Source organism: Streptomyces sp. NPDC058008 (genome assembly GCF_042886395.1).
Classification (GTDB): Bacteria; Actinomycetota; Actinomycetes; order Streptomycetales; family Streptomycetaceae; genus Streptomyces.
In genome coordinates, this window is the sequence record NZ_JBHVQX010000001.1 from 1 (window position 1) to 57,671 (window position 57,671).

The 57,671-nt window shown below is 72.9% G+C and carries 40 protein-coding genes and 1 other RNA gene (1 of these 41 running past the window's edge); 30 read left to right on the top strand and 11 right to left on the bottom strand.

Features of this window, described 5'->3' with window-relative positions:
* Nucleotides 1-111: 111 nt before the first annotated feature.
* Nucleotides 112-909: an ABC transporter ATP-binding protein gene (locus ACFVS9_RS00005; protein WP_383115799.1), complete on the bottom strand. Its 798-nt coding sequence runs from the start codon at nt 907-909 to the stop codon at nt 112-114.
* A complete protein-coding gene (locus tag ACFVS9_RS00010) occupies nt 902-1,843 on the bottom strand; it encodes an ABC transporter permease (protein ID WP_383115800.1) in 942 nt (313 codons plus the stop codon). The genes ACFVS9_RS00005 and ACFVS9_RS00010 overlap by 8 nt, the downstream gene beginning before the upstream one ends.
* 140 nt (nt 1,844-1,983) lie before the next feature.
* Here ACFVS9_RS00010 and ACFVS9_RS00015 point away from each other — a divergent pair, with 140 nt between their 5' ends.
* Nucleotides 1,984-2,589 (top strand): TetR/AcrR family transcriptional regulator, encoded by a 606-nt coding sequence (locus ACFVS9_RS00015; protein ID WP_383115801.1) that lies wholly within the window; start codon nt 1,984-1,986, stop codon nt 2,587-2,589.
* Here ACFVS9_RS00015 and ACFVS9_RS00020 read toward each other — a convergent pair.
* Nucleotides 2,579-6,103, bottom strand: coding sequence for a CDP-glycerol glycerophosphotransferase family protein (locus ACFVS9_RS00020; RefSeq protein ID WP_389929072.1), 3,525 nt, complete (start codon nt 6,101-6,103; stop codon nt 2,579-2,581). The two genes, ACFVS9_RS00015 and ACFVS9_RS00020, sit on opposite strands and share 11 nt — an antisense overlap.
* 100 nt (nt 6,104-6,203) lie before the next feature.
* Here ACFVS9_RS00020 and ACFVS9_RS00025 point away from each other — a divergent pair, with 100 nt between their 5' ends.
* From ACFVS9_RS00025 to ACFVS9_RS00050, 6 genes are all read left to right on the top strand, one after another.
* Nucleotides 6,204-8,216, top strand: a complete 2,013-nt coding sequence (locus tag ACFVS9_RS00025; protein WP_389929074.1) for a CDP-glycerol glycerophosphotransferase family protein — start codon at nt 6,204-6,206, stop codon at nt 8,214-8,216.
* Between the two features lie 93 nt (nt 8,217-8,309).
* Nucleotides 8,310-9,044, top strand: coding sequence for a methyltransferase domain-containing protein (locus ACFVS9_RS00030; protein WP_389929076.1), 735 nt, complete (start codon nt 8,310-8,312; stop codon nt 9,042-9,044).
* A gap of 11 nt (nt 9,045-9,055) precedes the next feature.
* Nucleotides 9,056-9,916, top strand: coding sequence for a TylF/MycF/NovP-related O-methyltransferase (locus tag ACFVS9_RS00035; RefSeq protein WP_383115805.1), 861 nt, complete (start codon nt 9,056-9,058; stop codon nt 9,914-9,916).
* Nucleotides 9,917-10,012: 96 nt separating this feature from the next.
* Nucleotides 10,013-13,465: a CDP-glycerol glycerophosphotransferase family protein gene (locus ACFVS9_RS00040; RefSeq protein WP_383115806.1), complete on the top strand. Its 3,453-nt coding sequence runs from the start codon at nt 10,013-10,015 to the stop codon at nt 13,463-13,465.
* Complete coding sequence (locus ACFVS9_RS00045) at nt 13,462-16,320, top strand: CDP-glycerol glycerophosphotransferase family protein (protein ID WP_389929079.1); 2,859 nt, start codon at nt 13,462-13,464, stop codon at nt 16,318-16,320. The genes ACFVS9_RS00040 and ACFVS9_RS00045 overlap by 4 nt, the downstream gene beginning before the upstream one ends.
* A complete protein-coding gene (locus ACFVS9_RS00050) occupies nt 16,304-17,452 on the top strand; it encodes a glycosyltransferase (RefSeq protein ID WP_383115808.1) in 1,149 nt (382 codons plus the stop codon). The genes ACFVS9_RS00045 and ACFVS9_RS00050 overlap by 17 nt, the downstream gene beginning before the upstream one ends.
* 223 nt (nt 17,453-17,675) lie before the next feature.
* Here the strand turns inward: ACFVS9_RS00050 and ACFVS9_RS00055 are convergent, their stop codons facing one another.
* The 5 genes from ACFVS9_RS00055 to ACFVS9_RS00075 all read right to left on the bottom strand — a co-directional run bounded on the left by ACFVS9_RS00055 (nt 17,676) and on the right by ACFVS9_RS00075 (nt 27,341).
* Entirely contained in the window at nt 17,676-19,910 is a 2,235-nt protein-coding gene (locus ACFVS9_RS00055; RefSeq protein WP_383115809.1) for a CDP-glycerol glycerophosphotransferase family protein, read from the bottom strand.
* Nucleotides 19,911-20,103: 193 nt separating this feature from the next.
* On the bottom strand, nt 20,104-21,027 hold the full coding sequence (locus ACFVS9_RS00060) for a carbohydrate ABC transporter permease (RefSeq protein ID WP_389929081.1): 924 nt from the start codon (nt 21,025-21,027) through the stop codon (nt 20,104-20,106).
* Complete coding sequence (locus ACFVS9_RS00065; protein WP_383115811.1) at nt 21,024-22,397, bottom strand: carbohydrate ABC transporter permease; 1,374 nt, start codon at nt 22,395-22,397, stop codon at nt 21,024-21,026. Before ACFVS9_RS00065 ends, ACFVS9_RS00060 begins: the two co-directional genes overlap by 4 nt.
* A 4-nt stretch (nt 22,398-22,401) precedes the next feature.
* Nucleotides 22,402-23,766: an ABC transporter substrate-binding protein gene (locus ACFVS9_RS00070; RefSeq protein WP_383115812.1), complete on the bottom strand. Its 1,365-nt coding sequence runs from the start codon at nt 23,764-23,766 to the stop codon at nt 22,402-22,404.
* Between the two features lie 254 nt (nt 23,767-24,020).
* On the bottom strand, nt 24,021-27,341 hold the full coding sequence (locus ACFVS9_RS00075; RefSeq protein WP_389929083.1) for an FHA domain-containing protein: 3,321 nt from the start codon (nt 27,339-27,341) through the stop codon (nt 24,021-24,023).
* Between the two features lie 420 nt (nt 27,342-27,761).
* Between ACFVS9_RS00075 and ACFVS9_RS00080 the strand changes: the two genes are divergently transcribed.
* The 4 genes from ACFVS9_RS00080 to ACFVS9_RS00095 all read left to right on the top strand — a co-directional run bounded on the left by ACFVS9_RS00080 (nt 27,762) and on the right by ACFVS9_RS00095 (nt 32,935).
* Complete coding sequence (locus tag ACFVS9_RS00080; protein WP_389929085.1) at nt 27,762-29,372, top strand: serine/threonine-protein kinase; 1,611 nt, start codon at nt 27,762-27,764, stop codon at nt 29,370-29,372.
* Nucleotides 29,373-29,517: 145 nt separating this feature from the next.
* The gene (locus ACFVS9_RS00085) at nt 29,518-30,756 is read left to right on the top strand and encodes a serine/threonine-protein kinase (RefSeq protein ID WP_383115815.1); all 1,239 of its coding nucleotides are present in this window, start codon (nt 29,518-29,520) and stop codon (nt 30,754-30,756) included.
* 69 nt (nt 30,757-30,825) lie between these two features.
* Complete coding sequence (gene prfB / locus ACFVS9_RS00090; protein WP_383115816.1) at nt 30,826-31,932, top strand: peptide chain release factor 2; 1,107 nt, start codon at nt 30,826-30,828, stop codon at nt 31,930-31,932.
* Between the two features lie 358 nt (nt 31,933-32,290).
* Nucleotides 32,291-32,935, top strand: coding sequence for an LPXTG cell wall anchor domain-containing protein (locus ACFVS9_RS00095; RefSeq protein ID WP_389929087.1), 645 nt, complete (start codon nt 32,291-32,293; stop codon nt 32,933-32,935).
* A gap of 170 nt (nt 32,936-33,105) precedes the next feature.
* On the opposite strand, the gene ACFVS9_RS00100 is transcribed toward ACFVS9_RS00095, so the two are convergent.
* Nucleotides 33,106-33,297 (bottom strand): hypothetical protein, encoded by a 192-nt coding sequence (locus tag ACFVS9_RS00100; RefSeq protein ID WP_383115818.1) that lies wholly within the window; start codon nt 33,295-33,297, stop codon nt 33,106-33,108.
* 258 nt (nt 33,298-33,555) lie between these two features.
* Here ACFVS9_RS00100 and ftsE point away from each other — a divergent pair, with 258 nt between their 5' ends.
* The 5 genes from ftsE to ssrA all read left to right on the top strand — a co-directional run bounded on the left by ftsE (nt 33,556) and on the right by ssrA (nt 37,495).
* Nucleotides 33,556-34,245 (top strand): cell division ATP-binding protein FtsE, encoded by a 690-nt coding sequence (gene ftsE / locus ACFVS9_RS00105; protein ID WP_362546851.1) that lies wholly within the window; start codon nt 33,556-33,558, stop codon nt 34,243-34,245.
* Nucleotides 34,246-34,280: 35 nt separating this feature from the next.
* Nucleotides 34,281-35,201, top strand: coding sequence for a permease-like cell division protein FtsX (gene ftsX / locus ACFVS9_RS00110; protein ID WP_383115819.1), 921 nt, complete (start codon nt 34,281-34,283; stop codon nt 35,199-35,201).
* A 68-nt stretch (nt 35,202-35,269) separates the two neighbouring features.
* Nucleotides 35,270-36,457 (top strand): S41 family peptidase, encoded by a 1,188-nt coding sequence (locus ACFVS9_RS00115; protein WP_383115820.1) that lies wholly within the window; start codon nt 35,270-35,272, stop codon nt 36,455-36,457.
* An 18-nt stretch (nt 36,458-36,475) separates the two neighbouring features.
* The gene (smpB, locus tag ACFVS9_RS00120) at nt 36,476-36,964 is read left to right on the top strand and encodes an SsrA-binding protein SmpB (protein WP_383115821.1); all 489 of its coding nucleotides are present in this window, start codon (nt 36,476-36,478) and stop codon (nt 36,962-36,964) included.
* A gap of 143 nt (nt 36,965-37,107) precedes the next feature.
* Nucleotides 37,108-37,495: a transfer-messenger RNA gene (gene ssrA / locus ACFVS9_RS00125) on the top strand.
* A gap of 103 nt (nt 37,496-37,598) precedes the next feature.
* Here the strand turns inward: ssrA and ACFVS9_RS00130 are convergent.
* Nucleotides 37,599-38,804, bottom strand: coding sequence for an MFS transporter (locus ACFVS9_RS00130; RefSeq protein WP_383115822.1), 1,206 nt, complete (start codon nt 38,802-38,804; stop codon nt 37,599-37,601).
* Between the two features lie 84 nt (nt 38,805-38,888).
* Here ACFVS9_RS00130 and ACFVS9_RS00135 point away from each other — a divergent pair, with 84 nt between their 5' ends.
* The 11 genes from ACFVS9_RS00135 (at nt 38,889) to ACFVS9_RS00185 (ending at nt 53,618) form a co-directional block, all read left to right on the top strand.
* A complete protein-coding gene (locus ACFVS9_RS00135; protein ID WP_383115823.1) occupies nt 38,889-39,860 on the top strand; it encodes a LysR family transcriptional regulator in 972 nt (323 codons plus the stop codon).
* 167 nt (nt 39,861-40,027) lie between these two features.
* A complete protein-coding gene (locus ACFVS9_RS00140; protein ID WP_389929091.1) occupies nt 40,028-40,678 on the top strand; it encodes a hypothetical protein in 651 nt (216 codons plus the stop codon).
* Entirely contained in the window at nt 40,679-42,877 is a 2,199-nt protein-coding gene (locus ACFVS9_RS00145; protein WP_389929093.1) for a glycosyltransferase, read from the top strand. It abuts the gene before it with no gap.
* Nucleotides 42,874-44,253: an acyltransferase gene (locus ACFVS9_RS00150; RefSeq protein ID WP_383115826.1), complete on the top strand. Its 1,380-nt coding sequence runs from the start codon at nt 42,874-42,876 to the stop codon at nt 44,251-44,253. The genes ACFVS9_RS00145 and ACFVS9_RS00150 overlap by 4 nt, the downstream gene beginning before the upstream one ends.
* A gap of 229 nt (nt 44,254-44,482) precedes the next feature.
* The gene (locus ACFVS9_RS00155; protein ID WP_383115827.1) at nt 44,483-45,814 is read left to right on the top strand and encodes a nitrate/nitrite transporter; all 1,332 of its coding nucleotides are present in this window, start codon (nt 44,483-44,485) and stop codon (nt 45,812-45,814) included.
* A 130-nt stretch (nt 45,815-45,944) separates the two neighbouring features.
* Nucleotides 45,945-47,090, top strand: a complete 1,146-nt coding sequence (locus ACFVS9_RS00160) for a uroporphyrinogen-III synthase (protein ID WP_383115828.1) — start codon at nt 45,945-45,947, stop codon at nt 47,088-47,090.
* Between the two features lie 20 nt (nt 47,091-47,110).
* Nucleotides 47,111-47,674 (top strand): GNAT family N-acetyltransferase, encoded by a 564-nt coding sequence (locus ACFVS9_RS00165; protein WP_389929096.1) that lies wholly within the window; start codon nt 47,111-47,113, stop codon nt 47,672-47,674.
* A gap of 257 nt (nt 47,675-47,931) precedes the next feature.
* Nucleotides 47,932-48,522, top strand: coding sequence for a CGNR zinc finger domain-containing protein (locus tag ACFVS9_RS00170; RefSeq protein WP_383115830.1), 591 nt, complete (start codon nt 47,932-47,934; stop codon nt 48,520-48,522).
* 137 nt (nt 48,523-48,659) lie between these two features.
* Nucleotides 48,660-51,029, top strand: a complete 2,370-nt coding sequence (locus tag ACFVS9_RS00175; RefSeq protein ID WP_383115831.1) for a HelD family protein — start codon at nt 48,660-48,662, stop codon at nt 51,027-51,029.
* Between the two features lie 471 nt (nt 51,030-51,500).
* Nucleotides 51,501-52,934 carry an NAD-dependent malic enzyme gene (locus ACFVS9_RS00180; protein ID WP_383115832.1) on the top strand — a complete coding sequence of 478 codons (1,434 nt, stop codon included), beginning with the start codon at nt 51,501-51,503 and terminating at the stop codon, nt 52,932-52,934.
* A gap of 402 nt (nt 52,935-53,336) precedes the next feature.
* Nucleotides 53,337-53,618: an HU family DNA-binding protein gene (locus ACFVS9_RS00185; RefSeq protein ID WP_003968811.1), complete on the top strand. Its 282-nt coding sequence runs from the start codon at nt 53,337-53,339 to the stop codon at nt 53,616-53,618.
* A 321-nt stretch (nt 53,619-53,939) separates the two neighbouring features.
* Here the strand turns inward: ACFVS9_RS00185 and murA are convergent, their stop codons facing one another.
* Nucleotides 53,940-55,280 carry a UDP-N-acetylglucosamine 1-carboxyvinyltransferase gene (gene murA, locus ACFVS9_RS00190; protein WP_015608864.1) on the bottom strand — a complete coding sequence of 447 codons (1,341 nt, stop codon included), beginning with the start codon at nt 55,278-55,280 and terminating at the stop codon, nt 53,940-53,942.
* A 297-nt stretch (nt 55,281-55,577) separates the two neighbouring features.
* Between murA and ACFVS9_RS00195 the strand changes: the two genes are divergently transcribed.
* The 3 genes from ACFVS9_RS00195 to ACFVS9_RS00205 form a co-directional block, all read left to right on the top strand.
* Entirely contained in the window at nt 55,578-56,198 is a 621-nt protein-coding gene (locus ACFVS9_RS00195) for a YqgE/AlgH family protein (RefSeq protein ID WP_389929100.1), read from the top strand.
* A gap of 30 nt (nt 56,199-56,228) precedes the next feature.
* Nucleotides 56,229-56,528 (top strand): DUF3039 domain-containing protein, encoded by a 300-nt coding sequence (locus ACFVS9_RS00200; protein ID WP_014155978.1) that lies wholly within the window; start codon nt 56,229-56,231, stop codon nt 56,526-56,528.
* Between the two features lie 290 nt (nt 56,529-56,818).
* Nucleotides 56,819-57,671: the 5' portion of an extracellular solute-binding protein gene (locus tag ACFVS9_RS00205; RefSeq protein WP_389929102.1), read on the top strand. Its footprint extends 452 nt past the window's final position; only the first 853 of its 1,305 coding nucleotides appear in the window; its start codon is at nt 56,819-56,821; its stop codon lies off the right edge, out of view.

A 57,671-nucleotide genomic window follows, 5' to 3' on the forward strand; every position in this document is an offset into this window, starting at 1 on the left:
CTCCTCACCCCGATGGTCGGCGTCCACGTCATCAGCGCCGTCGGGGCGGCGGCCAACACCGCCGGACGGGCCCCGACGGCCCCGTCCGGCGGACGTCCTCATCTCACCGCGTCACTTCTTCGTTCTGGGCTTGGCCGGCCCGGTGAACTCCTCGTACGCGGCCACGACCTGATCGGCCGGGCCGTCCATCCGCAGGGTGCCCGCCTCCAGCCAGATGGCCCGGTCGCAGGTGTCGGTGATCGACCTGTTGCTGTGGCTCACCAGGAACACCGTGCCGGCCTCCTCGCGGAGCTCCATGATCCGGTCCTTGCTGCGCCGCTGGAACTTCGCGTCGCCGGTGGACAGCGCCTCGTCGATCAGCAGGACGTCGTGGCTCTTGGCGGCCGCGATGGAGAAGCGCAGCCTGGCCCCCATGCCCGAGGAGTAGGTCCGCATGGGCAGGGTGATGAAGTCGCCCTTCTCGTTGATGCCGGAGAAGTCGACGATGTCCTGGTAGCGCTCACGGATCTGTTCGCGCGTCATCCCCATGGCCAGGCCGCCGAGCACCACGTTGCGCTCACCGGTCAGGTCGCCCATCAGGGCGGCGTTCACACCGAGCAGCGAGGGCTGGCCCTGGGTGTGGACCCGGCCCTTCGACGGGGGCAGCAGCCCCGCGATGGCCTTGAGGAGCGTCGACTTCCCGGATCCGTTGGAGCCGATGAGGCCGATGGCCTCGCCCTTGTACGCGGCGAAGCTGACGCCCTTCACGGCGTGCACCTGACGTGCGCCACGCGGCTGGCGTCGCGAGACGATCCGGTTCAGGGCCGAGGTGGCACTGCCCTTTCCGGTGCGGGCGCCGTTCACGGTGTAGGTGATGTGGACGTCGTCGACGACGACGGTGGGCACACGCGTATCGGGGGTGTCAGCCACGTCCGTACCTCTCCTCGGCCTTCCAGAAGTAGACGAAGCCGCCGATGCCGCAGACGAGGGCCCAGCCCGTCGCGACCGCCCACACGTGCGGCGGCAGCTGCGCGGCGGTGAAGCTGTCGATCAGGGCGAAGCGCATCAGGTCGATGTAGACGGCCGCCGGGTTGCACTCCAGCGCCAGCAGGACGAGCCGCGGGACCCGGTCGCCGCTGAGCAGGGTGTCGAGGCTCCACATGACGCCCGACGCGTACATCCAGGTGCGCAGGATGAAGGGCGTCAGCTGGGCGACGTCGGGGGTCCTGGCCGCCAGCCTGGCCATGACCATCGAGACGCCGGTGTTGAACAGCGCCTGAAGGGTGAGGGCCGGGATCGCCAGCAGCCAGGAGGGCTGCGGGTACTGGCCGAACGCGAGCAGGATCAGGAACAGCGCGCCCAGGGAGAACAGCAGCTGCTGGAGCTGCTGGATCGCCAGGGCGATCGGCAGGGACGCCCGGGGGAAGTGCAGGGCCCGGACGAGTCCGGTGTTGCCGCTGATGGCCCGGGTGCCGGCCGTGATCGAACTGGCGGTGAAGGTCCAGATGAAGACCCCGGTGACGAGGAAGGGCACGAAGTCGGGGACCCCGCGCTTGGTGTTCATCAGGATGCCGAAGATGAAGTAGTAGACCGTCGCGTTGAGCAGCGGGGTCATGATCTGCCAGATCTGGCCGAGCTTCGCCTGGCTGTACTGCGCGGTCAGCTTGGCCGTCGCGAAGGCGGTGATGAAGTGCCTGCGCCCCCAGAGCTGCCGGACGTACGCGCCGAGCGTCGGGCGTGCCCCGCTGACGCTCAGCCCGTGCCGGGCCGCGAGCGCGGCCAGCTCGCCTGGCGCGTACACGGGGAGGAGGGCGGAAGATGCGGTGTCCACCGGGGCCGGCGGGGCTGCTGTCTGGCTCACCACGATCGCTTTCGAGGGGGGACGGGAATCAGGGCGGACAGATCCGGCTCGATGGGACGGCACCGTTTCGTCGCAACGCTGACAGTAGGACGTTTGTACGTCGCAACGCAACCGTTTCGTCGTTACGGTCTATCATTCGGGCCATGACCACCGAACGGCGAACCGGGCGCCGCACCCCGGCAGGTGCCGCGGTGCTCCGCGAGGACGTCACCGACGCGATCCGCGGCGCCGTGTTCGAGGAACTGGCCGCCGTGGGGTTCGCGCGGATGTCGATCGAGGGCATCGCCCGGCGCGCGGGCGTCGGCAAGACCGCGGTCTACCGCCGCTGGAAGTCCAAGCTGCACCTCGTCCTGGACCTGGTCGCGGCGGTCGCCGCCCAGGGCATGCCGGCGCCCGCGACGGGCTCGCTGTACGGGGACGTGCGCTCCGTGCTGGAGCTGGCCGCGTACGCCCTCCGCCACCCGGTGGCCTCGCAGGTCATCCCGGACCTGCTGGTCGAGGCGGCCCGGAACCCGGAGATCTCCGGCGCCATCAAGGCCGCCCTGCTCGACCAGCAGCAGGGCGTGGCCGCCGTGGTCGTACGGGCCGCGGTGGAGCGCGGCGAACTGCCCGAGGGCAGCGATCCCGACCGGGCGCTGGACCTCATCGTCGGCCCGCTGTACTGGCGTCTCGTCGTGGTCCGGGGCGACCTGCCCAAGGGGTACCTCGACGACCTCGCGGCGTCCGCCGTCCGCGCGCTCAAGGGCTGACCGGGCGGGGGGCCGCGCGCCCCGGGGCCCCGGGGCGGGGGACACCGGGGGCCTCGTCGAGCAGCCGGTCCACGACCCGGCGGGCCGCGCCCCCGTCGGCGAGGCCGCAGTGCTCCCGCCGGAAGCTGTCGTACGCGTCCGCGTGAAGGTCCGCGGGACCGGGTGAGGACCGCAGGGCCTGGGCCACCTCCTCGGTGGTGACGAGCAGCGGCCCGGGGGCGCGGGTCTCGAAGTCCAGGCAGAAGCCGCGCACGGTGTCCCTGTAGTGCTCCAGGTCGTAGGTGTGGAAGAGCATCGGCCGGCCGGTGTGCGCGAAGCCGAACACCAGGCCCGAGTAGTCCGTGACCAGCACGTCGGCGATCAGCAGGAGCTCGGTGGCGTCCGGGTGCGCGGACACGTCACGCAGGGCCGGATGCGCCGGCACGCTGCCGGTCACCCTCGGATGCCTGCGGACCAGCACGGTCGTGCGGCCGTCCAGCGAGCGGGCCAGCGCGTGCAGGTCGAGCGCGGGATCCCAGCGGTACAGCGGTGCGGAACCGCCGGGGACGCCGGCCGGCGCGTGGGCGAGGTGGTCGCGGTACGTCGGCGCGTACAGCACCACGCGGTGGCCGTCCGGCACGCCCAGCCCCCGGCGCACCCGCTCGGCCGTCGCGTCGCCGCCCGGTGCCGCCAGCAGGTCGTCGGCGGGCGAACCCGCCTCCAGCACCTCGCCGCGGTAGGCCAGGGCGCGGCGCAGGTGCGGGGTGGCCGAGGCACTGGGGGAGACCAGGACGGACCACTGGGCGGCACGGTGCGCCAGCGTGGCGAGGTGCTGGTGGTCGGCGTACAGGGTGTCGGTGAGGTCCAGGCCGAACCGGCCGAGCGGGGGGCCGTGCCAGGTCTGTACGACGGTCTGGTCCGGGCGGCGCTCGAACCAGACGGGCAGCTGGCCGGCCGCGACGATCCGGCGGGCCCGCGCCAGCGCCTCGTACCAGGCGGTGCCGTGGGCCACGACGGGGACGGCGGTGGACGGGACGGCGGACGCGTCGCGCGCGGACCCGTCGGTGACCCAGAGGTGCTCGGCGGGCGTGCCCCGGCGCACGAGCTCGGCGTGCACGGCGCGCGTGGAACCGTCCCCGGCGTAGAGGACGACGTCCTGGAGCGGCAGCCGGCGCTGCGCCGGGTAGTGCGCCGTGCGCAACCGGGCCTGGCGGTACGCGCTGCGCTCCGCCTCGTCGAGCGCGGGTGCGCAGTGCACCGTCAGCCGGTCGCCGTGGCGGCGGTCGAGCCGGAAGCGGGCCCCCGCGGCGTTCACCGGCAGAAGGGCGGCCAGCGCCGCGCCCACGCGCACGGGGCGCCCGTCCAGGAACACCTCCCAGTCACCCGCGCGGGGCGGCTGCGCGAGCACGGCGGTGAAGCGGTCCTCCGGGAGGCCGGCGGACGCGTGGGTTCCGGCGGACTCCCGGTCGTCGTCGGACCCGCCGGACCCGCCGGACCCGTCGCCCCCGTCGGACCCGTCGGGGGGCCGCTGCCCGGACGGTTCCCCGACGGGTCCGGCGGCCCCCGGCCGCCCGGTGGGGACGGTCACCGTCTCACCCAGGGTCGCGTGCCGCAGTTCGAGTCCGCCGGTCCCGGCCCCGTCGACGCGCAGCCCGCCGCACGGAGCCTGCCGCGCGCCGTCCACGTACGGGCGTCCGGAGAGGTCCACCACCAGGTGGCCCGCCGCGTCCGCGAACGCGGGGGGCGGCAGGTCCGGGGACGCCGCGAGCGGTACGCGTACGCCGTCCGTCAGCAGCTCCGCCCGCCAGGGCCCGGTGGCGGATCCGGCGGCGAGCGCGGCGAGCGGGATCCGCGCGCCGAAGCCGCCCGCGTCGTCGGTCCGCACCGGACGGACGAGCTCCGCGGCCCCCTCGCGTCCCAGGACGAGCGCGGTCGGCCGGGCGCCCCCGTACAGCGTGCCCGTCAGCTCCAGGGTGTCCGGCCCGTGGTCGTGGCCGGTGGCCAGCGCGGGCACCCGGCTCACCGTCAGCTGGAGCCGGCCGTCCCGGTAGCCGAGCACCGCGCGCAGCCCGCCGCCCAGGTCGCGGGCGAGGGGCTGGGCGGCCGCCGCCTCCACCGCGCGCAGCGCCGCCCGCCGTACGACACCGTGTCCGGCCACCACCACGCCCACCAGCCAGTCGCCCGGCCCCAGCCGCCCCGGACGGAGGGTCATCTCGAAGCCCGCGTGGTCGTAACCGTGCAGCTCCTGGCCGGAGTCGGCGGTGGCCCGGTCCGTGCGGACGGTGCGCACCGGCACGGCCCGCACCCGCCGCCCCGCCGCCTCCCGCACCAGTCCGGCCTTCAGCGAGTGCCGCGCCTTGCCGGCCGGGAGGTTGCGGACGTACGCGTACCCGCGCAGCCGCAGCGTGCCGTCCTCCTCCCACGCCGACTCCACCAGCCGCGCCACGGCGGGCAGATCACCGCGGCCGAGGCGCGCCGGGGCGCCCCGGTCCCGCGCGACCCCCGGGTGCACGGCGCGCCGCCTCCCCGGCGGGCCCGCGACGGTGAACGTGCCCGTCCCGTTGGCCCGTTCGAACTCCAGGAGGGCCAGCAGTTCCTCCACCCTGCGCTCCCGCACCAGCTCCCAGCGGACGCGCGCCTCCACCGGCAGACCCGCCAGCGCCGCGTCGCCCGCCCGGTCGAGGAAGGCGCCCGCGCCCGTCATGAACGCGGAACGGTAGGCGGGGCCGCCCATCGGCAGCCCCTCCAGGAAGTACACGAAGTCGTCCCGCAGGCACGAGGCGTCGTAGCGCAGCCGGTGCCCGGCGCCACGGTCCGCGAGGAAGGCACTGACCTCCTCACAGGCGGCGATCCGGTCCCGCACCCCGCGCACGTCCGTGCGCCGCCGGGTGATCGAGCCCTCCCGCACCCGCCAGCAGTAGACGTGCTCGCGCAGCACGTCCACCGTGCCGGCGAGGTAGTGCGCCGGGATCATCACCGGGGTGTCCTCGTAGAGCCTGCCCACCGGGAAGGTGAAGGCGTGCCGGTCCCAGAAGGAGCGCCGGAACACCTTGTTCCAGGCGACGCGGTCGGCCAGCAGCCTGGCGTCGCGGGTGATGTGGGTGCGGGGGCGGTCGGCGGTCAGCCAGCGGTACTGCCAGGCCTGCTGCCTGCCCCGCCCGTCGAGCCGCCACACGTTGCCCGTCACCAGGTCCGAGCCGGTCGACTCCAGGGACGCCAGCATCCGTTCGTACGCGTCGGGCACGAGGACGTCGTCGCTGTCGGCGAACGCCAGGTACGGGACGTCCGCCGAGGTGCGGGCGACGCCGGTGTTGCGCGCCGCGCTCAGGCCCGCGTTGGGCTGGTGGACACAGCGGAAGCGGTCGTCCCGGGCGGCGAACCCCTCGGCGATCCGGCGGCTCCCGTCGGTGGAGCCGTCGTCGACGAGCACCACCTCGATGTCCTTCAGGGTCTGGCCCGCCAGCGAGTCGAGGCACTCCTCCAGGTAGTCCTCGACGTTGTGCACCGGGACGACGACGCTGAGGAGTGGCTTCATGCCCGTCACAACCCGGAGGAGCGTCCCGGGTCACGGCGCTGACCCGAACGGGTGACGGGCTCTGGGGCGGACCGCGCGGTCCCCGTTACGCTCAGCCGCCATGCTGCTCAGTGTCGTCGTGCCCGCCCACCGTGTGCAGGGGTACCTGCGGGAGGCCCTGGAGTCCGTGACCGGGCAGTGGCCGCCCGGCGGGGACGGTGCCGACGGCCAGGAGCTGGTCGTCGTCGGGACGGCCGCCGACGGACTGGGCCTCGCCGTCGCACGGGAGTTCGCCGAGCGCGACCCCCGGGTGCGCGTGCTCGTCCTGGAGGGGCCCTGGGACACGGGCGCGGCCCGGGACGCCGGTGCGGCGGCGGCGCGCGGGACCTATCTGCTCTTCCTCGACGGGGACGGCCTGCTGCTTCCGGGGGCGTGGGCGGAGATCTCCGCCCGGCTGGCACAGGACCGGCCCGACGTGCTGCGCCTGGGCCACGACCGGACCGACTGGTGGGGTGCGGAGCAGCCCGGCGACGCCCTCCCGGCCGCCCGGAACCAGCTCTTCCGCCGGGCGTTCTGGGACACCCACCGGCTCCGCTTCACCGAGGGCCCGTACGGCGACGTCGTGCCCGTCCACCGTGCGCTGCTGCTCGCGTCGGACGCGGGCACCCTCGCCTCGCTCGACCGGGTCTGCGTACGCCGGAGGCTGCGCCGCGCCGGCACCTCCGCCACGGCGCCGGGCCGTGCGCACTTCGCCGTCATCGACGCGTACGACCGGCTGGCCGCCGGGACCGGCGGCGACCCGCGGATCACGGCCGCGCGCACCGCCCACCTGAGCGCCGTGCTCGACGACCCGGGGCGGATCGCCCCCGGCGACCGGCGCCGCTTCTTCCGGGCGGCGGGCCTCCCCGGCCGGTACTCCGTCCACCGGGTCCGGCGAGCCGCCCGCGCCGGGCGCGCCCGCGCGCGGGCCGTCGCGCGCGCCGCGCGCAAGTCGCTGCGCGCCCGCGTGATGAGGGCCCTCTACCGCGCCGACCTGCACCGCCGGCTCGACCCCCGCCTCGCCGTCTACGGCGCCTACTGGAACAGGGGCGTCGCCTGCAATCCGGCCGCCGTCTACGCCAAGGCCCGCGAACTGGTGCCGCACATCCGGGGCGTCTGGGTCGTCTCCTCCCGCCACCGCGACCGGATGCCGCCCGGGGTGCCGTACGTCATCGAGGGCTCCCGCGCCTACTGGCGGGCCATGGCCACGGCGACGTACCTGGTCAACAACTCCAGCTTCCCCGGCGGCTTCACCAAGCGGCCCGGCCAGACCTACCTCCAGACCCACCACGGGACGCCGCTGAAGACCATGGGCCTGGACCAGCTCCCCTACCCCGCCCTCACCGCGGGCGTGAGCCACGAGCGGATCCTCGCCCACGCCGACCAGTGGGACTTCAGCCTCTCCGCCAACCCGCACAGCACCGAGATCTGGGACCGGGTCTACCCGGCCCCGTACGAACAGCTCGCCTACGGCTACCCGCGCAACGACGTCCTGTGCGCCCCCGCTCCCGGACGGGCCGGCAGGATCCGGGCGGAGCTGGGCATCGCCCCCGGCGCGACGGTGCTGCTGTACGCGCCCACCCACCGCGACTACCGCAGGGGCTTCCTCCCCAGGCTCGACCTGGAGCGGCTCCCGCGCGTCCTGGGGCCCGGCTGTGTGCTGCTGGTGCGCGCCCACTACTTCTACGGGAGCCGGGCCGGGACCGGGGCGGGGGACCGGGTCATCGACGTCACCGGGCACCCCTCGGTCGAGGAGCTCTTCCTGGCGGCCGACGCCCTGATCACCGACTACTCGTCCCTGATGTTCGACTTCGCCTGCCTGGACCGCCCGATCATCGCCTACCTCCCCGACTGGGAGGCCTACCGCGCCGCCCGCGGCACCTACGTCGACCTGCTGTCCGGCCGCCCCGGCGACACCCCCGGGGCGGTCGCCACCACCGAGGAGGAACTGCTCGAGGTGCTGCGCGGCGGCGCCTGGCGGTCCCCGGAGGCGGACGCGCTGCGCGCCGCGTTCCGCAGCCGCTTCTGCCCCTACGACGACGGAGGCGCGGCGGAGCGGGTGGTGCGGCGGGTCTTCCCGGTGCCTCCGGAGTGAGGGCACGGGGGTCACCCGTACGGGGCGATCCCTCCGCACCCCGTCGTCGTTGTGCTCAACAGCGCGCGCGCACCGCAACGTTGGGAGAAGCTCATGCACCTGTCCGCCTACGAGCAGATGCGGCTCTGCGTCGAGGAGTACCTGCCCAGGACACGCAGGCACCGCGTCGTGGACCTCGGCTCACGGATCTCCGGCAAGCAGACCCGCACCCACCGCGGGCTGCTGTCGGACCACGACATCGACTACTTCGGGGTGGACGTCCTCGACGGGCCCAACGTCGACGCGGTGATGACCCGGCCCTACCGGATCCCGGCGAAGTCGCGGAGCGCCGATGTGGTGCTCTCCGGCCAGGCGTTCGAGCACATCCCGTTCTTCTGGGTGTCGATGATGGAGATCGCCCGCGTCCTCAGGCCCGGCGGTTACGCCTTCATCACCGCGCCCTCGCGCGGGCACGTCCACGACGCGCAGGACTGCTGGCGCTACTACCCCGACGGCTTCCGCGCGATGGCCGCCCACTCGCGCCTCGAACTCTGCGAGGCGTACACGGACTTCCCGCCCGTCAAGGGGATCTGGCACGACTACGCCTCCATCGACTCCAAGGCCGCCTACTGGGGCGACTCGGTGGGCGTCTTCCGCCGCCCCCTGCCCCACCGGCGGCCGGTGACCCGGCTGAAGAACGGACTGGCCGACCTCGCCGTGCGGGAGACGGCCGTGTGGTGGGCCAACAGGGCCGGGGGAGTGGACCGGGTACCGCTGCCGCGCCCGCTGGACGGCCGGGAGAGGTGCGGCCGTCCGGACGGCCGTGCGGTCCCATCAACTACAGGTTGACGAAAGATGACATGAGCCGCAAAGCGCGCGTACTGTCCGGGCCCATGGCTTGGCGCAACGCCGTCAACGGCGTCCTTCAGCAACTCACCGGATACCAGCTCAGGCGTGCGACCGTGCCCGCTCCGCGCTCCGCCCCCGAGGCCGCGCCGGCCCCGGAGGCGGTGAAGCCGGCCGCGGTGAAGCCGGCGGCGAAGCCGCAGTTCCCGGCCGACTACGACGACGAGGCGAAGGACATCATCCGTGCGGTGAAGCCGTACACGATGACCTCCCCGGAGCGGCTCAACGCCTTCGTCCTGGCGACCCGGCACATCGTCAGGCACTCCATCCCCGGGGACATCGTGGAGTGCGGTGTCTGGCGCGGCGGCTCCATGCAGGCCTGCGCCAGGACGCTGCTGACGCTCGGCGAGACCGGCCGCGACCTGTACCTCTTCGACACGTACGAGGGCATGACCCCGCCCACCGCGGAGGACCTGCGGCGGGACGGCAGGCCGGCCCGGGAACTGCTGGACGCGCAGGGCAAGGACCGGCCGATCTGGGCCGTGGCCTCCCTGGAGGACGTACAGGCGGGGTTCGAGAAGGTCCCGTACCCGAAGGAGCGCGTCCACTACGTGCGGGGCAAGGTCGAGGAGACCGTCCCCGGGCAGGCGCCGGAGCAGATCTCCATCCTCCGGCTGGACACCGACTGGTACGCGTCGACCAAGCACGAGCTCGCGCACCTGTACGGGCGCCTGGTGAGCGGCGGGGTGCTGCTGATCGACGACTACGGTTACTGGCAGGGATCGCGCCAGGCCGTCGACGAGTTCCTGGAGGAGACCGGCGAGCAACTCCTGCTGCTGCGCATGGACGAGGGCCGTATCGCGGTCAAACCCTGAGCGCGCAGCGCCCGTTGTGAGCCCCGTGCCTCCCCGGCACGGGGCTCGTTCCATACAGAGGAAGTCCGTTCGTCCGGAAGGATCGTGCGCAGCGCCATGGCACCCCGTCTCACCGTCGTCGTCCCGCTCTACAACGTCGAGGAGTACCTCGGAGCCTGCCTGGAGTCGCTGGCCGGGCAGACCATGGCCGAACTGGAGGTCGTCATGGTCGACGACGGCTCGACCGACGGCGGAGCCGACGTGGCGCTGGAGTTCTCCCGGCGCGACCCGCGCTTCCGGCTGATCCGGCAGAAGAACGCCGGGCTCGGGGCGGCGCGCAACGCGGGGGCGGCGCAGGCCCATCCGGACGCCCGGTACCTGGCGTTCGTCGACAGCGACGACATCGTGCCGCAGGGCGCCTTCGCCAGGATGACGGACGAACTCGACGCCTCCGGGTCGGACTTCGCGACCGGCAACGTCCTCAGGCTCCGGGCGAACGGGGCCCTCGAACAGTCCCCGATGTTCCGCAGGCCCATGGAGAGGTCCCGCCGGGCCACCCACGTCACCCGGGACTGGATCCTGCTCGGCGACCGCATCGCCTGCAACAAGGTCTTCCGCAGGGCCTTCTGGGACGAGCACGCCTTCGCCTTCCCGACGGGCGTCCTGTACGAGGACATCGCCGTGGTCCTGCCGGCCCACTTCCTGGCCCGGAGCGTGGACGTGGTGGAGGAGCCCGTCTACCACTGGCGGGACCGCGACGGCTCGATCACCACCCGGCGCGCGGTGCCCCGGGGCATCCGCGACCGGGTCACGGCCGTCTCCACGGTCAGCCGGTTCCTCGCGGACCGGGGCCTGGCCGAGGGGAAGCGGCGCTACGACGAGCACGCCCTCTCCGGTGACCTCTGGCTGTTCATCGAGGCGCTGCGGGACGGCGACGAGACCTTCCACGAGGCCTTCCTCACCCACGCCAACGCCTTCGCCGACACGGTCGACCCCGCCGTCCTCGACGGGCTGCCCCTGCACCTGCGGGTCAAGTGGCGGCTGATCCGGGAGCGCAGGACGGCGGAACTGCTCGCGCTCCTGGCGTACGAGTCCACCGACCGTGACACTTTCCACGTGCGGGGGCGGCTGCGGCCGCGGGCCCAGTACCCGGGCATCGACGCCCCCCTCCCGCGCAAGGTCACCGCGCTGTCCGCCGAGGACCTCCCCGTGCACGCGCACCTCACCGAGGCCGTGTGGCGGGACGGGCTGCTGCACCTCAAGGGGTACGCGTACGTCCGCAACGTCCCGGGCGCGACGGCGGGGGCCGGCTGGCTGAGGTCGGGACGCCGGGTCATGCCGCTCCGGCTGCGCGGGACGGGGACCGACGGGGCCGCGGCCGGATCGTCCCGCTCGCTGCACCGCTACGAACGGTCCGGCTTCGAGACCGTCGTCGACCCGCGCCGGCTGGTCACCCGGGGCACGGCACGCGGCGGCCGGACCCTGTGGAAGCTGGAATCCGTCGTGGTCGGCGCGGGACGGCCGCGCCGGGGGCCGATGCGGCTGCTCGGCAACCCGGCGGCGCCCGCCGTCCGGTACGTCGGCGAGCGGACCCGGGTCGTCCCGCTGCTCTCCGGCAACAAGCTGGAGCTGCGCGCCGAGCGGATCGACGCCGTGCTCGCCGGCCACGGTCCGACGAAGGCCGGGGACGGCGTCCGGATCGCGGTGCGGGTGCTGAACGGGGACGCGCCGACGGTCCTGCGGCTCCAGGAGTGGCGCACGAAGGAGACCCGCGAGTTCCCCCTGGCCGGTGAGGAGGGTACGGACGGCCGCACCCTGGTCGCCGAGGTGCCGCTGGTGACCTTCCGGGGCGCCGACGGCGACTGGGGTGTCCAGCTGGCCGGCGGGGCGGGCCGGCCGACGGTCGCGGCCCGCCCGGAGACCGACGCCGCGCGGTACCCGCTGCCCGGCGGCCGCGAGGTCTACGCCGCCGCCAACCCGTCGGGCGACCTGGTGCTCACCGACCGGGACGTGCGCCCCGTCGTCACGCGCGTGTCGTGGACGGACGGCGGCGGCCTGGCCCTCGAGGGGACCTTCCCCGCGGTGCGGGACCGCACCGACGAACTCGTCCTGCGCCACAGCGGCCACCAGGAGGAGAGCGGCTTCGCCGTGGAGCGCACCGGCACCGCGTTCCGCGCGGAGTTCTCCCCGGGCGCGGTCGACGGGCCCGGGGGCGTGCTGCCGCTCGCCGAGGGCCGGTGGTACCCCTTCCTGCGGGAGCGGGGCGAGACCGACCCGGAGCGCTACCTGCCGCTGCGCGTGGTGCACCAGCTGCACGCGGGCCTGCCCGAGCGGCGGGAATCGGCAGGGCGGTCCTTCACCCTGGAGCGGCGCTTCCACGACCGGCTCTGTCTGCGGTCGGACAGCGCCCTGCCGCCGGAGGACCGGGGGGCGTACGGGCAGCGCCTGCTGCGCGAGCGGTACGCGGACACCCGTGGCCGGGAGCTGTGGGACACCGTGCTGTACTCCAGCTTCGACGGGCGGCAGTACTCGGACTCGCCCCGCGCCGTCCACGAGGAGCTGGCCCGGCGCGGCACCGCGGTCGAACACCTCTGGGTGGTCAGGGACCAGCAGGCCGCCGTGCCCGCCGGGGTGCGCGCCGTCGCCCTGCACAGCGCCGAGTGGCACGCGGCCCTGGCCCGGAGCCGGTGGATCGTCACCAACACCCAGCTGCCCGAGTGGTTCGAGCGGGCGGAGGGCCAGTGCGTCGTCCAGACCTGGCACGGCACCCCGCTCAAGCGCATCGGCCGCGACCTGGCGGGCACCGCGCTCGCGGACACCGCGTACATCGAGTCGATGCCGCGGCGCGCGGCCCAGTGGAGCGTGCTCGTCTCGCCGAACAGCTTCTCCACGCCCGTCCTGCGCCGCGCCTTCGGTCACACGGGCGAGGTGCTGGAGTGCGGCTACCCGCGCAACGACCTGCTGTACGCGCCCGACCGTGCGAAGGCCGCCGCCGCCGTGCGGCAGTCGCTCGCCGTGCCCGACGGCAAGCGCGTCGTCCTGTACGCCCCCACCTGGCGGGAGGACCGCCCCAAGCGGGGCGGACGCTACGGGCTCGACCTCCAGCTGGACCTGGAGCAGGCGCGGAAGGCGCTCGGCGACGACCACGTCCTGCTGGTGCGCCGCCACTACCTGGTCGGCGGGAGCGTCCCGGAGAACGACTTCGTCCGGGACGTCTCGCGCCACCCGGACGTCGCCGGACTGATCCTGATCAGCGATGTGCTGGTCACGGACTACTCGTCCCTGATGTTCGACTTCGCCCAGACGGGCCGGCCCATGCTCTTCCACACCTACGACCTGGAGCACTACCGCGACACCCTGCGCGGCTTCTGCTTCGACTTCGAGAAGCTGGCACCCGGCCCGCTGATCGGCGACTCGGCCGCCGTCGTCGAGGCCCTGCGCGACCCGGACGCCGCGACGGCCGGACACCGCGAGGCCTACGCGCGCTTCCGCGAGTCGTTCTGCGATCTCGACGACGGGACGGCGGCGGCCAGGGTCGTGGACCGGATGCTGAAGGGGGTGCGGGCATGAGCGCGCCCGACGTCAGCTGTGTGGTCACCGCCGCGGAGGGCGGGGAGGAGGCGCTGACGGCGTCGGTGCGGTCGGTGCTCGACCAGAGCCTGCGCGCCGTCGAGGCCCTCGTCGTCCTGCCCGCCGGCGCCCCCGCCGCCCTGCGGACGGCCGCCGGATCGCTGGCCGGGCACGCCCCGGACCGCGTGCGGGTGCTCGACCCCGGTACGGACTCCGTCGCCTCGCTGCGCAACGCGGGCCTGGACGCGGCCCGGGGCACGTACGTCCTGGTGCTGGACACCGGGGAACGCCTCCAGCGGCACGCCTGCCGCACCCTCTGGGAGGCCGGCACGCGTACCCGCGCCGACCTGGTCGCCGGGGGCTGGAGCCGGCTCACCGGGGACGGGACGAAGGAGCAGGAACCCGCCTGGCAGCAGCCGCTGTTCCTGCGCTCCCGCACCGTCGGCCGCTTCACCGAGGCCCCCGAACTGGCCGTGCACGACGCCCTGGTGACCGGGTTCTGCGTGCGGCGGGCGGCGCTGGAGCGGCACGCGCTGCGCTACGACGAGGACCTCACCCACAGCGGGATCCTGTTCGGCCTCCTGGCGGCCGCCGTGGTCGGCCGGATCGCCCTCGTCCGCCGCCGGATCGTCTGCGGCCGGGCCGTCCCCGACGCGGGCCGGGACCTCGCCGGGCTCGTGGAGGCCCACCGGCGGGTGTGCCACGTGCTGGTGGCCCAGGGGCTCGCGGAACTGCGCGAGGAGCGGGACCGGGCCTTCCTGCTCGACCACCTCGTGCCGCTGGTGCGCGGCTTCCCCGAGCGGCCCGCCGCCGGGCGCGAACGCGTCGCGGCGACGGCAGCCCGGGTGCTGCCCGGCAGCGTCCCCGAACCGGTCCTGCTGACCCTGCCCCCCGTCGAGCGCGTCGGCGTCCGGCTGCTGGAGCGGGGCGACGCGGAGGGCACGCTCGGCGCGGCGTACGCCCTGCGGCGCCGGGGCACGGTGGCCGCGCCCCTCTCCGTGCGGGACGACGGGCGGGTGTACTGGCCGGGCGGGCCGGACCCCGTGCTGGACGTCACGGAACTCGGCCACCAGTACCGCCCGTTCGGCGAGCTGAAGCTGATGAACAGGCTCACCCGCTACGAGGTCCACGGCAGCCTGGTCCTGCTCGCGGGCAGGCTCGTCCTGCCCGCGCACACGGGCCCCGGCCCGGACGCGCCGCTCACGGCCCATCTGGAGTTCCGCGTACGCGACGGCTCCCGCACCTTCCGCGCGCCCGTCGACTCGCTGCGGCCCGACACCACGGGCATCAGCTGGTCCACCCGCGCCGATCCGGGCCGCCTGCTGCGCCCCTTCGGCGCGCGCGACACGGTGTGGGACGTGCGGATGGTGGTGGAGGACGGCCGCGACCGTGCGGTGAGCGACCTCTTCGCGCCGCACGACCTCGTCGGCCCGGAGGACCGCTCGCCCGCCCGGCCCCGGCTGGGCCGGGTCGCCGGGGACACCTGGGAGCCCTACATCACGCTCAGGGACCATCTGGCGCTCCGGCTGGAGGCCCGCCAGCTGCCCGCCCGCACGGCCCGCCGCCTGGTCCACTACGCCACGCACTTCCGTCCCGCCCGCCGGGCCAGGCTGCTGCTGCGGGCCCTGCGCAGGCGCCGCGACCGGCTGCACGCCCGGGGCTTCAAGGCCTCGGTCTACCGCTCCTGGCTGCTCCGGCTGCCCGTGCGCAGGGGCTCCGTGGTCTTCGAGAGCCACATGGGCACCTGCTACGGCGACAGCCCCCGGGCCGTCCACGAGGAGGTGCGCGCCCGGGGGCTCCGGCTGCGCTGCGTGTGGGCGTACGCCGAGTCACCGGACGGCTTCCCCCGCGACGCCCGGCTCGTGCGCCGCTGGTCCTGGCGCTATCTGTGGGAGCTGGCGCGGGCGGAGTACTGGGTCGACAACCAGGGCTTCCCGCAGGACCTCGACAAGCCGTCCGGCACCACCTACCTCCAGACCTGGCACGGATCGGCGTACAAGCGCATGGGGTTCGACGAGACCCGGGTGCGGATGCAGAACGCCCCGCAGCGCGAACGGCTCCAGCAGGCCGTGAACCGCTTCGACCACTTCCTCGTACGGTCCGGGCACGACGAGCGCACCCTGGCCCGCGCCTACCGGCTGCCCGAGGCGAAGCTGCTGCGCACCGGGTACCCCCGCAACGACGCCCTGCTGGCCGCGCGGGCCCGCGCCGAGTCCCAGGGCCGGCTCCCGCGTCCGGCGCTCGCGGCCGAGCTGGGCCTGCCCGACCACCGCCTGGTGGTGCTGTACGCGCCGACCTTCCGGGGAGGGCCCGGCAAGCGCAGGCGGCAGCGGCTCCTGCTGGACGCGGCGCGTTTCGCGGAACGCTTCGGCGACACCTGCACCCTGCTGGTGCGGGCGCACTACCTGGAGGCGGCGAGCCTGCCGGCCTGCCCGCCCGGGACGGTCGTGGACGTCTCGGACCACCACGACGTCAGCGAACTGCTGGCGCTCGCCGACGTCCTGGTCACGGACTACTCGTCGATCATGTTCGACTACGCCCTCCTGGACCGGCCGATCCTCCTGCTGGCCCCCGACCTCGACGCCTACGCCGCCGAGCGGGGCAGCTACTTCGACCTGCGGGAGAAGGCGCCGGGGCCGGTGGTGGCGACCGAGGAGGAACTCTTCGACGAGCTGGACCGGCTGAAGAGCGCGGACACCGCCCACCAGGAGCGGCGCGCCGCGTTCGCGGCCGAGTTCGGCGCCTACGACCGCGGGGACGCGGCCCGCGAGGTCGTCGACACCGTCTTCGCCCGGTACACCGCACCGTCCCGCACCGTCCCGACCGGGGAGGCCGGCCATGAGCCGCAGCCGTGACGTCTTCATCGTCTCCAACAGCACCGACGAACTCGGCGGTGTGACCGGCTGGACGCACCGGACCGCCCACCTGTTCCAGGAGGCGGGCCACCGGGTGCACACCGTCGGGATCCACGCCGCCGAGCGCAAGATGGCCCTGCCCGGTCCGCCCGGCTACCCGGTGACCGCCCTGTACCCGGCGCACCCGCCGACGCCCTGGGAGCCCCAGGGCCTGCGGGACCGCTTCCGGATCCCCGCCCGGCGCGCCGAGGCGCGCCGGGCGGCCCGCAAGAGGCGGGCCGTCGACCGGCTCTCGGAGATCTTCCGGGCGGCCGGGCCCGGCGGGGTGGTGATCGTCAGCCAGGTCTGGGCGATGGAGTGGGTGGGCGAGGCCGACACCGGGGACCTGCGGGTCATCGGGATGAGCCACGAGTCCTACGACTACTCCCGGGCGAGCCACCGCTACCGCTGGATCAGGAACCACTACCCGCCGCTCGACCACTGGCTGGTCCTCACCGAGGAGGACGCCGACAAGTGGGCGGGTGACGGGATGGACAACGTGGGCTTCATGCCCAACGCCCTGGCCGGGCTGCCCGACGTGCCCTCCCCGCGCCGCGAGAAGTCGGTCGCGAGCATCGGCAGGCTCACCGACCAGAAGGGCATCGACATGCTCCTCGACACCTGGGCGCTGGTGGCGCCGCAGCGCCCCGGCTGGCGGCTGGACGTGTACGGGACGGGTGAGGACGAGCCGGAGCTCAGGGCCCGGTGCACCGGGCTGGGGCTCGATTCCTCGGTCGGCTGGCGGGGGCGCACGGACGACGTTCCCGGCGCGCTCGCCGCCTCGTCCGTCTTCGTCCAGTCCTCCCGGGGCGAGGGGTTCCCCCTCGCGCTGTTGGAGGCCATGGCGAGCGGTGTGCCGTGTGCGGCGTTCGACTGCGCGCCGGGAGTGCGGGAGATCGTGCGCGACGGTGAGGACGGACTGCTCGCCCCCGCCGGGGACATCGGCGCGCTCGCCGACCGCCTCCTCAGGCTCACGGGCAACCCCCGGATGCGGGACGCGATGGGGGACCGGGCGCGCGCCAACGTCCAGCGGTTCTCGGAGGCGGGGATCATGAGCCGCTGGGAAGAACTGTTCGCGCTCCTGGAGCGCTGAGCCGGCTCGGGCTTCGGGACGCGGGACACGGGCCCCGGAGCGTGCCCCCGGGGCCGACGGCCGCTCCGGGTCCGGCAGCGGGGCCACGGGACGCGCGGGACGCGTGCCTCGTCGGGCCCGAGGCGGGCCCCGGAGCGCGGGACCGTGGCCCGTCGGGGCCGGGCGCCTGCCGCCCGTGCCGGGGCCACCGCGCACGGCGGCCCCGCCCCGCACGGCCCCGGGTTCACCCGTTCGTGTACTCCCGCACGGGTACCTGCCGCGGCACCCCGGTCCGCCCCCGGCCGGCCGGGGAGACGGGCGGCGGCATGGCCGAGGGGTCGTCCAGGAAGACCCGGCGCACCACCCGCTCCGCCGCGTTCCCGTCGTCGTAGGGGCAGAACCGGGCCCGGAACGCGGCCCTGCGCTGTGCCGAGCGGGGCCCGCGCCAGTGGTCGGTGGCGAAGATCTCGTGCAGCTCCTCCTGGTCCCTGGCCACCGCCCCGGGAGGAAAGGCCGCCGGGTCGAAGTAGGTGCCTCGGGCCGCCTCGTAGGCCTGCGCGTCCTCCAGGTGCAGGACGACCGGCCGGTCCAGGTTGACGTAGTCGAACATCAGCGACGAGTAGTCCGTGATCAGCCCGTCGGAGGCGAGGCAGAGCTCCTCGACGGACGGGTGCGCGCTGACGTCGATGATGCGCGGGTGCGGGGTGTGTCCGGCCGTGGCCCGGGCCGTCGCGTCCAGGTAGTGGGAGCGGGCCAGGATGACGAAGTGCGGGCCCAGGACGCGGACCAGCCGCTCCAGGTCCAGGGAGTGCCGCTGGGCGCGCCGGTAGTCGCGGTGGGTCGGCGCGTACAGCAGGGCGGTCCGGCCGGCCGGGACGCCCAGGCGCTCGCGCAGCCGCGCGGTCCTGCCGGGGTCCGCGCGGTGGAAGACGTCGTTGCGGGGGCTGCCGTACTCCAGCGTGGTGTAGCCCGAGGGGTAGGTGCGCTCCCACACCAGGGTGGAGTGCTGGTTCGCGGAGAGCGAGTAGTCCCACTTGTCGACGTTGCGCAGCAGCTGCTCGAAGTCCATGGAGCCGGCCGCCGCGGGCCGGTGCACGAGGTCGGTGCCCATGGTCTTCAGCGGTGTCCCGTGATGGGTCTGGAGCAGGATCTGGCCGCGTCTCTTCACGAGTCTGCGGTCGAAGTTGACGTTGTTCACGAGGTATCCGGAGCGGGCCAGGGCCGTCCAGTACGCGGCGGTACCCGGATGCAGCACCCGGGTCGCGGCCGGCACCGTGTGCGCGTCCTCGGGGCGGCAGATCCAGGAGGTGCGCAGCCCGGGCACGAGGGTCCTGGCCATGGCCTCCAGCGCCGCGGGGCTACAGGTGTAACCGCGGTGCCAGTAGGCGGCGAACACCGCGTCACCGCTCCGGACCGGCAGGCGCAGCTGGACGCGGTAGTGCAGCTGGAGGACCGCCCCGCGCACCGCCCGGTGCGCCGCCGATGCCAGGCGTCCGAGCCGGCCGCGCAGCCGCTGCGCGGCCCACAGCGCGCGGTACGTGCGGTGGGCGCCGAGCCGGAACAGCCCGTGCCGCAGGCGGGCGCGGCGGGGTACGGGGGCGCCCGGCGTGCGGTAGCGGCGGCAGTGGGCGCGGGCGCGCCGGAAGAACCGGGCCCGGGTCCCGCGCGGCAGCCGGTCCCGGGAGGTGTAGAGGGTCGAGAAGTGGTCGAGCATCCTGCGGAATATCACCGGGCGCCACACGGCGAGTTCGGGGCGGGCGTCGATGAAGGCGAAGACGCGGTCGTACTGGTCGAAGACGTCGAAGTGGCGGTGGGTGGTGGTGGAGAGGATGTTGCCCCGGCGCCGCTGGCGGTATCCCACGCAGACGGTGTCCAGCACGGCGATGGAGCCCGCGGCCATCAGCACCGGGTACGTCCAGGGGGTGTCCTCGTAGTAGCCGGGCGGGAAGGTGAAGCCCTCGGCCTCGATGAACGCGCGGCGGTACGCCTTGTTCCAGACGACCATCAGGACCTTCAGCAGTTCGGGCCGGTCCGCGAGCCGGAAGGAGGCGGGGCCGGTCTCGGCGAGGTGCTGGGCGAAGGTGTTGCGCACGCTCTCGCCCGACCAGTACGTCCGGGCGTAGTCGTAGACCAGCACGTCGGGCCCGCCCGTGGCGTCGAGCCGGTCGGCGATGGCCTGGAGCGCCTCGGGGGCGAAGGTGTCGTCCCCGTCGAGGAAGAGGAGGTAGTCCCCGGTGGCCCGGGCGACTCCGGCGTTGCGTGCGGGTCCGAGGCCGGAGTTGCGCGGCAGGTGGACCGCGCTGACCCGGGGGTCGCGTACGGCGTACTCATCGGCGATCGGGCCGCAGGCGTCCGGTGAACAGTCGTCGACCACGATGATCTCGTAGTCCTTGAAGGACTGGTCCAGCACGGAGTCGAGGCACGCGTGCAGGTACGCCTGGACCCGGTACGCGGGCACGATGACACTGAACCGGGGCACAACACATCCAGGGGTCGCTCGCGGGAGGGCAGGTGGCCCGCAAACGGCCGATGGAGTGACTTGGTTACGCGGAACGGGGCATCCGGGGGGAAGTGCGAGGCAGGGCGGCCCGTTCACGAGTGAACGGGCCGCCCTGATGTTGACGAACGCGTGTGCTGTTCGGTGTCCTGTGCCGACCGGCCCGCGCCTCCGGCTACTTGACCGCCCCGGCCATCACGCCGGACACGAACTGCCGCTGGAAGGCGAAGAACACCACCAGCGGGATCACCATGGAGACGAAGGCCCCGGGCGCCAGTACGTCGATGTTGTTGCCGAACTGCCGGACCTGCTGCTGGAGGGCCACGGTGATCGGCGGGGACCCGGAGTCCGCGAAGATCAGGGCGACCAGCATGTCGTTCCACACCCAGAGGAACTGGAAGATGCCCAGCGAGGCGATGGCGGGGCCGCCGAGCGGCATCACGACCCGTGCGAAGAGCCGGATCTCGCCCGCACCGTCCAGCCGTGCGGCCTCCAGCAGTTCGCGCGGGATCTCGGCGAAGAAGTTCCGCAGCAGGAAGATGGCGAACGGCAGGCCGAACGCCGTGTGGAACATGATCACGCCGAAGGTCGTCTCGAAGATCCCGATGGCGCCGAAGAGTTCGGACACCGGGATCAGGGCGACCTGCACGGGGACCACGAGCAGCCCCACGACCACCAGGAACCACCAGTCGCGGCCGGGGAACTCCATCCAGGCGAAGGCGTAACCGGCGAACGAGCCGATGACGACGACCAGGAGCGTGGACGGGACGGTGATCAGGACCGTGCTGAACAGGGAACCCGTGATGGTCGAGTTGTCCAGCAGGCGCTGGTAGTTGTCGAAGGTGAGCTCGGAGGGGGCGGTGAAGACCTTCCACCAGCCGGTCGCCGCGATGTCCTCGGCCCCGCGCAGCGAGGAGAGCAGCAGCCCGATCGTCGGCATCAGCCAGAACAGGGCCACCAGGACGAGGAAGACCCGCATGACGCCGCCGCCCGCCCGGGCGGCGATCCGCGCGCCGAGGGGCCGCCGGGCGCCGGTGCCCGCTCCCTTCCGTGGTACCCGCTCGGCCTGTCCGGCCTCTGCGGCCTCGGTCGTGGTCACCGGCGTCCCTCCTTCCGGATGCGGCGGATGTTGAACAGCATCACCGGGATCACCAGCAGCAGCAGGAGTACGGCGATGGCACTGCCGACCCCGAGGTCCGCGTCCGTGCCGAACGAGGAGCGGTAGAGCTGGAGGGCCAGGACGTTGGCGTCGTCCTGGGAGGAGCCCGGCGCGATGATGAAGACCAGGTCGAAGATCTTCAGGACGTTGATCATCAGGGTGACCAGGACCACCGCCAGCACGGGCGCCAGCATCGGCACCGTGATCCGGCGGAAGACCTGCCACTCGTTCGCGCCGTCCACCCGTGCGGCCTCGAGGAGTTCGCGCGGCAGACCTGCCAGTCCGGCGGCGATCAGCACCATCGCGAACCCGGCCCACATCCAGACGTAGCTGCCGATGATCCCGGGCGTCACGAGGGACGGCCCGAGCCAGTCGACACCGTGGTACGGCTCCCGGAAGTTGTCCGCCGGAAGCCGGAGCAGGGACCCGTCCGCCGAGGCGGGCAGGGTGAACACGCCGTCGGCGCCCGCCGTGGCGGTCGCGACGACCTTGCCGTCCTTCACCGCCTCGACGGTGAGGCCCTTGAGGCCGAGTTCCTGCGGGTCGACGACGTTGGGCCGGCCGCCGCCGCCCTTGGTGAAGTCGAGCCAGGCCGTCCCGGTGACGCCGTCACCGGACGCGGTGGCGGCCTTCGCGGGGACCGCGTCGTCCGGCATCTTCGCCGGCGCCACACCGACCAGCGGCAGGTTCACCGGCTCGCCGGCCCGCACCGGCTCCTTCGTCACGAAGGAGCCGCCGCCCGCGGCCTTCAGCGGATGGACGGGCAGCGGGTGCGCCTTGGGGAAGCCGGACGACTGCGCGAACGTGTCGTGCACGCCCACCGCCACCGCGTTGGCCACCCCGCGCTCCGGAGCCTGCTCGTACACCAGCCGGAAGATGATGCCCGCGGCCAGCATGGAGATCGCCATCGGCATGAAGACGACCAGCTTGAACGCCGTACCCCACCGGATCCGCTCGGTGAGCACCGCGAAGATCAGCCCCAGGGCGGTGGCGACCGTCGGCGCGAACACCACCCAGATCGCGTTGTTCTTGACCGCCGTCCGGATGGTGTCGTCGGAGAACAGGGCCCGGTAGTTGTCCAGGCCGGCGAATCCGGTGCCGGACTGGTCGAGGAACGAGCGGTAGACGGAGTACACGATCGGATAGACGACGAGTGAGCCGAGCAGCACCAGGGCCGGCAGCAGGAACGCCGCCGCGACCGCTCTCCTGGTGCCGGTCACGCTGCGGCGCGACCGTGTGCCCCTGCCCGTGCCAGGACGCTTGTCGGCGGGGGGCGCGCTTCCGGCGCCCCCCGCTGTCGCTGTGGTCACCCCGTCAGCTCGTGAACGCCTTGGCCGCGTCGGACTCCAGCTTGGCTTGAGTCCCCGCGATGTCCTTCGGGTTCTTCAGGAAGTCCTGGAGGGTCTTCCACTCACCCTTGCCGGGCGTCCCGCCGAACGACTGCGGGGCCTGGTCGGACATGTCGAACCGGACGTCGTCACCGGCGGCGATCAGCGCCTCGGCGATCTTGCGCTGGACGTCGTTCGGGTACGCCGCCGCGTCCAGGGCCTTGTTCGGCGAGATGAACCCGCCGGCCTCGGCCCAGATCTTCGCCGCGTCGGTCGAGGCGAGCCAGGTCAGCAGCGCCTGGGCGCCCTTGCTGTCCTTGAGCGCCACGGCGGCGTCGCCGCCCGTCACCACGGGGGAGTCCGCGCCGACGGCCGGGAACGGGAACACCTTGGCGTCCGTACCGATCTTCGCCTCGGTCTGCGCGATGTTGATCGAGACGAAGTCGCCCTCGAAGACCATCGCGCCCTTGGGCTGGTCACCGCCGGTGAACGTCTGGGTCACCGACACCGGGAACTCGGTCTGGAGCGCCCCGTCGGCTCCGCCGGAGATCAGCTCCGGCTTGCCGAACAGCTCGGCGAGCGTGGTCAGGGCGTCCTTGACGGACGGGTCCGTCCACTTGATCTCGTGCTTGGCCAGCTGGTCGTACTTCTCCGGGCCCGCCTGGGAGAGGTAGACGTTCTCGAACCAGTCGGTGAGCGTCCAGCCGTCCGCGCCGCCGACCGAGACCGGCGTGACACCGGAGGCGGAGATCGTCTCGGCCGTCGCGATGAAGTCCTTCCAGGTCTTCGGCTCGCCGGCTCCCGCGTTCTCGAACGCCTTGGTGTTGTACCAGACCAGGGACTTGTTGGCGGCCTTGAAGTAGACGCCGTACTGGGTGCCGTCGACCGCGCCGAGGTCCTGCCAGACCTTCGCGTAGTTCTTGCTCAGCTGGGCCTTCGCCTCCGCGCCCACCGGCTTGGCCCACTTCTTGGCCACGGCCTGCTGGACCGCGCCCACCTGCGGGATCATCGCGACGTCCGGCGGCTGGCCGCCCGCGATCTTGGTACCGAGGAAGTTGACGATCGGGTCCTGCGCGGGCACGAAGGTGACCGTGGCGCCCGTCCGCTTCTCGAACTCGGACAGCACCTTGGTGAAGTTGGTCTGCTCGGGGCCGGTCCAGACGGCCGCCACCGATATCTTCTCGCCGTCCAGCTTCGGCAGAGTGACGCCGGAGGCACTGTCCTGGCCCTTGCCGCCCTCGTCGCCGGCCTTGTCCTTGCCGGCGCCGTCGTCACCGCACCCGGTGAGGGCCAGCGCCCCGATCGCGGTGAACACCAGTGCGGCCCTACGCATGCGAAGGGTTCTGCGCATCCCTGCCCCGTCTCTCCTGCGCGCGCATGAGGGCGACCGGCACCAACGGTGGGACCCAGCGGTGCCGTTCACGTCTCACATCGTGCGGTTCACATCGTCCGTGCGAACCAGTCCTATGCCCGGCGCACCGGGGCCGCAATACCGCTGTCAGCGCCAACTCGGTGATCGTGATGGGCTCGTGACGTCACGTCGGGAAACAGCGGGTGCCCGCCTCGATCACCCGTGCGGAAGCACGGTCCCGCGCGCCCCGGGCGTCACGGGACCAGCGGGGGCAGCGGCTCGGCGTTCACCGAACGGGCCGCCCTCTCCAGGGCGCTGGCCAGCAGGGCGAGGTCGGTGGGTCCGTTGCCCAGCTCGCGGACCGGGCGACGGGCGGGCGGATCGCCCATCCGCTCCCACTCCAGCGGGACGACGGTGGGGCGCAGGGTCGCGGTGCGGGGGATGCGTCCGGTGACCCGGCCGCCCTGGAACGGTGTCACCCGGCCGTCCGGATGCCCCAGACGGCCCCGGCCCGGCGCGGCCTCGTCCGGGGACGGGGGGACGACGGGCGGGTCCAGCACGATGCGCAGCCGCGCGCCCCGGGCCAGGTCCGTGTCCTCGGTGCGGTCGGGGCGGGCGGAGGTGGCGACCAGGTGCACGCCGAGCCGCCCGCCGTCCCTGGCCACGGCCTCCAGGACGCGGACCACGGACCCGGCGGACGGCCGGCCGGGGCTGCCGAGCGCAGGGGCGACCAGGGCGTCGAAGTCGTCGGCCAGGACGACGATCCGGGGAAGCGGGGAGGGCCCCGGGTCCACCGGCCGTGCCGCGGCGGGCCGCAGTCTCAGGGTGCCGGTGGCGGGCGATTCGAGATCGCCGCGCTGTTCGGCCGTGCCCGCCGTGCCGCGGCCGGCGACGCCCCGCGACTCCTCGTACCTGGCGTGCCATTCGGTGAAGTCCAGGGTGCCGAGCAGCTCGGCCCGGCGCTTGAGCTCGCCGCCCAGTGCCTGGGCGAACTCCCGCATGCGCACCGGGTCGGAGGCGACCAGGTGCGTGAAGACGTGCGGCAGCTCCGTGCAGGGGCCCAGCCCCTCGCCGCGCTGCCCATGGTCGCCGCCCGCCCCGTCGATCAGGAGTATGCCCAGCCGGTCGGGGCGCGCGGCGGCGGCCAGGGAGGCGGCGACGGCGCGCAGCAGCTCCGTACGGCCACTGCCGGCGGGGCCCTCGATCAGCAGGTGCGGACCCTCGTCGTCCAGATCGACGGAGAGCGGTCCCCTGGGTCCGGCGCCCAGCACGATCACGGGGCGTCCCGCGTAGGCGGAGGAGGCGGTGGCCCCGTCCCCGCTGTCCCGCCGCTGCGCACCGATGCGGGGCCCGCCGCCGCTCGCGGGCGTGTAGGCGGAGCGCCCGGAGCCCGAGCTGGTCGGACCGCTGCCCCGGAACGGGGTGCGCCCGGAGTCGGGGGACTCGCGCTGCGCACCCACCCGGGGCCCGGCGCTCAGCGTGCGGCCGGAGTCCGTGGTGTCCAGGTCCTGCGCGCCGTGCGCCGGCGTGCGGACCGTGGCGCCCGGCTGGTTCTCGGCGGTGGAGGCCCAGCGGGCCATCAGGGACGCCGGGGTGGCCCGGGCGAGGCCCAGCTCGTCCAGCAGACGCGCGGACGGGGGCAGGGCCGCGGCCATGGGGCGGCCGGGCAGGGCCGCCGAGCCCTCGTCGCGCAGGGGCGCCAGGGCGCGCCCGAACCGCTCGGCCCAGGCGACGGACACCGCGTCCACCGCGGCGACGGTGCCGTGGCCCGCCGCCTGGCCGCCCGCCGTGCGCAGCAGCCGCAGCGCGGTGGCCACGTCGCCGCTCAGCATGGCGACCGCACCGCACTCACGGAAGGCGATCGAGGCCCGGCAGGCGGTGTCGTAGGTCGCCGCGACCGGGGAGGTGGGGGAGGCGGCCGGGGCCTCGGCCAGGCAGATCAGGTGGATTCCGGAGGCCGCGCCCGCCCCGGCCAGCCCCGCCGTGGTCTCGCGCAGCGCCGAGGAGCCGGGGTCGCCGTCCACGATCACCACGGTGTACGGCCCGTCGTGGCGGCGGGCGGCCTCGGCCACCGCGTCACGGCCGGCGCTCGCCCAGCCGGGGCCCAGCGGCCCTTCGGCCATACGGCGTGCCAGCTCCGCCGCGCGGGCGCCGGCCTGCTCGCGGTCGTACGCGAGGAGCAGGCGGCAGTCCTGGCCGTGCATGGGGCGCAGATGGGGCAGCCAGCCGAGCCACGCCCACTCGCGCCGCCGCTCCTCCGGGCTCCGGGCCCGGTCCGTGCTGATGAGCACGATCTCCAGGTCGAACGGGGAATGCAGGGCGGCGAGCTGCGCGACCGTCGAACGGGCGAGCCCGGACAGCCGGGCGCGCGGCCCCGCGAGCCCGAGCGAACCGGCCTCCCGCAGTCCCACGGTGACCGGTACGGCGGGCAGATCGGCCCGCTCCGTCGTCCCGAGCCGTACGACCAGGGCCTCGGGGTGCGCGGCGTCGCGCTCCCACAGGCGGGGGCCGGGGCCGAGCGCCGTGAGGAGCACGGTCGCGGGGTCCGGCCAGGTCCCCGCGGGGGCGGAGGGGGAGGGGTCGGGCGCGGAGGGGGCGTGCGGGGCGGACCCGGGGTCCGGTCCGGCCGCCGTCGGGTCACCGGGCGGCGCCGTGTGCGTCTGCTCCCCCTTGCCGGCCGTGAACCGGCGTGCCCAGGCGCCTATGCCGCCGCGCCGGGGGGCCTCCGGGTCGGTGAGCGGGGTGCCGCGGCCGTGGGTGAGGTGCGGGGCGGGCTCGTCCCGCCGCGCGTCGTGGCCGGCCGGGCCCTGCCCGTACACCTCGTGCGTGCCGTGTCCCACGAGGCCGTGGGCGTGGCCGCGCCCCTCGGCGGAGGCCGGGCCGGGGGCGGGCTCACGGTCCGGTCCCTGGGCGGTCGCCGCGGGCTCCGCGCGTGCCACCCGCAGGTGGCCCTCGCCGTCCGGCGCCGTCGCCAGGGTGGGGGTGCGTGAACCGGGCGTGAGCCGGAGCGTGGACTCACCGAGGCGCAGCAGGGCGCCCGGGGGCAGCCGGACCGGGCGGTCGTGGACGTCGGCGCCGTCCAGCGAGGTGCCGTTGGTGGAGCCCAGGTCGGCGACGGACACCCGTCCGTCGTCGGTGACGGTCACCGCGCAGTGCAGCCGTGAGACGTCGGGATCGTCGAGGGGGACGTCGGCCTCGGCGGAACGGCCGATCCGGATCTGCCCGCCGTGCAGCAGGTGGACCCCGCCGGCGTCCGGCCCCGCGATCACGTGCAGCCGGGCGGGAACGGCGTCGTCGGTGGCCTCGTCGTCGCCGGGGACCTGGAGCGAGAGCACCGTGCCGTCCACCAGCGGAGGCTCGCCGAGCGCGCAGCGCTGCGGGTCGAGGCGCTCGCGCCCCGCGTACAGCACGGTGGCGCCGCCGCCCAGGGAGCCCTCAGGGCCGGAGACCGCCGCGGCCAGGCCGGAGGCGACGGTCGCGAGGGCCGTCCCGGCCGGGGCGGTCACGAGCACGTCGCAGGCGCGCGCCGGGGTCTGGCCGCTGCGCGGCGCGAGGACGGTCAGCCGGATCTGCATCGCCGTCAGCGGTCCCTTCTGCGCGGGGTGCCCGGCAGGGGAAATGCCCTGTGATTCCCCCCACCCGGCACGGACGCGTCGTCCGGTTCAGGTCGTCACGGAGCGTGAGGCTTCCGACCTCACAGTTCCGTGCTGGAGGCATCCTCGCACCTGCCACCGACAACACGCCCGGGGGTGGCCGCTTAGTGATCTTGAATGGCCGAGTGTGGGTGCAAAAGTGCCTGCTTGGTCCTGCCGCGGGCGTCCTGCACACTCGTTCGGCAACCAACTCTTCCGTGTGGGCGTCTTCCCGCTGACACAGCGGCAACACGACCGGAGGACGACCGGCCGGTGCCCCGTTCGGCGGCACTAGAGTGGTCCGGAACATCCGGGCGGGTCCGGGGGGACCGCAAGCACAACGACCAGCAGGGAGCGCATGACGTGCGGCCGGTAGGCAGCAAGTACCTGCTCGAGGAGCCGCTCGGACGCGGCGCCACGGGCACCGTCTGGCGAGCCCGCCAGCGGGAGACCGCGGGCGCCGAGGCGGCCGTCGCCGGGGAGCCCGGCGAGACCGTTGCGATCAAGGTGCTCAAGGAGGAGCTCGCCAGCGACGCGGATGTCGTCATGCGGTTCCTGCGCGAGCGCTCCGTACTGCTGCGGCTCACCCACGCGAACATCGTGCGCACCCGGGACCTCGTGGTCGAGGGCGACCTCCTCGCCCTGGTGATGGACCTGATCGACGGTCCCGACCTGCACCGTTACCTCCGCGAGAACGGTCCGCTCACCCCGGTCGCCGCCGCGCTGCTCACCGCCCAGATCGCGGACGCGCTGGCCGCCAGCCACGCCGACGGCGTCGTGCACCGCGACCTCAAGCCGGCCAACGTGCTCCTCGACGAGCGCGACGGCGAGATGCACCCGATGCTCACCGACTTCGGCATCGCGCGCCTCGCGGACTCCCCGGGGCTGACCCGCACCCACGAGTTCGTCGGCACGCCGGCCTACGTGGCGCCCGAATCGGCCGAGGGCCGTCCGCAGACCTCCGCCGTGGACGTCTACGGCGCGGGCATCCTGCTGTACGAGCTGGTCACCGGCCGTCCGCCGTTCGCCGGGGGCACCGCCCTGGAGGTCCTGCACCGCCACCTCAGCGAGGAGCCCCGCCGCCCCGGTTCCGTCCCCGAGCCGCTGTGGACGGTCATCGAGCGCTGCCTGCGCAAGGACCCGGACCAGCGTCCCAGCGCCGTGAACCTCGCCCGTGCGCTGCGTACGGTCGGCGCGGGTGTCGGCGTGCACGCGAACTCGGCGCAGATCGCGGCGGCCGAAGGCGTGGGCGCCCTGCTCGCCCCCGACCCGGCGCCCGCCGCCGTCCCGGACACCCCGGGCGCGGCCGACCCGACCCAGGTGCTGCCGAGCAACGCCGGCTCGTACGACCCGGCCGCCGCGACCAGCGTGATGCGGCAGACCCCGGGCGGGGGCGGCCAGGCCGACCCGACCGCGATGATGCCGCCCGTGCCGCCGCACCCCGACGACCCGCACCCGTGGCAGTCCCAGCTCCGGGCCGCCAGGGACCGCAACGAACAGACGCAGGTCCAGTACCTCGACCCGGACCAGGACCCGCTGCGCCGCCGCCCCCAGCGCCAGCAGCCGCCGCCGCAGCAGCCGCAGCGCCAGCAGCCCCAGCGCGCCCAGCAGTACCCGCCGCAGCAGCAGCCCCAGCACTACCAGCCGCAGCAGCAGCCCCCGCAGCAGCAGCGCCAGCCGCAGCAGCGCCAGCAGTACGCGCCCCCGCAGCAGCCGGCGCCCCAGGCCCCGGCTCCGGCCCCGCGCCAGCCCAGGCAGCGCAACGCCAACCCGATGCGCATCCCCGGCCTGGGCTGCCTCAAGGGGTGCCTGTTCTCGGTGGTGCTGCTGGTCGTCGCCGCCTGGCTCATCTGGGAACTGACGCCGCTTCAGGACTGGATCGCCCAGGGTCAGAGCTTCTGGGACGCCCTGGGGGACGGCATCAGCAGCGTGACCGGCTGGTTCAAGGAGCTCGGCGGCACGACCGGCCAGTAACGCCACCGTCCTGTGTCTTTGTCGACTTCCGCGGGCCCGATTCGCCCGCGGAAGTGAAGGTTGGCGCCGTCCCGGGCACGCAACACCCCGTTCGCCGCGTAACTTTGTCGACCGGGGGTCAACGCCAGCCGCTGAGGGAGCAGTCTTGGCACGGAATATCGGCAGCCGGTACACCGCTCACCAGATCCTGGGGCGCGGCAGCGCCGGAACGGTGTGGCTCGGCGAAGGGCCCGAGGGCCCCGTCGCGATCAAGCTGCTCCGCGAGGACCTGGCGTCCGACCAGGAGCTCGTGGGCCGCTTCGTACAGGAACGCACCGCCCTGCTCGGGCTCGGCCACCCGCACGTCGTCGCCGTCCGCGACCTGGTGGTGGACGGCACCGACCTGGCCCTGGTGATGGACCTCGTGCGGGGCACCGACCTGCGCACCCGGCTGGACCGGGAGCGCCGCCTGGCGCCCGAGGCCGCCGCGGCGATCGTCGCGGACGTCGCCGACGGGCTCGCCGCGGCCCACCGCGCCGGGGTGGTCCACCGCGACGTCAAGCCGGAGAACATCCTGCTCGACATGGAGGGCCCCCCGGGCCCCGGCGGTTCGCACCCCGCGCTGCTCACCGACTTCGGCGTCGCCAAGCTGATCGACACCCCGCGCCGCACCAAGGCCACCAAGATCATCGGTACGCCTGACTACCTGGCCCCCGAGATCGTCGAGGGCCTCCCGCCGCGCGCCGCCGTGGACATCTACGCCCTCGCGACCGTGTTCTACGAGCTTCTCGCCGGCTTCACCCCCTTCGGCGGCGGCCACCCCGGGGCCGTCCTGCGCCGCCACGTGACCGAGACGGTCGTCCCCCTCCCGGGCATCCCCGAGGAGCTCTGGCAGCTGCTGGTCCAGTGCCTGGCCAAGGCCCCGGCCTCACGGCTGCGCGCCTCCGAGCTCGCGACCCGGCTGCGGGAGCTGCTCCCGCTGCTGTCCGGGATACCCCCGCTCGACGTCGACGAGCCGGGCGGCGAGGCGGAACCGCAGGCGTACGACGAGCAGCAGTACACCCCGGCGCCCGAGGAGCCCCGGCGCCGCGGCGCGGTCCCGCTGGTGCCCGGCTCCTCGCCGGACTCCAACCGGGACACCCACACGAGCATGCGCGTGCCCGCCCCGGACGAGCTCTCCGGCGGCCCGCTCGGCACCGCCCGCGCGCCGCGGGCCCCCGGCCGCCCACGCCCCGGCTCGGCCCGCAACAGGGCGGCGGCCGTCCGCAAGCGCCGGATCACCCTGGGTGCCGCAGTCGTGGCCCTGTGTGCGGCGATAGGGGTGGGCGGCTGGTTCGCCGCGAGCGGCGACGACCCGGGCCCGGCCCCCGAGGACACGCGGAACTCGGCGCCGGCGGCCCCCTGAGAGGCGCCCCGGAGGGGCCGGGATCCGGGGGAGGGACGGGTTCACCCGTCCAGCCGTTACGCTGGACCCGTGGCAGTCGTCGATATTTCCGAAGAGCTGAAGTCCCTCTCCTCGACCATGGGGTCGATCGAGGCCGTCCTGGACCTTGATGCGCTGAGGGTCGACATCGCCGCGCTCGAGGAGCAGGCGGCCGCGCCGTCCCTCTGGGACGACCCGGAGGCGGCGCAGAAGATCACCAGCAAGCTTTCGCACCTCCAGGCCGAGGTCCGCAAGACCGAGGCCCTGCGCGGCCGCATCGACGACCTCGAGGTGCTCTTCGAGCTCGCCGAGGACGAGGGTGACGCCGACGCGCTCGCGGAGGCGGAGACCGAGCTGGAGTCCGTACGCAAGGCGCTGGACGAGATGGAGGTCCGCACGCTCCTCTCCGGCGAGTACGACGCGCGCGAGGCCCTGGTCACCATCCGCGCCGAGGCCGGCGGCGTCGACGCCGCCGACTTCGCCGAGAAGCTCCAGCGCATGTACCTGCGCTGGGCCGAGCGGCACAACTACAAGACCGAGGTCTACGAGACGGCGTACGCCGAGGAGGCCGGCATCAAGTCGACCACCTTCGCGGTCGAGGTCCCGTACGCCTACGGCACGCTCTCCGTCGAGCAGGGCACCCACCGGCTCGTCCGGATCTCGCCGTTCGACAACCAGGGCCGCCGCCAGACGTCCTTCGCGGGTGTCGAGGTGCTCCCCGTGGTCGAGCAGACGGACCACGTCGAGATCGACGAGTCCGAGCTCCGCGTCGACGTGTACCGCTCCTCGGGCCCCGGCGGTCAGGGCGTCAACACCACGGACTCCGCGGTCCGCCTGACCCACCTGCCCACCGGCATCGTGGTCTCCTGCCAGAACGAGCGCTCGCAGATCCAGAACAAGGCGTCCGCGATGAACGTCCTCCAGGCGAAGCTCCTCGAGCGCCGCCGCCAGGAGGAGCAGGCGAAGATGAACGCGCTCAAGGGCGACGGCGGCAACTCCTGGGGGAACCAGATGCGTTCCTACGTCCTGCACCCGTACCAGATGGTCAAGGACCTGCGTACGGAGTTCGAGATGGGCAACCCGGAAGCGGTCTTCAACGGCGAGATCGACGGGTTCATCGAGGCCGGCATCCGCTGGCGCAAGCAGAGCGAGAAGTAGCACCCGGCCGCGAGGCCGCCGGGCCCGGACAGGATTCCTGTCCGGGCCCGTTCGTGTTCCCACCCCGCCACGGGCGGCGCGGAGTTGAGAAGATGGTGTGGCGAATGAGTCACAGTCGTGATTCCGAATAGCCGTCAAGAACCCCCATAGCGGCCCGTATCCCCCGGAACGGCCTTGACGTAGTCCTTAACTCTGGACAGGGTGCTAGAGCAGCACGCGTATGTCTGGGACAGGTGTGATCGGGGGCGGGCGGGATGACCACGTACGGCGTGGGCCCTGCAGAGAAGGTGACCCCGCAGGGCCGAGGACCGCATATGGCTGCTCCATCGACGAGATCAGCTACTGGGGGTAGCAACAGATGACGAAGAAGACGCGAATCCGCGTCGCGCGGATAGCCGCTGGTGCGGTTATCGCCGCAGGTGCCTCGCTCACGGCAGCGGGCGCCGCCCAGGCCGCGGGCATCGGCCTCGGCCTCGGGATCGACGGGGACGACGCCACCGCGAGCGTGAGCCTCCAGGTCGGGAACGGCGACGAGGAGCCGACCGTCGAGCCGCCGAACCCGGGGGAGCCCACCGAGGAGCCCCCGACCGAGGAGCCTCCGACCCAGGAGCCGCCCACGCAGGAGCCTCCGACGCAGGAGCCCCCGACCGAGGAGCCTCCCACCCAGGAGCCTCCGACGCAGGAGCCCCCGACCCAGGAGCCCCCGACCGACGGCCCGACCGACGAGCCGACCGACGGCCCGACGGAGGGTCCGACCGACACGCCCAGCGACGGGGTCACCTCCGCGCCGTCCGACCCGTCCTACCCGGACGCCGGTGGCAACACCGACACGGACAGCGCCGGCAACAAGCCGGTCGAGCAGGGCAAGGGCAAGGACGAGCTCGCCGAGACCGGTGCGGCCGAGACGACGTTCCTGCTGCTCGGCGCCGCGACGATGATCGCCGGTGGTATCGGCTTCCGCATCCTGCCGCGTCTGGCGGGCGGCGGTCGCACGGCCGCCTGACGACCGTCAGGGCACGCTGAAGGGCCCGGGAGAGCCGTCACGGCCTCCCGGGCCCTTTCGTGTACCGGAACCGCTCCTGCGGTCGTACGTCCCCGTCGCGGAGTCCCCGGGCGGTGCCCCGGGCCCCTTCCGGGCATGCCACAGCGCCGCGCGGCCCAAGGGCCCCGCGGTCAGACGGCCTGGTGCGCCAGCAGGGCCAGAGCGGCGACCAGGATCACCATCAGCGCCACCAGCATCGCCGGGTTGAGCCCCGCGAACGGACCCTGCTCCTGCATCCGCTCGCGGCTCGCGCGGCAGACACGGCAACGGCCCTCGCTCACGGGTGACGCGCAGTTCGCGCACACCAGTCGGTCGTAGGTCATGCGCAGTCCTCCTCCCGCGCGGCGGGAGCCGCATTCACGTTCTCTCCGCACAACGCTCCGGGAAACGCAACTGTTCCCCTACCACTGTGCCAGCTCGGGCCCGTTTCGGCGCGGCCCACCGGGCGAGGTCCGGCACGCCCCGTTTCGTTCCCTGCCGCTTTCCGTCACAAATCGCTCATTGCCGGACGCCGACTGCACGCGCTCACCCGGTTCGCGTATGGTCACGCTCACCTACCCCCGGCCGACCGTGGTGCATCCGTGATCCGATTCGACAACGTCTCCAAGACCTACCCGAAGCAGAGCCGTCCAGCTCTCCGGGACGTCTCACTCGACATCGAGAAGGGTGAGTTCGTCTTCCTGGTCGGTTCCTCCGGCTCCGGCAAGTCCACCTTCATGCGGCTCATCCTCCGTGAGGAGCGCGCCAGCACGGGCATGGTCCACGTGCTCGGCAAGGACCTCGCACGGCTGTCCAACTGGAAGGTGCCGCAGATGCGGCGCCAGCTGGGCACCGTCTTCCAGGACTTCCGGCTCCTCCCCAACAAGACCGTCGCCGAGAACGTGGCCTTCGCGCAGGAGGTCATCGGCAAGCCGCGCGGTGAGATCCGCAAGGCCGTGCCGCAGGTTCTCGACCTCGTGGGTCTGGGGGGCAAGGAGGACCGCATGCCCGGTGAGCTCTCCGGTGGTGAGCAGCAACGTGTCGCGATCGCGCGGGCGTTCGTCAACCGCCCCATGCTGCTGATCGCGGACGAGCCGACCGGCAACCTCGACCCGCAGACCTCCGTGGGCATCATGAAGCTGCTGGACCGGATCAACCGGACCGGCACCACCGTGATCATGGCGACCCACGACCAGAACATCGTCGACCAGATGCGCAAGCGCGTCATCGAGCTCGAGCAGGGCCGTCTCGTACGTGACCAGGCGCGTGGCGTCTACGGCTACCAGCACTGAGCCTCTGCACGAGCATCGAGTACTGAAAGGACGCCATGCGCGCCCAGTTCGTCCTGTCGGAGATCGGCGTCGGTCTCCGTCGCAACCTCACGATGACCTTCGCGGTCGTGGTCTCCGTCGCCCTCTCGCTCGCCCTGTTCGGCGGTGCGCTGTTGATGCGCGAGCAGGTCAGCTCGATGAAGACCTACTGGTACGACAAGGTCAACGTCTCGATCTTCCTCTGCAACAAGAACGACGCCAAGGACGTGCCCAAGTGCGCCAAGGGCGCCGTCACGGCGGAGCAGAAGAAGGAGATCAAGGCGGACCTCGAGAAGATGGAGGCCGTGGAGAAGCCGGTCCTCTTCGAGACGGTCGACCAGGCGTACAAGCACTACCAGGAGCAGTTCGGCGACTCGCCGATGGCCGGCAACATCACGCCGGACCAGATGCAGGAGTCGTTCCGGGTCAAGCTGAAGGACCCGCAGAAGTACAAGGTGGTCGCGACGGCCTTCGCGGGCCGTGACGGGGTGCAGTCCGTCCAGGACCAGCGCAGCATCCTGGACAACCTCTTCGGGCTGATGAACGGCATGAACGTGGCCGCGATCTTCCTCATGGGGCTGATGCTGGTCATCGCGCTGATGCTCATCGTGAACACCGTCCGCGTCTCGGCGTTCAGCCGGAGACGGGAGACGGGCATCATGCGGCTGGTGGGGGCCTCGGGCTTCTACATCCAGATGCCGTTCATCATGGAGGCCGCCTTCGCCGGCCTGATCGGCGGACTGCTCGCCTGCGTGATCCTCATCGCCGCGCGGTACTTCCTGATCGACGGCGGACTCGCGCTCCAGGAGAAGCTGAACCTGATCGACTTCATCGGCTGGGACGCGGTGCTCACGAAGCTCCCCCTGGTCCTCGCGATCGGTCTGCTGATGCCCGCCGTTGCCGCTCTCTTCGCGCTGCGCAAGTACCTCAAGGTGTGACGATCGCCCCGTCCCGCGTACGGCCGACGAGCCGTACGCGGACGGGGCGTTGTCCTAGACTCGGCCCCATGCCGGGCCATACGTACCATGTGAGACCCCGTGGGATCCGCCGCGGGGCGGCCCTGACGCTGGTGTTCGCGAGCGTGCTGGCCACCGCCGCGGCCACCGGGTCCCTGCCCCGTGAGGACGACACGGCCACGGAGATAGAGACCAGGGCGGTGTCCTCCACCGTCGGTTCCGTGGACCGTGAGGAGATCGTGGACGCGGCGGCCGACGCCGAGGCCGACGGGAAGTCCGGTACGGACGCCGCCGAGGAGGTCGTCAGCCGCAGCGGTGACCGCTGGGGCGCGGTCTACGACGAGCGGGAGTACGAGGAGTTCGAGCAGGCGCTCGACGGCGCGTACACCGGGGTCGGGATCTCCGCCCGCCGCACGGCCGGCGGAGACGTCGCCGTGAGCGCGGTCCAGGCCGGCGGCCCGGCGGACCGGGCCGGGGTGCGCGAGGGCGACCTGCTGCGCGCCGTGGACGGCCGCGCGGTCGGCCGCCGCCCCGTCGCCGACGTGGTCGCGCTGCTGCGCGGGGACCGCACGAAGGCGGCCGAGGGGACCCCGGTGGTGCTCGGACTGAGCCGTGGCGGGCACCCCTGGGCCACGACCCTGCGCAGGGCCCGGCTCAGCACCGATCCGGTGAGCGTCCGGCGGCTCGGTCCTGGCCCCTCGGCCGCCGTGCTGATCAGGGTCGCCGCGTTCACCAAGGGCGCCGGCACCGCGGTGCGCGACGCGGTGGACCGGGCGCCCGGGGACGCCGGGATCCTCCTGGACCTGCGGGCCAACGCGGGCGGCCTGGTGACCGAGGCCGTCACCGCCTCCTCCGCCTTCCTGGACGGAGGGCTCGTCGCCACCTACGACGTGCACGGCGAGCAGCGGGCCCTGTACGCCGACCCGGGCGGGGACACCGGGCGGCCGGTGGTCGTCCTGGTGGACGGCGGGACGATGAGCGCCGCCGAACTGCTGACGGGCGCCCTGCAGGACCGCGGGCGGGCGGTGACCGTCGGGTCGAGGACCTTCGGCAAGGGATCCGTGCAGATGCCCAGCAAGCTCCCGGGCGGCTCGGTGGCCGAGCTGACCGTGGGCCACTACCGCACTCCGGCGGGCCGCAGCGTCGAGGGGAGCGGCATCACACCGGACGTGAAGGCCGGCCCGGAGGCCCAGCGGGAGGGCGAAACGGTATTGAGTGGCCTCGGGGGTGGGTCGTAGTGCGAAAATGACCGCACTATGGCCAAGGAAAAAGACACCGGGCGGAAGATGATCGCCCAGAACAAGAAGGCGCGGCACGACTACCACGTCCTCGACACCTATGAGTGCGGTCTCGTGCTGATGGGTACGGAGGTCAAGTCGCTGCGGATGGGCAGGGCGTCGCTGGTCGACGGCTTCGTCCAGATCGACGACGGAGAGGCGTGGCTGCACAACATCCACGTCCCCGAGTACGTGCAGGGCACCTGGACCAACCACTCGGCCAAGCGCAAGCGCAAGCTGCTCCTGCACCGGGCCGAGATCGACAAGCTCGCGTCCAAGTCGCAGGAGACGGGCCACACGATCGTGCCGCTCGCGCTGTACTTCAAGGACAGCCGGGTCAAGGTCGAGATCGCGCTGGCGAAGGGCAAGAAGGAGTACGACAAGCGGCAGACGCTGCGCGAGAAGCAGGACACGCGGGAGACGAACCGCGCGATCTCGGCGGCCCGCCGGCGGCAGCGCAGCGCGTAGCCGGCGGCCCGCACGGCGCGTGCCGCCGCCCGGTCCGGGGCCCGCGCCCCGGAGCAGCCGGAATACGGTGGCATCCGTGTGCGTTGGTCACGTACGATGGGCCGTGCACCTCACAGAAGGTGCGCGGATTGAAAAATCAACATGGGGATGATCGGTTTCGACAGCGGATGTCGAAGCAGGGGAAGCGAGTCGAGGAAGCGGCAATGATCTCGTAAACCATATGTCGCAACCAATAATCGCCAATTCCAAGCGCGATTCCTCCGCCTTCGCCCTCGCTGCCTAATTAGCAGCTAAGCGAAGACTCTGCGGAGTGTCAGCCCGGGGGTGATCCCGACCCGGATCCTGGCATCAACAAGGGATCTAAACTTCTGAGCCCGGTCACGGGGCGCTGAAGGAAATCTCACAGTGACTGGGCCTGTCGGAGGCTTGTTCGCGTGACCTCCGGGGCCGAGAAAAGCGTAGCGGACTGCACTCGGAGAAGCCCTGGTTCCGCACCGTTGGACGCGGGTTCGATTCCCGCCATCTCCACAATTCCCATGTGAACGAGGACCCCGTTGCCCCTGGCAGCGGGGTCCTCGTTTTTTGTTTCCGCCGCGGGCCGTGTGCTTCCCGGAACTCCGTCGGCCCCCGCTGTTCAGGCGCGGCGGATTCCCACGGCCGCGACGGCCAGGGCGAGGGCCGCCGCGCACATCGGCGCCGCGTACCCGGCCACCGTCCCGGCGTGCTCCACCAGCCAGCCGCCCGCCGCCGAGCCCGCCGCCACCCCGCCCAGCAGCGCGGTGACCGCGAGGGTCATGCCCTCGTTGAGCTGCGCCTGCGGGGTGAGCCGCTGTACCAGCGTCATGCCCGTGACCATGGTGGGTGCGGTGGCCGCCCCCGCCAGCAGCAGGCAGCCCGCCAGGACGGGCAGCGAGCCGGTCGTGGCGGCGGCTGCCAGGGGGAGGGACATCAGCGTGGTCATCCCCGTCAGGCAGAGCAGCAGTCTGCGGCGCACGCTCCCGGCCGGGCGCAGCGAGCCGTACAGCAGTCCGGCCACGCAGGAGCCGCCGGCCTGGAGGGCGAGGATCGCGCCTCCGGCGTGCGCGATGGAGACGACCTCCATCGCCCCGAAGACGGCCCCCGTCGCGAGGAAGACGGCGAGCAGGGCGGGCATGCCCGGGGTGCGCACGGGGGAGGCGGCCCGGGTGCGGGGGGAGACCGGCGGTTCGGTCGCGCGCTGCGCGGCGAAGACCAGGACGCCCGTCATCAGCAGGACCGCGCCGGTGAGGGTGCCGGCCTCGGGGAAGAGGGCTCCGCACAGGGACGCGGCGAGGACCGGGCCGAGCATGAAGCACAGTTCGTCGGCGGCCTGTTCGAAGGAGTTGGCGGTGTGCAGGGTCGCGGGGTCGCCCCGGTGGAGATGGGCCCAGCGGGCCCGTGACATGCCGCCGGTGTTCGGGGTGGTGGCCGTCGCGGCGTAGGCGGCGAACAGTGTCCAGACCGGTGCGTCGTAGTGCACGCAGAGCACCAGGGCCAGTGAGCCGAGGACGGCGACCGCGGTGGCGGGCACCGCGATCCGGGCCTGGCCGTACCGGTCGACCAGGCGTGCCGTCCAGGGGGCGACCACGGCGGTGGCGGCCAGCCCGGTCGCGGTGACCGCCCCGGCCAGGGCGTACGAACCGTGCGCTCCGGCGATCATGATGACGGCGCTGACGCTGAACATCCCCATGGGCAGCCTGGCGAGGAGGTTGCCCGCGGTGAAGGCCCGCGCGCCGGGGGTGGCGAGCAGCCTGAGGTAGGAGGGGGACGGGGCGGCGGCGTTCGTGGTGCGGGGAGCCGGGGCGGCGGTTTCACGGGACACGCGGTCCACCCTCGGAGGGGCGCGGGCGGGGTGTCCAACACCTGATCGGAGCCCATTGACGCGTTCCTGTTGTAAATTGTGCCGGTGCCCGCCCCCGACACCGATCCCCGGCTCCTGCGCGCCTTCGTCACCGTGGCGGACGAGCTGCACTTCACCCGTGCCGCCGCCCGGCTCTACGTCGCCCAGCAGGCGCTGAGCCGCGACATCCGCAGGCTGGAGCGCGAGCTGGGCACGGAGCTCTTCGTCCGTACGACCCGGCAGGTCTCCCTGACCCCGGACGGGGAGCGCCTCCTCCCGCACGCCCACCGGGTGCTCGACGCGCACGCCGCGCTCCGTGCCGCCTTCGCCGACCCGGCGGAGCGTCCGCTGCTCGTCGACCTGAACACCGACGGGATGACGGCGGCCCGGGTGCTGGCGCGGGCGCGGGACCTCGCGCCCGACTGCGAACTGATGGCCCGCTTCGAGAGCGGGCTCACCTGGGCGGCGGGTGAGGTGCTGGCCGGACGGCTCGACGTCTCGTTCGGCCGGGCCGCCGGGCTCGCGCCCGCGGTGCTCGCCCAGCTCCGCGTACAGCCCGTGCGGTACGAGCCGATGGCCGTTCTCCTGCCGCGTGATCACCCCCTGGCCGGGCGGGAAGCGGTCGCGGTGAGCGATCTGGCCGGTGAGACCGTCTACGCGGGGGCGGGCAATACGCGCACGCTGGAGTGGACGGATCTCGCCGCCCTGCTCTTCGCGGAGTACGGCATCGTGCTCGCGCCGCCTGCTCCGCTCGCTGTCGGAGTGGCCGAATTCCAACGGGTCATGGCGAAGAGAGGTAACCCCGTACTGGCCGTCGCCGGCTTTCCTCCGCTGCCGGGGACGGTGCTGCGCCCGCTCGTGCGGCCGGTGCCGCTGTCCCCGCTGCTGATGGTCTGGCGCAGGGGGCTCGTCCACCCCGGACTGTCCGCGTTGCGCGCCGCGACGGCCGAACTCGCCGCACAGGAAGGATGGATGGCACGACCACCGAACTCCTGGCTGCCGGATGCCGATGCGTCGCTCATGGATCACTGTTCATGAACAACAGGTGATACCGCCCTCTTTCCGTCGTCGGCGTGCGCTACATTCAGGGTTTCGGGTGCTCGGTGGCGAGTGGCGGGTGGACGGGGTGGGGGCCCGGTCCGATGGCACGATTCCAGTCATTCCTCGCGCACCTGTTTCATTGAGTGGGGGATGTGCGAACACCTGTGGAAAATTGGCGTGAAGGTACCCGAACCGGGCACACGCATGAGCCGAACGACGTCACCGTCCAACTGGACGGGCTGGGCCGTCAGCTCTCCGAACTACCCGTGCAACCCGGCCCGCCCGACCCTTCCGACGGCCCGGTGTTCGTCGACGAGAGCGGCCGCCGCAGCAAGACGTACCGACGCGTGGGCTGGGTGCTCGCCACGGTCTGCGCCGTCTACGCGGTGACCCTCGTGGTCGCCGTGCTGGGAGGGAACTCCACCGCTCCCTGGCTGCCGCTCTCCGGGCAGGACAAGAAGCACGCGGAAGAGGTCGAGGTGCGGCCCGCCCCGAGCGACGACGTCGTGTCCGAGAGCCCCGGAGCCACACCCGGCGCCACCGCGGAGGCCTCCGGATCCGCCGAGGTCACCCCGGTGGACGACGTCTCCGCCTCCCGTCCCGTCGAGCCCGGTGCGAGCGCCTCGGCCTCCGTCGCGGGCACGCCCCCGAAGGGCGGCTCCTCCTCGGCGCCCGCCCCGGGCGGCCCGGTCTCCGAACAGCCGAGCGGCGACCCGTCGCCGTCGGTCACCCCCGACCCGCCCGTCGAGGAGAGTCCGCCGACGTCCCCGGACCCCTCGGAATCCCCGGTGCAACCACAAGAAGGCACTCAGTAGATGACGACCCCCGTTTCGCGGGGCAGGCACAACCGGAAGAAGAAGCGGACCGTCCGGCGCAGACTTCCCATGCGCTACCTGCTTCCGTCACTCCTGCTTGTGGCCCTGCTCGCCATGCTCATGCTGCGCGGATACGTGCACAGCGAGATCCTCGCCGACCACCGCATCCAGCCCCCGGCCGCCACCACCCAGGTGCCGCAGGACGTGCTCGAAGGCGGGCCGGTCATCGACGCCCGCACCCCGGGCGAGGACGCCAGGACGCTCCGCATACCCGACCACAGGATCGTCCTGACCTTCGACGACGGGCCCGACCCGGTCTGGACGCCGCGCGTCCTGGACGCACTCAAGAAGCACCACGCGCACGGCGTCTTCTTCGTGACCGGCACCATGGCCTCGCGCTATCCGGAGCTGGTCAGGCGGATGGTCGACGAGGGGCACGAGATCGGGCTGCACACCTTCAACCACCCCGACCTCTCGTTCCAGTCCACCAGCCGCATCGACTGGGAACTCTCCCAGAACCAGCTGGTCCTGGCCGGAGCGGCCGGCATCCGCACCTCCCTGTTCCGGCCCCCGTACTCCTCGTTCTCCGACGCCATGGACAACAAGTCCTGGCCGGTCACGCAGTACATCGGCAGCCGGGGCTACCTCACCGTCGTGAACAACACCGACAGCGAGGACTGGAAGCGCCCCGGGGTCCCCGCGATCATCGAGCGCGCCACCCCCGAGCACGGCGACGGCGCCGTCATCCTGATGCACGACTCCGGCGGCGACCGGTCCCAGACCGTGTCCGCCCTCGGCACGTTCCTGCCGCAGATGCAGGAGCGGGGCTACGAGTTCACCAACCTGACCACGGCGCTCGGCGCCCCCAGCGCGCACACCCCGGTCACCGGCTTCGCGCTCTGGAAGGGCAAGGCGTTCATCGGGGCGGTGGAGATCTCCGAGCACGTCACCAGCGTCCTGGTGGTCGGCCTCGCCGTCATCGGCGTCCTCGTGATGGTCCGCTTCGGGCTGATGCTGCTGCTCTCCTTCCTGCACGCCAGGAAGGTGCGCCGCAGGAACTTCCGCTGGGGCGAGGAGTTCACCCGCCCGGTCTCGGTCCTCGTGCCCGCGTACAACGAGCGCGAGTGCATCGAGGCCACCGTGCGTTCGCTGGTGGCCAGCGACTACCCGATCGAGGTCGTCGTCATCGACGACGGCTCGACGGACGGCACGGCCGACCTCGTCGAAGCGATGTGGATCCCCAACGTCCGGGTCGTGCGCCAGCGCAACGCGGGCAAGCCGGCCGCCCTCAACAACGGCATCGCGCACGCCCGTTACGACATCGTCGTGATGATGGACGGGGACACCGTCTTCGAACCCTCCACCGTGCGCGAGCTCGTGCAGCCGTTCGCCGACCCCCGGGTCGGCGCGGTCGCGGGCAACGCCAAGGTCGGCAACCGCGACTCGCTGATCGGCGCCTGGCAGCACATCGAGTACGTGATGGGCTTCAACCTCGACCGCAGGATGTACGACCTGCTGGGCTGCATGCCCACCATCCCCGGAGCGGTCGGCGCCTTCCGCCGGGACGCGCTGGACCGGATCGGCGGCATGAGCGAGGACACCCTCGCCGAGGACACCGACGTCACCATGGCACTGCACCGCGACGGCTGGCGCGTCGTCTACGCCGAGAACGCCCGGGCCTGGACCGAGGCCCCCGAGTCCGTGCAGCAGCTGTGGTCGCAGCGCTACCGCTGGTCGTACGGCACCATGCAGGCCATCTGGAAGCACCGCCGCGCGGTCGTCGAGCGCGGCCCCTCGGGCCGCTTCGGACGCGTGGGACTGCCGTTCGTCTCCCTGTTCATGGTCGTCGCCCCGCTGCTGGCGCCCCTGATCGACGTCTTCCTGCTGTACGGACTGGTCTTCGGTCCGACGGGCAGGACGGTCGCGGCCTGGTTCGGGGTCCTGCTGGTGCAGGCCGTCTGCGCCGCGTACGCCTTCCGGCTCGACAAGGAACGCATGACCCACCTGATCTCCCTGCCGCTCCAGCAGATCCTCTACCGGCAGCTGATGTACGTCGTACTGCTCCAGTCGTGGATCACCGCGCTCACCGGCGGCCGGCTCCGCTGGCAGAAGCTGCGCCGCACGGGCGTGGTGGAGGCGCCGGGCGGCGCACCGAGCCGCCGCAAGGACACCGACAGGGACCGGAGGCCGGTGGCATGACCTACCCCGATCCGCCTGGGCGGGACGTTTCCGGACACGACGGCGGCACCTGGACGCCCGTGCACCGGGGCGGCGCCCACCCGGCGCACGCCGGTGCCGGACACAGCGCCCCGCCGCACGCTCCCTACGCCGCCGGGCCCGCCCCGGCGGCGTACCCCCCGTACGCGGACCCCGCCGTCGCCGCCCCGGCGGCGTACCCCGAGCGCGCCCCCGGCGCACCGGAGGCCGCCGCCGAGGCCCCCGCGCCCCGGGCCAAGCCGGGGCGGGACCGCTACCTCGACCTGCTCAGGGCCGTGGCCCTGGTCCGGGTCGTCGTCTTCCACCTCTTCGGCTGGGCGTGGCTGACCATCCTCTTCCCGTCCATGGGCGTGATGTTCGCCCTGGCCGGTTCGCTCATGGCCCGCTCGCTGGCCCGCCCCGCGGCGAGCGTCATCCGCGGCCGGCTGCGCAGGCTGCTGCCGCCGATGTGGGCGTTCTCCCTCGTCATCGTGCCGGTGATGTTCGCGCTGAGCTGGAAGCCCGTCCGGGAGGAGGGGCTCTGGTGGTTCATCAAGCTGGGCAGCTACCTCTTCCCGCTCGGTTCGCCGCCCTACCCCGAGGAGAGCGGCTCGGCCGGCGGATGGCTGGAACTGAGCTGGGCCGACCAGGCGGCGGGCCCGCTCTGGTACATCAGGGCCTACCTCTGGTTCGTGCTGGCCTCGCCCCTGCTGCTCAAGGCGTTCCGCAGGCTGCCGTGGGTGACGCTGCTCGCCCCGGTCGCGCTCACCGCCGTGATCGGAACCGGCCTCGTGACGGTTCCCGGAACCTTCGGTGAGGGGCTCCTCGACTTCGCCGTGTTCGGGTCCTGCTGGATCCTGGGCTTCGCCCACCACGACGGGCTGCTGAAGGAGGTCCCGCGCTACCTCGCGGTGTCCTGCGCCGCGATCGTCATGGGCTTCGGCCTGTGGTGGGCGTCCGGGCACCTCACCGAGGAGGGCTGGAACCTCGACGAGATCCCCCTCGCCCAGGCCACCTGGTCCCTCGGCTTCTGCGCGATCCTCCTGGTCTACGCCCCGTCCTGGCGGAAGCTCCCGGGCCGGCTCGCCGGCTGGGACAGCCTGGTCACCCTGGCCAACAACAGGGCCGTGACGATCTACCTGTGGCACAACCTGCTGCTGATGGCGGCCGCACACCTCGTGGACCAGCTGTGGTCCGTCCCGTGGTTCGGCGACACGTTCAGCAGCTCCATCGAGAAGTCGTACGAGGTACTGATCCTGATCGCGGTCTGGCCGCTCATCGGGCTGGCGATCCTGGCCTTCGGCTGGGTCGAGGACGTCGCGGCCAAGCGCCGGCCGCGCCTGTGGCCGAACGGGGCCGCCCGCACCCGGGGGGCCTGACCGGCCGGGGGGTGCGCACGGCGCGCCCCCTCGGCGGGACCCCCACGGGGTTCTCCGTACCCCGCCGGGCCCACCGGGGCCGGGTGCGCCACCGCACCCGGCGGGCTCACCGCAGCTCCGGCGGCCGAGTGAGAGCAAGGTTGCGCACCGGTCACCTCACGGCACCGCGCCGAAACGCGGACTCCCTAGCGTCGGCGGGACAACACCCCGACCCCTGTGGAGGCGCGTGATGGCCGGTCGTTGGATCGAGCGGTGGGAGCCGGAGGACGAGGGCTTCTGGCGGGAGACGGGCGAGAGGACCGCCCGCAGGAACCTCTGGTTCTCCGTGCTCTCCGAGCACATCGGGTTCTCGGTCTGGTCCCTGTGGTCCGTCATGGTCCTGTTCATGGGGCCGGAGTACGGGGTGGACCCGGCGGGGAAGTTCTTCCTGATCTCCACGGCCACCCTGGTCGGCGCCCTCGTCCGGGTGCCGTACACCTTCGCCGTCGCCCTGTTCGGCGGGCGCAACTGGACCGTCGTCAGCGCGCTGTCGCTGCTGGCACCGACCGTCGCCGCCTTCTGGGTGATGGAGCCGGGCACCTCGTACACCACGTTCCTCGTCGTCGCGGCGCTCACCGGCATCGGCGGCGGCAACTTCGCCTCGTCGATGACCAACATCAACGCCTTCTTCCCGCTGCGGCAGAAGGGCTGGGCGCTCGGGCTCAACGCGGGCGGCGGCAACATCGGCGTACCGGTCGTCCAGCTCGTCGGGCTGCTGGTGATCGGCACGGCGGGCGCCGCGCACCCGCGGATCGTGCTCGGGATCTACGTACCGCTGATCATCGTCGCCGCGCTCGGCGCCGCGCTGAGGATGGACAACCTCCGGCCCGTCCGGAACGACACCGGGGCGGCGCTCCAGGCCGTGCGCCAGCCGCACACCTGGATCATGTCGGTGCTCTACATCGGCACCTTCGGCTCCTTCATCGGCTACAGCTTCGCCTTCGGGCTCGTCCTGCAGACACAGTTCGGCCGGACCCCGTTGCAGGCCGCCTCGCTCACCTTCATCGGCCCGCTGCTCGGCTCCCTGGTCCGGCCCGTGGGCGGCCGGCTCGCCGACCGGTTCGGCGGGGCCCGGATCACCCTGTGGAACTTCGCCGCCATGGCCGCCGCGACCGGCGTCGTCGTCCACGCCTCGCGCGTCGAGTCGCTGACGGTGTTCCTCGTCGGCTTCATCGCGCTGTTCGTGCTGACCGGTCTGGGCAACGGCTCCACCTTCAAGATGATCCCCGGCATCTTCCACGCGCAGGGCCTCGCCAAGGGCCTGCGCGGCGAGGAGGCCGCGGCGTACGGGCGGCGGCTGTCCGGCGCGGCCATGGGTCTCGTCGGGGCGGTCGGGGCGCTCGGCGGTCTCGCGATCAACCTCGCGTTCCGCCAGTCCTTCGCCGCCTCGGGCACCGGAACGGCCGCCTTCTGGTCCTTCCTCGGCTTCTACGCCGTCTGCTTCACCCTCACCTGGGCGGTATACCTTCGGCGTACCGCGGCGGTGGCGGCCAAGCCCCGGCTCAGCTATGCCGAGGTGTGAGGCCGGGCAGAGTACCCGGCAGGACGTAACGGGCGGGAAATACAGGCGAACCGAGACCGTCACGCGGGGTTGACAGTCTCGGTCCTCCGCATCATCGAGCACCAGCGGGACGAGAGCCGGGTATCACGCCATGCACGACGAGGACGCACAGCACGGGCCCCTGGCGGGCTTCACGGTCGGGGTGACCGCGGCCCGTCGCGCCGAGGAGCTCGGGACGCTCCTCACGCGCAGGGGCGCCGCGGTCCTGCACGCACCCGCGCTGCGGATCGTGCCGCTCGCCGACGACAGCGAACTCCTGGCCGCCACCAAGGAACTGATCTCCCACGCGCCCGACGTCGTGATCGCGACCACCGCCATCGGCTTCCGGGGCTGGGTGGAGGCCGCCGACGGCTGGGGCATCGGCGACGGCCTCCTCGAACTCCTGCGCCACATAGAGCTCCTGGCCCGGGGCCCGAAGGTCAAGGGCGCCATCCGGGCGGCCGGGCTCACCGAGGCGTGGTCGCCGCAGTCGGAGTCGATGGCCGAGGTGCTGGACCGGCTGCTGGAGGAAGGTGTCGCGGGCCGCCGGATCGCCCTCCAGCTGCACGGCGAACCGCTGCCCGGCTTCGTGGAGTCGCTGCGGGCGGCGGGCGCCGAGGTCGTCGGCGTACCCGTCTACCGGTGGATGCCCCCGGAGGACATCGCCCCGCTCGACCGCATGCTCGACGTCACCGTCGCCCGCGGCCTGGACGCTCTCACCTTCACCAGCGCCCCCGCCGCCGCCTCCTACCTGAACCGGGCCGGGGCCCGCGGCATCCTCCCGGAGGTGCTGGACGCCCTCGGCCACGACGTCCTCGCCGCCTGCGTCGGGCCGGTCACCGCCCTGCCGTTGCAGGCCAAGGGCATCGACACCGTCCAGCCGGAGCGCTTCCGCCTCGGCCCGCTCGTCCAGGTGCTCTGCGCCCAGCTGCCCGCCCGGACCCGGGCGCTCCCGGTCGCCGGCCACCAGGTCGAGATCCGCGGCCACGCCGTGCTGGTCGACGGTGTCCTGCGCCCGGTGCCCCCGGCCGGCATGGCCCTGCTGCACACCCTCGCCCGCAGGCCGGGCTGGGTGGTCTCCCGGGCCGACCTGCTGCGGGCCCTGCCCGGCAGCGGCACCGACGAGCACGCGGTGGAGACGGCGATGGCCCGGCTGCGTACGGCCCTCGGGGTGGCGCGGCTGATCCAGACGGTCGTCAAGAGGGGCTACCGCCTGGCCCTGGACCCCTCGGCGGACACCAAGTACGACGGCTCCTGACCGGCCGCTACGGTGCGGGGATGACCGACGACATCCATTCCCTGACCGACGGGGTCCGGCTGAGGCCCGCCGCTCTCGGCGACGCGGAGTCCTTCGCCGAGACCATGACCCGCAGCCGCGCCTCCATGCGGCGCTGGGAGCCCGTGCGCCCCGAGGCCTTCTACACCCGTGACGGCCAGGCCCAGCGGCTGACCGCCCTGCTGGCGGACCGCGACGCGGGGCGCGCGATGCCCTGGGTGCTCGCCGACGACGAGGACCGGGTCGTCGGAGCGGTGACCCTGGCCTCCATCGAGCGCGGCCCCTTCCGCAACGCCCGGCTCGGCTACTGGACGGACGTCGGCCGTGCGGGCCGCGGCCTCGCCACGGCCGCCGTCACCCGGGTCTGCGAGCTGGCCCGGGACGGGCTCGGGCTGCACCGGATCGAAGCCGGCACCGTGCTCGACAACTTCGCCTCGCAGCGGGTGCTGGCGAAGTGCGGGTTCGAGCTGTACGGCACCGCGCCGCGCTACCTCCACATCAACGGGGCGTGGCAGGACCACCGGATGTTCCAGCGCATCCTGCACGACGGTCCGCCGCAGGGCTGAACGGCGCCCGCCGCGTGTGCCGGCGGATGGCGCGGGGCCGGGCGGGCACGAACTCGGCGGAGGCGGAGCCGGACGGCTCCGCGGCCCCGCGCGACGCCTCGTCGCCCACCTCGTGGAGCGGTTCCGGACTCCGCGGACCGTCCCGCGCGAACGTCTCGAACGCCCAGGCGGTGCGAGGGCTTCCGGGCCGGGCCGGATGCGGGCACTCTGGTGGTGACCCTCCCCTCACAGGTGACTCCCCAGGCGGTGACAGGCTCATGGCGTCGGGTACGGGCGCGTACGGCCGGCGGTTCGACCCGGGCCGGGTCTGTCTGGACCTGGTGGCGACCGCGGCGGAGACCTCCGGCACCCGCGAACGGCTCGACCGCCCCGCGCAGCTCGCCGAATGGCTGGTGGCCTCGCGGCTGGTGCCGCGCGGGACGCGGCTGGGGGCGGTCGACGAGACCTGGGTGGCGCGCTTCCGCCAGCTGCGCACGGCTGTCGCGGTGCTGATGGCGGCTCAGCTGACCGGCGCCGGCTCCGGCGACGCCCTGGAGCGGGTCAACGCGCTGGCGGCGGGCGCCCCGCCGGCCGTGCGGGCCGTGCGGGGGCGGGGCGGGACGCTCGTACGGGCGCTGAGCGCCGACCCGGCGTGCGGGGCGCTGCTCGCCGCGGTGGCCCGGGACGCGGTGGACCTGCTGACGGACCCGGTGGCGCGGGCGGGGCTGCGCCGCTGCGAGGGCGACGCCTGCCGGCTGCTGTACCTGGACACGTCGCGCGGGAGGCGGCGGCGCTGGTGCTCCAGCGAGGTCTGCGGCAACCGGGAGCGGGTGGCCCGGCACCGCCGGAGGGTGAGGGCCCTGAGGTGAGGCCGTGGCGTCGTGGCACGGCCGCCGAGGCGACGAACTGGGGTTATCCCGAAACGTGACCGGAGCGGCAGGTGCGCGGGAGCCCCCCTTTCGCGTACGGTTGACGGCTGCCCGATGCACGTCAGAAGGGGGCCTCGGTGGCCGCGCAGGATGCCGCTGTCGATTCGTTGCGGGACCGGGAAATCGGTGTCGAACAAGAACATCTGGACCGGGTCTACCGCCGTCTCGAGGAGAAGATCGACGAGGCGGAATTTCTCATGCGGGACGCCAGTCAACGGGGCCAGGTAGGCACCCCCGGGGCACTCGCCGAACGGGACGCGCAGGTCTTCCGCGCCGGCGTCCATCTCAACAGGCTGAACAACGAGTTCGAGGACTTCCTCTTCGGGCGGATCGACCTGCTGCGCGGCAAGGACGGCGAACGCGGCCCGGACGGCGCCTTCACCTCCGTGGAGGCGGCCGACGACGCCGTGGGGGAGGACGGCACCGCCGAGATCGCGGAGACCCTCCACATCGGCCGCATAGGAGTGCTCGACTCCGACTACGCGCCGCTGGTCATCGACTGGCGCGCGCCGGCGGCCGCGCCGTTCTACCGTTCGACGCCGAAGGAACCGGGCAGGGTCGTACGCCGCCGGGTCATCCGCTCCAAGGGCCGCAGGGTCCTCGGGGTCGAGGACGACCTGATGCGTCCGGAGCTGACCTCCAGGCTGGAGGGCGAGGCGCTGCCCGTGGTCGGCGACGGCGCGCTGATGGCCGCGCTCGGCCAGGCCCGCAGCCACACGATGCGGGACATCGTCTCGTCGATCCAGGCCGAGCAGGACCTGGTGATCCGCGCGCCCGCCGCCTCCGTCACCGAGGTGTCCGGCGGCCCCGGCACCGGCAAGACGGCGGTGGCGCTGCACCGGGCCGCCTACCTCCTGTACCAGGACCGGCGGCGGTACGCCGGCGGCATCCTCGTCGTCTCCCCGACCCCGCTCCTGGTCGCCTACACCGAAGGGGTGCTGCCCTCGCTCGGCGAGGAGGGCCAGGTCGCGATCCGCGCCGTCGGCTCGCTGTCCGACGAGGCCGCGGGGGTGGAGGGGGCGACCACGTACGACGAGCCCGCCGTCGCCCGGGTCAAGGGCTCGTCCCGGATGCTCCACGTGCTGCGCAAGGCGGCCCGCGGGGCGCTGGAGCAGCCCGCGTCCGCACCGGCCCCCCAGGAGGGGCAGCTGGAGTTCGGGGAGGCCCCCGCCGCGACGGGCACGCCCACCCGGCTGAGGGTGGTGGCGTTCGGCGCCCGCGTCGAGCTCGAGGCGGACGAGCTCCGGCGGATCCGGCACAACGTCCTCGGCGGTACGGCGCCGGTCAACCTGCTGCGCCCGCGCGCCCGGAGACTGCTCCTGGACGCCCTGTGGAACAAGTCGTCGGGCCGGGGCCGCTACACGGACCCCGAGCTGGTCGCGGAGCTGCGTTCCTCGTTCGACGAGGACGTGTCCACCGAGACCCCCTTCCTCACCTTCCTGAACGCCTGGTGGCCCGAGCTCACCCCCCGCCGGGTGCTGGCCGCGATGGCCGACGAGCGGCGCCTGAACAGATGGGCGCGCCGGATCCTCAACCAGGGCGAGACACGCCGCCTCGCCCGCTCGCTGAGACGCCTGGACGAGGACGGCGGCGGGCCGCTATCCGTCCACGACGTGGCGCTCCTGGACGAGCTCCAGACGCTGCTGGGCACCCCGGCCCGCCCGAAGCGGAAGCGGGAGGCCGATCCGCTGGACCAGCTCACCGGCCTGGAGGAGCTGATGCCGCAGCGCGAGGAGACGCAGCGCGAGCGGGCCGAGCGGCTGGCGGCCGAGCGCACCGAGTACGCCCACGTCATCGTCGACGAGGCGCAGGACCTGACGCCCATGCAGTGGCGGATGGTCGGCCGCCGCGGCAGGCACGCCACCTGGACGATCGTCGGGGACGCGGCGCAGTCGTCCTGGTCGGACCCGGACGAGGCGTCCGCCGCGCGGGACGAGGCGCTCGGCAAGCGGCCTCGGCGCCACTTCACCCTCACGGTGAACTACCGCAACCCGGCGGAGATCGCCGAGCTCGCGGCCAGGGTGCTGGCGCTCGCGATGCCGGGGATGGAGTCCCCGGCGGCGGTCCGCTCGACGGGTGTCGTGCCGCGCTTCGAGACGGTCAGGGACGGTGACCTCGCCTCGACCGTGCGCGAGGAGGCCCGCAGGCTGCTGGCCGAGGTGGACGGCACCGTCGGCGTGGTCGTCGCGATGGACCGCCGCGCCGAGGCCCGTGCCTGGCTGGAGGAGCTCGGGGAACGCGTCGTGGCGCTGGGGAGCCTGGAGGCGAAGGGCCTGGAGTACGACGCCACGGTGGTGGTCTCCCCGGCGGAGATCGCCGACGAGTCCCCCGCGGGGCTGCGGGTGCTGTACGTGGCTCTCACCCGTGCGACGCAACAGCTCACCGTCGTCTCGGGAGAGCGCGACATGCCGGACGAGGACGGTGTCCCGGACCTGCTGAGGGACTGACAGGGCGGGTCGGCGGAGCACTTTTCCGAGTCAACCCGTCGCACGGGAATCACTTCTCCGGGGTCTTTGTTAGCCTGGAGTCGGCACCGGCTCGATCCAAGCCCCCGGGCCCAACCTTCGTCGCTACGAGCGACCACTTGCCGCGAGGCGAGCATGGCGGGCCGGTGTCACCTGACCGCGAGAAGACAGACCCGCGTCACCTGTTGGTGGCGCGGGTCTGTTCGTATGTACGGGGTTCCCCGGAAGCGTCGGGGTCCTGAAGCCCGCGCGCCCCCCTTCGGGCATCCCGCCGTGTTTCACCGCCGACCGGGGTTACGCGGAACGTCAGCTTCTCGTATGGTGGAAAAAAGTTTCCGAAAGGTGGCAGTCATTACCTGCTACCGGCCGGTAGGTGCGACGATCGGAACGCACGTGCGGGGCCCGGCCCCGTTCGCGTGCGGCAACGAAGCTCAGAAAGCGAAGGACTCGGCCATGGCAACGGCGCCCAGCGTCTCGTACTCGATGACGGTCAGGCTGGAGGTGCCCGCGAGCGGCACAGCGGTCTCCCAGCTCACCACGGCCGTGGAGTCCTCCGGGGGCTCGGTCACCGGCCTCGACGTGACCGCTTCCGGCCACGAGAAGCTGCGGATCGACGTCACGATCGCCGCTTCCTCGACCTCGCACGCGGACGAGATCGTCGAGGGCCTGCGCGACATCGACGGCGTCGTGCTGGGCAAGGTCTCCGACCGTACGTTCCTCATGCACCTCGGCGGCAAGATCGAGATGGCGTCCAAGCACCCCATCCGCAGCCGTGACGACCTGTCGATGATCTACACCCCGGGTGTGGCGCGGGTCTGCATGGCGATCGCGGAGAACCCCGAGGACGCCCGCCGGCTGACCATCAAGCGCAACTCGGTCGCGGTGGTCACGGACGGCTCCGCCGTGCTGGGCCTGGGCAACATCGGCCCGATGGCGTCGCTCCCCGTGATGGAGGGCAAGGCCGCCCTCTTCAAGCGCTTCGCCGGCATCGACGCGTGGCCGATCTGCCTGGACACGCAGGACACCGACGAGATCGTCTCCATCGTCAAGGCGATCGCCCCCGGCTTCGCGGGGATCAACCTGGAGGACATCTCCGCCCCCCGCTGCTTCGAGATCGAGGCACGGCTGCGCGAGGCCCTGGACATCCCCGTCTTCCACGACGACCAGCACGGCACCGCCATCGTCGTCCTGGCCGCCCTGACCAACGCGCTGCGCGTGGTGGGCAAGGAGATCGGTGACGTACGGGTCGTCATGTCGGGCGCGGGCGCGGCCGGTACGGCCATCCTGAAGCTCCTCATCGCCGCCGGCGTCAAGCACGCGGTCGTCGCCGACATCCACGGTGTGGTGCACGCGGGCCGCGAGGACCTGGTGGACGCCACCCCGGACTCGCCGCTGCGCTGGATCGCCGACAACACCAACCCCGAGGGCGTCACGGGCACCCTCAAGCAGGCCGTCGCCGGCTCGGACGTCTTCATCGGCGTCTCCGCCCCCAACGTCCTGGACGGCGCCGACGTGGCGGCCATGGCCGAGGGCGCGATCGTGTTCGCTCTCGCGAACCCGGACCCCGAGGTCGACCCGGCGGTCGCGCGTGAGACCGCGGCGGTCGTCGCCACCGGGCGTTCCGACTTCCCGAACCAGATCAACAACGTGCTGGTCTTCCCGGGTGTCTTCCGCGGCCTGCTGGACGCCCAGTCCCGCACCGTCAACACCGAGATGATGCTCGCCGCGGCGCGCGCCCTCGCCGACGTCGTTGCCGAGGACGAGGTCAACGCGAACTACATCATCCCGTCGGTCTTCAACGACAAGGTCGCCGGCGCGGTCGCGGGCGCCGTCAGGGAGGCCGCCAAGGCCGCCGGGGTCGCAGAGGCGGCCTCCGACCCCGCGTAGGGCCCATCCGCCCGGGCGGCCTGCCACACGCCGTCCGCGGGGGTCGGCCACGGCCCCCGCGGACGGTGCCGTAGCTCACGTCGGAGCGGTCCGTACGGCGCGTCGCGGGTCGCGGCGTCCCAAACGCCCCTTTAGGGTGGGCGGGCAGCGAGCCCCACAGGCCCGGCATCCGCTGCGCACCGCTCCAACAAGTCGACGGAACGTCATCACAGGCATTCGGTGGTGCTTTTCGTGTGACGTCGCGGGGTTCCGGATTGGCGTTAGCGCCGCAGGTGGGGGCAGGATGCGTATTCGGGCGCGAGGGTCTGACATCAGACCCGGGTCCGGGGACTGTCAGAGGGCCCTGGCAGCATCGGCTTCGATCTCACGCCTCACAGGCAAGAAGAACACGGGAGTACAAACATGAACCGCAGTGAGCTGGTGGCCGCCCTGGCCGACCGTGCCGAGGTGACCCGCAAGGACGCCGACGCCGTTCTGGCCGCGCTCGCCGAGACCGTCGGCGAGATCGTCGCCAAGGGCGACGAGAAGGTCACCATCCCCGGCTTCCTGACCTTCGAGCGCACCCACCGTGCCGCTCGCACCGCTCGTAACCCGCAGACCGGCGACCCGATCAACATCCCGGCCGGCTACAGCGTGAAGGTCTCCGCGGGCTCGAAGCTCAAGGAAGCCGCCAAGGGCAAGTAAGACCCCCCGAGGCACAGGAAGGGCGGCCGTCCCCACCGGGGGCGGCCGCCCTTTCCCCTGTCCGGGGGTCCCGGAGCCCTCACCCGTACGGGCGCTGTGAGCCGGGCTGCGGCGCCCCGCCGACCCGGACGGGCCCACGGGGAGGGCGGCCCGCCCGCGCGGGCCTGAGCGGGCGTCCTGCGGACGCCTGGGCGGGCTCCGTACGGAAAAGCCCGCCGCCCCGGTCCCTCGCGGGGGCCGGGGCGGCGGACTGTGGTGCGGGGGTGCGCGGTGCTGTGTGCGGCAGCGCCGTGCGTGCGCCGGAGCGCGCCGGTCAGGGCGTCAGACGAGTGAACCGCCCGGGAGTTCGACCTTCGCGCCGAGCTTCTCCAGCTTGTCCATGAAGTTCTCGTAGCCGCGGTTGATCAGGTCGATGCCGTGCACCCGGGACGTGCCCTGGGCCGCCAGGGCGGCGATCAGGTACGAGAACCCGCCGCGCAGGTCGGGGATGACCAGATCCGCGCCCTGGAGCTTCGTCGGCCCGGACACGACCGCCGAGTGCAGGAAGTTCCGTTGCCCGAAGCGGCAGTCGGAGCCCCCGAGGCACTCGCGGTAGAGCTGGATGTGCGCACCCATCTGGTTGAGCGCCGAGGTGAAGCCGAGCCGGGACTCGTAGACCGTCTCGTGGACGATCGAGAGCCCCGCGGCCTGCGTCAGGGCCACCACCAGCGGCTGCTGCCAGTCGGTCTGGAAGCCGGGGTGCACGTCCGTCTCCAGCGCGATGGCGTTCAGCGCGCCGCCCGGGTGCCAGAAGCGGATGCCCTCGTCGTCGATCTCGAAGGCGCCGCCGACCCGGCGGAAGGTGTTGAGGAAGGTCATCATCGAGCGCTGCTGGGCGCCGCGCACGTAGATGTTGCCCTCGGTCGCCAGCGCCGCGGACGCCCAGGAGGCCGCCTCCAGGCGGTCCGGGATCGCCCGGTGGGTGTAACCGTCGAGCTTGTCGACACCCGTGATCCGGATGGTCCGGTCGGTGTCCATGGAGATGATCGCGCCCATCTTCTGCAGTACGCAGATGAGGTCCTCGATCTCCGGCTCGACGGCCGCGTTGGACAGCTCGGTGACGCCCTCGGCGAGGACGGCGGTCAGCAGCACCTGCTCGGTGGAGCCCACCGACGGGTACGGAAGACGGATCTTCGTGCCCCGCAGCCGCTGCGGGGCCTCCAGGTACTGGCCGTCGGCCCGCTTCTCGATGGTCGCGCCGAACTGGCGGAGCACCTCGAAGTGGAAGTCGATCGGCCGGCCGCCGATGTCGCAGCCGCCGAGGCCCGGGATGAAGGCGTGGCCCAGGCGGTGCAGCAGGGGGCCGCAGAAGAGGATCGGGATGCGCGACGAGCCCGCGTGGGCGTCGATGTCGGCGACGTTCGCGCTCTCGACGTGCGACGGGTCGAGGATGAGTTCGCCCGGCTCGTCGCCGGGGCGGACGGTCACGCCGTGCAGCTGCAGCAGCCCCCGGACCACCCGCACGTCGCGGATGTCGGGCACGTTGCGGAGCCGGCTGGGCCCGCTGCCGAGCAGCGCGGCGACCATTGCCTTCGGCACCAGGTTCTTGGCGCCTCGGACGCGGATCTCGCCCTCCAGCGGGGTGCCGCCGTGGACAAGCAGGACATCGTCTGTGCCGGTCATGTATCTCGCGTTCCGGAGTGGTCGGGCAGGGGGCCAACAAAAGGGTAATGGCCTTCCGGCCCCCTTCCGTAAGGCGCCGGGGGGTGTTCGGAGGTCCTGGATCCGTCCGGACACGTTCCGCACCCCCTTCTTCGCGGAGTGTCACCGCTCGCGCCGTCCGCCCGCGCGCCCCGCGTCCGTGCGCTCCCGGTGCCTCCGTGCGGTGTCCGTGCGCCCTGAGCTGCGGACGGCCGCCGGCCGGGACCGGGCGGGCCACTTGGTCCCCGCGGAGGGCGAAGATGCGGGATCATCTGTGCCATGACGGAGGTGTCCTCGCTCACAGGACGGCTGCTCGTGGCCGCGCCCGCCCTTGCGGACCCGAATTTCGACCGTGCGGTGGTGCTGCTCCTCGACCACGACGAGGAGGGCTCGCTCGGTGTCGTCCTCAACCGTCCGACCCCGGTCGGCGTCGGGGACATCCTGGCGTCCTGGGCCGGTCTGGGCGGCGAGCCGGACGTGGTCTTCCAGGGCGGTCCGGTGTCGCTCGACTCGGCGCTCGGCGTGGCGCTGATCCCCGGGGACGAGGGGCCCTTCCCGGGCTCGCGGCCCCGTACGGGCCCGGGAGGCCGCTCCCCGGGGCCCGCGGCGCCCGTCGGCTGGCGCCGGGTGCACGGGGCGATCTGCCTGGTGGACCTGGACGCCCCGCCGGAACTGCTGGCCGCGGCGCTCGGTTCGCTGCGGATCTTCGCCGGATACGCGGGCTGGGGGCCGGGCCAGCTGGAGACGGAGCTGACGGACGGCGCCTGGTACGTCGTCGAGTCGGAACCCGGTGACGTCTCGTCCCCACGGCCCGAGAACCTCTGGCGAGAGGTTCTGCGGCGGCAGCGCAGCGAACTGGCGATGATCGCGACGTATCCGGACGACCCTTCGCTGAACTGATGCTCGGAGCTTTCAGTACGCTTGGCAGTTATGAGCACTCTTGAGCCCGAGCGCGGGGCAGGTACGGGGACCCTCGTAGAGCCGACGCCGCAGGTGTCGAACGGCGACGGTGACCACGAGCGCTACGCCCATTACGTCCAGAAGGACAAGATCATGGCGAGCGCCCTGGAGGGCACTCCCGTGGTGGCACTGTGCGGCAAGGTCTGGGTCCCGGGGCGTGACCCGAAGAAGTATCCGGTGTGTCCCATGTGCAAGGAGATCTACGAGTCCATGGGCGCCGGCGGCGACAAGGACAAGGGCAAGGGCGGCAAGGACAGCGGCAAGAAGTAGCCGGCCGGCCTTTTATCACTTTTCCCTCCCCTGACCCTGGCCCCCCGGGCGCGCGGTGACGCGTGCCCGGGGGGCCGTTCGCGTGTCCGGGCCCGGCGCCCGGGGTGAGGCCGTGCCCCGCCCCGGGCGCCGCGCGTGTGCGGGGGTGCCGTTGCACGGGCTGCACCACGTGGTCACAGAGTGGTTGAGACCACTTGTCGGCGTGCGGGGGCACCCTTAGTCTCCTGCAAGTTGTGCAGAACGAAACGCACGTTGCATGGAATGCAACGATTGACCGGTAGGGGTCCCGGATGAAGCTTTCTGCCCGAATTGCCGCTCCGGCCGCGGCCCTTGTGCTGGCCGGCCTCACCGCCACCGCCTGCGCGCCGCAGACCTCCGACACCAGCTCCGAGGGCGACGACAAGACCGGGACGCTCCGCGTCTGGCTCTTCCAGGAGGTCGGCAACAAGCCCAAGGAGAAGGTCGTCGACGCCGCGATCGCCGACTTCGAGAAGGCCCACGAGGGCGCGGAGGTCGAGGTCGAGTACATCCCCGTCGACACCCGGGCCCAGCGCATCAAGGCCGCCTTCAACGACCCGAAGAGCGCCCCCGACCTGATCGAGTACGGCAACACCGACACCGCCGGGTACGTGAAGGACGGCGGGCTGGCGGACATCAGCAAGGAGTTCGCCGCCTGGGACGAGGCCAAGGACACCGACCCGACCGCCAAGCAGTCCGTGACGGTGGGCGGCCAGGTCTACGGAGCACCGCTCTTCGTCGGCGTACGCGCGCTGTACTACCGCACCGACGTCTTCGACGAGCTCGGCATCGAGCCCCCGAAGTCCCAGGACGAGCTGATCTCCACCGCGAAGAAGATCCACCGGAAGAAGCCGGACCTGTACGGGCTCGCGGTGGGCGGCGCGTACACCTACGGCGCGATGCCCTTCATCTGGGCGCAGGGCGGCGAACTCGCGGAGGAGACCGGGGTGGCCTACCGGTCCGCCATCAACAGCGCGAAGGCCCGCAAGGGCATCGAGGCCTACACCTCGCTCTTCGGCGACGACAACTGCCCGGCGGCCAAGTGCGCGGCCATGGGCGGCAACGCGACCGTCACCGCCTTCGCGTCCGGCAAGGCCGCCATGGCGATCGGCGGCGACTTCAGCC

Bases quoted from the DNA above. Each gene is read 5' to 3' on its own strand.
- ACFVS9_RS00015 (WP_383115801.1), top strand. From the start codon at position 1,984: ATGACCACCGAACGGCGAACCGGGCGCCGCACCCCGGCAGGTGCCGCG.
- ACFVS9_RS00020 (WP_389929072.1), bottom strand. From the start codon at position 6,103: ATGAAGCCACTCCTCAGCGTCGTCGTCCCGGTGCACAACGTCGAGGAC.
- ACFVS9_RS00025 (WP_389929074.1), top strand. From the start codon at position 6,204: ATGCTGCTCAGTGTCGTCGTGCCCGCCCACCGTGTGCAGGGGTACCTG.
- ACFVS9_RS00030 (WP_389929076.1), top strand. From the start codon at position 8,310: ATGCACCTGTCCGCCTACGAGCAGATGCGGCTCTGCGTCGAGGAGTAC.
- ACFVS9_RS00035 (WP_383115805.1), top strand. From the start codon at position 9,056: ATGAGCCGCAAAGCGCGCGTACTGTCCGGGCCCATGGCTTGGCGCAAC.
- ACFVS9_RS00040 (WP_383115806.1), top strand. From the start codon at position 10,013: ATGGCACCCCGTCTCACCGTCGTCGTCCCGCTCTACAACGTCGAGGAG.
- ACFVS9_RS00045 (WP_389929079.1), top strand. From the start codon at position 13,462: ATGAGCGCGCCCGACGTCAGCTGTGTGGTCACCGCCGCGGAGGGCGGG.
- ACFVS9_RS00050 (WP_383115808.1), top strand. From the start codon at position 16,304: ATGAGCCGCAGCCGTGACGTCTTCATCGTCTCCAACAGCACCGACGAA.
- ACFVS9_RS00070 (WP_383115812.1), bottom strand. From the start codon at position 23,766: ATGCGCAGAACCCTTCGCATGCGTAGGGCCGCACTGGTGTTCACCGCG.
- ACFVS9_RS00075 (WP_389929083.1), bottom strand. From the start codon at position 27,341: ATGCAGATCCGGCTGACCGTCCTCGCGCCGCGCAGCGGCCAGACCCCG.
- ACFVS9_RS00095 (WP_389929087.1), top strand. From the start codon at position 32,291: ATGACGAAGAAGACGCGAATCCGCGTCGCGCGGATAGCCGCTGGTGCG.
- ACFVS9_RS00100 (WP_383115818.1), bottom strand. From the start codon at position 33,297: ATGACCTACGACCGACTGGTGTGCGCGAACTGCGCGTCACCCGTGAGC.
- ftsX (WP_383115819.1), top strand. From the start codon at position 34,281: ATGCGCGCCCAGTTCGTCCTGTCGGAGATCGGCGTCGGTCTCCGTCGC.
- ACFVS9_RS00115 (WP_383115820.1), top strand. From the start codon at position 35,270: ATGCCGGGCCATACGTACCATGTGAGACCCCGTGGGATCCGCCGCGGG.
- smpB (WP_383115821.1), top strand. From the start codon at position 36,476: ATGGCCAAGGAAAAAGACACCGGGCGGAAGATGATCGCCCAGAACAAG.
- ACFVS9_RS00145 (WP_389929093.1), top strand. From the start codon at position 40,679: ATGACGACCCCCGTTTCGCGGGGCAGGCACAACCGGAAGAAGAAGCGG.
- ACFVS9_RS00150 (WP_383115826.1), top strand. From the start codon at position 42,874: ATGACCTACCCCGATCCGCCTGGGCGGGACGTTTCCGGACACGACGGC.
- ACFVS9_RS00155 (WP_383115827.1), top strand. From the start codon at position 44,483: ATGGCCGGTCGTTGGATCGAGCGGTGGGAGCCGGAGGACGAGGGCTTC.
- ACFVS9_RS00160 (WP_383115828.1), top strand. From the start codon at position 45,945: ATGCACGACGAGGACGCACAGCACGGGCCCCTGGCGGGCTTCACGGTC.
- ACFVS9_RS00165 (WP_389929096.1), top strand. From the start codon at position 47,111: ATGACCGACGACATCCATTCCCTGACCGACGGGGTCCGGCTGAGGCCC.
- ACFVS9_RS00170 (WP_383115830.1), top strand. From the start codon at position 47,932: ATGGCGTCGGGTACGGGCGCGTACGGCCGGCGGTTCGACCCGGGCCGG.
- ACFVS9_RS00180 (WP_383115832.1), top strand. From the start codon at position 51,501: ATGGCAACGGCGCCCAGCGTCTCGTACTCGATGACGGTCAGGCTGGAG.
- ACFVS9_RS00185 (WP_003968811.1), top strand. From the start codon at position 53,337: ATGAACCGCAGTGAGCTGGTGGCCGCCCTGGCCGACCGTGCCGAGGTG.
- murA (WP_015608864.1), bottom strand. From the start codon at position 55,280: ATGACCGGCACAGACGATGTCCTGCTTGTCCACGGCGGCACCCCGCTG.
- ACFVS9_RS00195 (WP_389929100.1), top strand. From the start codon at position 55,578: ATGACGGAGGTGTCCTCGCTCACAGGACGGCTGCTCGTGGCCGCGCCC.
- ACFVS9_RS00200 (WP_014155978.1), top strand. From the start codon at position 56,229: ATGAGCACTCTTGAGCCCGAGCGCGGGGCAGGTACGGGGACCCTCGTA.